We start from the raw sequence: 55746 nt of genomic DNA on the forward strand, positions 1-55746 counted from the left end.
CGAGCAGGCGGTCAAGACGGCATTCGCCGAGGACCCGCGGATCCTGATCGAGGAAGGCGTCGTGGGCCGCGAGGTCGAGTGCGGCGTGCTGGCCGGGGAGGCCGGCGGCGAGCCCCGCACGACCCTCCCGGGGGAGGTGATCGTCGGCGACGACCTCGACTTCTACGACTACGAGTCGAAGTACTTCGGCAAGGGCACCATCGACATCCAGGTCCCCGCCGCGCTGTCGGATCGTGCGGTCGCGGAGGTCCGCGCCGTGGCCGCGCGCGCCTTCTCCGCCCTGGGGCTGGAGGGACTGGGCCGCGTGGACGTCTTCGTGACGGAGGCCGACGAGGTCGTGGTCAACGAGGTCAACACGATGCCCGGCTTCACCCCGTCCTCCATGTTCCCCGTGCTCTGGGACACCATGGGGCTCGGGTACACCGAGCTGATCACGGATCTGATCGAGCAGGCCCGCAGCCGGCGCATCGGTCTGCGCTGAGGCCCGCGATCCGGGGTGGCTGCTACTGCACGTCCTGCACGCTCAGGCAGTTCCGGCTCGCCGAGATCCCCGAGACCGCCTCGGTGAGATCGAGCGCCGCGGCCGAGGGCTGGTCGCCCGCGACCTCCCGCGGCACCGTCAGATCGATCGCCGGGCTGCGGCCGTAGGTCGTGAAGCGCACGACCCCGTCGGAGGAGCCGTCGTCCTCCACGATCCAGTCCACCTCCCTGCCGTGCTCGTCGGTCAGGGTCGTGCACATCTTCGACGTGGGACCCGGCGGGGTCACGCCGCAGCGCATCACGATCGCCTCGTCCCCGGAGCCCCAGGCAAGCGTCCCCTGGCTCGACGTGGTGTGCCGGGACTGGTCCAGCAGGGTCCGCGGTGCGCTGCGCACCACGTCCGCGCACGCCGGGTCCGCAGCATCCGGCCCCGCCGGAACCTGGATCGTCGCGCACGAGGTGCAGGCCAGCGCTGCCAGCGCGGCCAACGAGGCGGCGGCCGGGCGCAGGGCGCGGGAGAAGGACACGGGCGGACGCACACGACGAGGGTATCGGCCCGGCCCTCGGGCACACTGGGGACATGACGCGGATCGAGCACCTCACCGAGTCCGGCCTGCTGGCGCGGATCACACCCGGACTCACCCAGGGAGCCGACGTCGAGCTGGGCCCGGGCGATGACGCCGCCGTGGTGCGCCTCGCCTCGCCGCGCCTGGTGATCACCACTGACACGCTCACCGAGGGCCACGACTTCCTGCTCGATGGGACGACTCCCGCATGGATCGGCCACAAGGCGGCCGTGCAGAACCTGGCCGACGTCGCGGCGATGGGCGCGCGCCCGCAGGCGGTGGTCGTGTCCGTCTCCGCGCCGCGCGAGACCGGTGCGGCGCTGTTGGAGGGGATCAGCGCCGGCCTCGCCGAGCGCTGCGCCCGCGACAGCGTGAGCGTGGTCGGCGGCGACCTCGGCGCGGCCGACGCGCTCTCGATCACGGTGACCGCGGTGGGGGCCCTGGCGGTGGACCAGGAGCCGATCACCCGCTCCGGCGCCCGGCCCGGCCAGGTGCTCGCCGTGGGGAGCGACCTGCTCGGCCGTTCCGCCGCGGGCCTCGCCCTCGTGCTCGCCGGTGCGGGTAACGATCCCGACGAGGACTGGGCCCGCGGTCTCGTGGCCTGGCACGACGCGCCGGATCCGGACCTCTCCCTGGGCTGGACGCAGTGCCCCGGGCGCGCGCGGGCCATGATCGACGTCTCCGACGGGCTGGCACGGGACGGAGGGCGGCTGGCCGTCGCGAGCGGGGTGGAGATCGACCTCGACCGCGAGGTCCTCGGCCGCGACGTGGAGCGGCTCGCGACCTCGGCGCAGCGGATCGGCGAACGGACGGGGGAGCGGATCGATCCCTGGGAGTGGGTGCTGGGGAGCGGGGAGGAGCACGCACTGCTGGCGACCTTCGACCCGGGTGACGTCCCGAGCGGGTTCCGCACCATCGGCATCGTCCGTGCCGCGCAGGCCGGAGCGCGCGGCAGCGAGGAGGGAACCGCGCTGCGGATGGACGGACAGCCGATCGCGGACCTCGGCTTCGACCACTTCGGCTGAGTTCGGATAGGCTCACCTCATTTGAGAGTCCGCTCCCAGGAGGTCACCCCGTCCATGGCATTCCTCGACGCCCGCCGCTTCCGCGGTCATCACCTGGCGACCGTCGCACGTCGGGAGCAGGTCGGCCCGCACATGGTCCGCGTGACCCTCGAGGGAGAGGACCTGACCGGGTTCACTGCTCACGGGTTCGACCAGTGGGTGCGTCTGTTCCTGCCCCGGACCGACGGCCCCACCGACTACTCGCGGGTCCCGCAGGGCTTCGGGATCGCCGGGGCGCTGAAGTACCTGACGACTGGTTCGGGGGTGCGACCGCCCGTGCGCAGCTACACGATCCGCGAGCTGCGGCCCGAGGCGGGGGAGCTCGACATCGACTTCGTCGCCCACGGCGACGAGGGCATCGCCGGCCCCTGGGCCCAGCGCGCCCGCGCCGGCGAGCAGGTGATGATGATCGACCAGGGGCGCGGGTTCGACCCTGACGAGGATGCGTCCTCGGTGCTCCTCGTCGGCGAGGAATCGGCCCTGCCCGCTCTGCTCGGGATCCTGCGGGACCTGCCGCGCAGCACAGCGGGCACCGCGCTGATCGAGATCCCCGAGCAGGCCGACGCCCAGGAGCACGAGGCCCCCGAGGACGTCGAGGTGCGATGGCTCCCGCGCAAGGAGCCGCACGATCGCCCCGGAGTGCTCGCGCTCGAGGCGCTGCGCGAGCTCGTCCCGTCCGACGGCGCCCGTCTCCAGGCGTACCTGGCGGGCGAGCAGGCCCTGGTCGCCGAGGGTCGACGCCACCTGGTCGCCAACGGCGTCCCCAAGAAACGGATCGTCTTCACCGGCTACTGGAAGGTCGGCAGGGCCGCTCTCTGACGGCTCGGGGCATCGTGCCCGATAAGCCGCTCAGACCTGGGTCTCGACCCCCATCACGACCGTGCGCTCCTGCGGCAGGCGCAGGGCGTGGGTCTTGTTCGAGGAGAGCCTCTCGAGCAGCCGGAACAGCTTCTTCTGCCAGCGGGGCATGCAGCGGTCCTCGCCCTGCTCGATGCGGAAGACCGAGAGGAAGTAGATCGCGGTGGACGGATCCACGTGCAGCTCGTCCGAGCGCCCCACGGCGTCGGCGAGGGCGGCCGGGACGTCCTGGGAGTCGTTGAACCCGACGCGGTAGGTCACGTGCACGATCCCGTCGTGCGGGTCGCCCAGGTCGCTGACCTCGACGCGAGCATCGTGCAGCACGTGGGGCACGCCCATGTTGCGGATCGTGATGATGACGACGTGCCGGTGCAGCATGCGGTTGAAGCGCACGTTCGAGCGCAGGGCGAGCGGGACCGTGGCGGGGTCGCCGTGCGGGTAGACGGCCAGCCCGGGCACCCGCCTCACCTTCTGCTCGCGGATCTGCACCACGAACTCGTCGATCGGCCCCTCCATCGAGCGTCGCCTGCCGAAGTACTCGCGGGCACCGCGCCGCCAGGTCAGCATGATCACGAGGAGGGCGCCGGCGATGACCAGGGGCAGCCAGCCGCCGGAGGCGATCTTGACGACGTTGCCGGCGAACAGGGCGAGCTCGAGTCCGCCGACGACGACCGCCATCGTCGCCACGCGCCACAGCGGCCAGTTCCACACCCTCAGCGCGAGCAGCAGGAACAGCGAGAGCTCGAGCAGCAGCGTCCCGGTGACGGAGAGTCCGTAGGCCGATGCCAGCGACTCCGAGGACCGGAAGACCAGCACGAGCACCAGCACGCCGCCGAACAGCAGCAGGTTCACCACCGGCAGGTAGATCTGTCCTCCGTGGACCCGCGAGGTCTGCAGGACCTTCAAACGCGGCAGCAGTCCGAGGCGGGTGGCCTGGCGCGAGACCGAGAACGCCCCCGAGATCACCGCCTGCGAGGCGATCACCGTGGCCATGGCCGCCAGCAGCACGAGAGGGAGCCGCGCCCACACGGGAGCCATGCGGAAGAACGGGTTCTCCACCGCGCTGGGATCGGCGAGGATCAGCGCGCCCTGGCCGAAGTAGCAGATCAGCAGGGCGGGAAGGATCAGACACAACCAGGCGAGCGCGATCGGGCGACGGCCGAAGTGGCCCATGTCGGCATAGAGCGCCTCCGCGCCGGTGATCGCGAGCACGACCGCTCCCATCGCGACGAAGGCCACCAGGGGGCGGTCCAGGGCGAACACGATGGCGTAGCTCGGGGAGACCGCCCGCAGGATCGACAGGTTCGAGATCAGGTGGGGCAGCCCCAGGGCGGCGAGCACGAGGAACCAGCAGACCATGATCGGTCCGAAGGCCTTCCCGATCGCGCCCGTGCCCCAGCGCTGCACCAGGAACAGGCAGGTGAGGACGGCCACCGCCGCGGGGACGACCCACGGAGCGAATCCCGGGCCCACCACCTCCAGGCCCTCGAAGGCGCTGAGGACGGAGATGGCCGGAGTGATGACGGAGTCACCGTAGAAGAGGGAGGCACCGACCACCGCGAGGACGAGGGCGACGGAGACCTGCGTGGAGCGCTGGCCGAGCTTGCGCTGGATGAGGTTCGCGAGCGAGAGGATCCCGCCCTCGCCCTGGTTGTCGGCCCGCAGGATCACGCTGACGTAGGTGACCGTCACGATCAGGATCAGGCACCACACGATCATCGAGATCACACCGAGCACGTCCTGCTCGGTGGGGGCGACGGCGTTGTGGTGGGTGCTGAACACCGTCTGGAGCGAGTACAGGGGACTGGTGCCGATGTCACCGAACACCACGCCCGCGGCTCCCAGCATGAGGGCGGCGACGGGCCTGCGACGCCGGGGGCGGCCGTCGGTGTCGAGCGGGGCGCGGTGCGGGGCGGAGGCGACCGCAGTCGCCGGGGCGCGGCCCGGTTCTGCACGGTCTGGTTCTGTGACCACGAGCCGACAGCCTGCCACCGCGGCCTCCGACTGACCAGGATCTCGCCCCAGGGCTTTGGATCCGTACGTCACACAGGACACGCGGCCGACGGCGGTACGTACGGCCGACGGCGGGATTCCTGGGAACGCGTCCAGCGATGTCCGGAGGATCTCGTGACCCCCTCGAGCTGGTGATGGGAGGTCTAAGCTGGTGCAGTCGCCCGCCGGACGCGCAGCCCCATCGCCCCTTCGGGGCCAGCGCCGTCTGCTCCGCGGGCACCATCCGCACCCGAGCTCCGAGGAGACGAACGTGCCCATCACCGTCAAGGCCCTGCAGAAGACCGGGCCCGACCAGCCCTACCGCGTCGCCGAGATCCAGCGCCGCGACCCCCGCCCCGACGACGTCGTGATCGACATCAAGGCCGCGGGCATCTGCCACTCCGACATCCACACCATCCGCAACGAGTGGGGCGAGGCGCACTTCCCGCTGACCGTCGGCCACGAGATCGCGGGCGTCGTCTCCGCCGTCGGCGAGGACGTCACCTCCTACTCGGTCGGCGACCGCGTCGGCGTGGGCTGCATGGTCAACTCGTGCGGCGAGTGCGAGCAGTGCCGCAACGGCCAGGAGCAGGACTGCCTGAACGGCAACGTCGGCACCTACAACGTCAAGGACGTCGACGGCTCCATCACCCAGGGCGGCTACTCCCAGAAGGTCGTCGTCAACGAGCGCTTCGTGTGCCGCATCCCCGACGGCCTCGACTTCGACGTCGCCGCCCCGCTGCTGTGCGCGGGCATCACCACCTACGCCCCGATCGCCCGCTGGGGCGTGAAGGAGGGCATGAAGGTCGCCGTGCTCGGTCTCGGCGGCCTCGGCCACATGGGCGTGCAGATCGCGGCGGCCAAGGGCGCCGAGGTCACCGTGCTCTCGCGCTCGCGCAAGAAGGAGCAGCTCGCGATCGACCTCGGTGCGAAGGAGATGCTCCCGACCACCGAGGAGGGCTTCTACGAGCAGCACCGCGGCGAGTTCGACATGATCCTGAACACGATCAGCGCCGACATCCCGCTGGACAAGTACCTCGGGCTGCTCAAGCCGCACGGCGTCATGGCCGTCGTCGGGCTGCCGCCGGCCGCGCAGCCCCTGCACTTCGGTTCCCTGATCGGGGGCGGCAAGGTGCTGGCGGGCTCCAACATCGGCGGCATCGCCGAGACCCAGGAGATGCTCGACTTCTGCGCCGAGCACGGCATCGGCGCCCAGATCGAGGTGATCGGGATCGACGAGGTCGATGCCACCTACGATCGCGTGGTCAACGGCGAGGTGTACTTCCGCGCCGTCATCGACACCGCGAGCTTCGAGGACGCGCCGGTCGGCGCCTGATCCTCCGAGCATCACGGGCGAAGGCCCGGCACCCGCTCCGACAGGACGCGGATGCCGGGCCTTCGTTCGTCGCGCGGAAGACCTCTCAGGCTCCGCGCGGCACGGCGCCCGCGAGCTGACGCACCGGGAGCTCCTCCTCGAGGACGCGTGCGGTCCCCGCCTCGTGCCCCGGTGCGCGACGCAGCCGACGAGCGCCCGCACCCTCGCGCTCAGTTACAGCCTCTATGAACTGTTCAGCGCGATACAGCAATCCGACGCCGTCGTCGGTGCAGAGTGTCGTGCCGAGGGTGCCGTCGGCGACGAGCTCTCGCAGCAAGGGCAGCCGCGCCCGCTCGCTGTCGCAATGCACGCCGTTGGCCCACGGGAGGAATCCCAGACCGTCGGTCACGGGCACGAGATCCGGACCGAACGAGTCCGTGACCCCTCCCGTGTGCCAGCACAGCGAGCCGGCGGAGATCCCGGCGAGCACCACGCCCTCGCGCCACAGCGTGTGCAGGATCCGATCCAGACCGTGCGCTCGCCAGACGGCGAGCAGGTTCACGACGGAGCCTCCGTTGACCCAGAGCACATCGAACCCGCGCAGGTAGCCCTCGACGTCCTCGACGTTCGGGGAGGGGAACAGGGAGAGGTGGTGCAGGGCGAAGCCCGCCTCCCGTGCGGCCTCCTCCGTGTCGCGTTGGAACCGGGCGTCATCGCCCGAGGCGGTGGCGATGTTGCAGATGCGCGGCGTGCCGGTGGGATCGACCCGGCCCCGCTCCGAGGCCAGGTCGATCGCCAGGTCCATGATCGGGCCGAACCCGAACCGCAGACGCGGATGCGGGACGTACCCGCCGCTGGTGGCGAGGATCGTGGGCTGCGAGGCGGTCATGGGCTCAGCCAAGCCCGCGTCCGCCCGGACCGCAAGCAGGCAGCGGCTCCCACCGGCGGGCCGGCGGGAGCCGGTCGGTGCCCACCGACCTCAGGCGGCCGTGAGCACCGCCGCGTCGGCGGCCTCCAGGGCGGCGGTGAGGACCTCACGGGAGGCGACCGACCCGAACACGGCGCCGTCGGGCTCGAGGTGCCGCGCCTGGGCGAGGCCGTCCACGAGCACCGCGTCGAAGCCCAGACGGTCCAGCAGATCGCCGACGGCCGCCGCCGTCGGTTCGTCGTCGCAGGCGACCGCGAGGGCGCGCCGGTCCTCGGCCCCGGCGGGCCGTGTGTGGTCCTCGAGGTCGTGGTAGCCGATGTGGTTCAGTGCCTTGGCGACCCGGCTGGAGCGCAGATGGGCTGCCACCAGCTCGCTGCTGGAGAGCTCCGCCCCGTAGCGCTCGCGCGCCGACTCGATCGCGGCGACGTCCTGCTCGCCCCAGGGGTTGGTGGCATCGATGACGACCGTGCCCTCGAACTCCGCCGGATCCAGGTCGAAGACCGCATGGAAGGGCATGGTCAGCACCACGATCTCGCCCGGGGTGGCAGCCGCGCTGCGGGCTGCTGCAGAGGGCGCCACGGCACCGGGGATGCGAGCACGCAGGGACCGCGGGTCACGCGAACTGTGCACGTGCACGTGCAGTCCGCTGCGCACCGCCTGCCGGGCGATCGCGGTGCCGATTTTGCCGGCCCCGACGATCTCGAGCTCCTGCGCAGGTCGGTCGGACTGCGCGGGGCCGGGGGAGACCCGGTTCTCCGCCGTGGCGAGCAGTCGGCGGGCGAGGGCGTCGTTGCGACGGAACACCGGCGCGTCCGTCCGCGGCCGGGCGAAGGCGCCGAGAGGGAACTCCGAGGTCGCCGGGCCGACGGCCCACAGGCCCGCGACCGGGGCGCCCTCGGCGTCGAGCACCCTGCCGTCGGCATCCGTGCGGAGGCGACCGGGCGCGTGCGGATCGGGCGCGGCGAAGCGCTCACCGAGGACGCGGAGGAACCGGTTCGCCGAGCCCTCGACGGTCGGGGAGGGCAGGAAGGCGTCGACGAGCGCTCGTGCCTCGACGCGGGCGCCGCCCGCTCCCTCGGCGCTGAAGCGTCCGGTGCTCTCGTCGGCCCGCACCTGCAGTCGCGGGCCCAGGAAGTGGACCAGTCCCGCCCGCTCCAGGGCGAGGATCTGCTGGAGGCGGTGGGGCGGGGGCCCCGAGCACACGAAGCTGAACAGTGAGTGCCACAGTCCGGGGTAGCTGCCGCGGGAGGCGGGGGAGAGCCGCTCGGCGGGAAGCTGTCGCGCGAGGCCGCCGGTGATGCGCAGCAGCACCTGGAACAGTGCACGGGCGCGCTGCGGGTCCTCGCCGGTGCGCTCCCTGAGGTCATCGGCGATGTGGGAGACGACCACGTCGCGGGTGCGCCGCAGCGCCTCCTCGCCGGAGCGCCGGCCCTCCGCCGAGAAGAGCCCGACGAGGGGATCGTCGAGCGCGGAGACCAGGTCCCAGCCGGAATCCGACGGCCCGCCGAGATCGAGGTCCGGGACGGCCTCGCGGATCTCGGCCGCGATCAGCGGCAGCACGGAGTTCTCGAAGTCCACCTCGCCGTGCTCGTCCTCCGCGGCGGTGAGCGCCTCGGGCGTGAGGTGCACGAGCTCGGACGGACCGGCCGGGACGTCCTCGCCGCGGACCTTCGACCGGAACGGGGTGCCCCGCCGCGAACCCAGCCAGAGCACGGGCTCCTGGCCTGACGGCTCGTACTCCAGGCGATCGGGATCCTCCGGCAGCGGGGCGGGGGAGTAGGTGCCGCCGCGTCCCTCGGTCAGCAGCGCGACCAGGTCCACGGCCCCCAGCCCCATGCCGCGCAGGATCACGTCCTCACCGGGCGCGAGCGCCGAGAGGTCGACCCCGTCGTGATGCGAGGGCGGGGAGTAGACATCCCCGTGCTGCGCGGCGAAGTCGGCCAGCTGCTGCTGGGCGGGCGTCGGCTCGGCGTCGGCATGGCCGACGGTCACCAGCAGCAGATCCGCGGGCAGCTCGGTGCCGTCGTCCAGGTCGACCTGCCAGCCCTGGCTGCGGGCCCGGAGGTCGACGGCCGTGCGGCGGTGGATGTGGACCTCGATGTCCTCGGGGAGGCCCGAGAGGACCCGACCGAAGACCCACTCGAGGTAGAGGGCCTGGACGCGGCGGCTGGGGAACGACTCGTCCGTGAGGGCGTGGATCTCGGCGAGGCGCTCGGTGCCGGCGGTGGGCGCCTCGATGTCCCCGTCGCGGATGGCCTTCGCCCACTCCGCGAGCGAGGGCCCGGGGCGGACGGGGCCGTCGATGCGCGAGGCCTCGTCGGTGAACATCGTCACGTCCTTGGCCCTCGAGTTCATCAGCAGGAGGGGGCTCTCGTGAGCGCTCCAGATGCGACCGGCACCCGGGGTGTGCGGGTCCACCAGGTCGATCCTCAAACGGTGTCCGGCCAGCTCCTCGGCGTTGGCGCCGAGGCGTTCCAGCAGGCCAGAGGGTCGCGGGCCCGCACCGATGATGACGATCCGTGCGCTGTTGCCCATCGGGCCTCCCGTCTGTGTCGTGATGTGTCCGGAGCTGACGTCCTCGCTTGCCACAACGAAAGACTCGCTTATACGGTCCATAACTGCAACAGGGGTGTTACGTGCGTTCACACAACACCCTGCCTCGCGGACCCGTCAGCCGACCCGTCCGAGACCGTCCGATGGAAGGCGCACCCGTGACACTGACCGCACGCCAAGCGGCATCCCGCACGCTCCGCTCGAGCGGCGCGGATGCCGACGCGAGTGCTCCGGACCGAGCCCCCGCTGCCTCCTCCCTCGACGCGCTCGGCGACGAGGGGATCGCGAGGCTGAGGATCGCGCCGGCCCATCGGCCCGTGCGCCGCATCGTGGTGGCCGTGCTGGGGGCACTCGTGCTCCTCGCCCTCGTGCTGATCGTGCTGAACCCGCGATGGGAATGGAACGTGGTCGCCAGCTGGTTCCTCGCGCGCTCGATCATCCGCGGGCTGCTGGAGACCCTCAAGCTCACGGTGCTCGCAGGGGTCCTCGGCTTCGGGCTCGGTCTCGTGCTGGCGCTGATGAGGCTCTCCGGATCACGCCTCGCAGCGGGTCTGTCGTGGACGTTCTCCTGGATCTTCCGCTCCACGCCGCTGCTGGTGCAGATGCTGATCTGGTTCAACCTCGGGTACCTCTACGACAGGATCGTCATCGGCATCCCGATGACCGACCTGACCCTGTTCGACGAGCGCACCAGCACGCTGATGACCCCGCTGATCGCCGCGGTGCTGGGTCTCGGGCTTCACCAGGCCGCCTACGCCTCCGAACTCATCCGCGGCGGCATCCTCTCCGTGGACGCCGGCCAGGTCGAGGCCGCGAGCGCCCTCGGCATCCCGGCCCGTCACCGACACCTGCGCATCGTGCTCCCGCAGGCGATGCGCGCCATCCTCCCCACGGCATTCAACGAGGTGATCGGGCTCGTCAAGGGAACCGCGATCGTCTACGTCATCGCCCACGCCGAGCTGTTCTTCACCGTGCAGCTGATCTACGGGCGCACCCAGCAGGTGCTGCCGATGCTGATGGTCGCGACCCTCTGGTACATCGTCATCACCTCGCTGCTCTCGATCGCCCAGTACTACATCGAGCGACACTTCGCGAAGGGAGCCGTGCGCACGCTCCCGCCCACCCCGCTGCAGCGTCTGCGGGCGAACCTGGGCGCGAAGGGCCGCGACCGCACGGAGGTGCACGCATGAGCGTCCTCGACACATCGACCGGCAGCAAGCCCACGGGATCCGACGGCCGACCCGACGGCGGGCCCGACGCGCGGGCGGAGGACCGGGACCCCCGGACCGGCACCCGTGCCGCCCTCCAGGGAGGGAAGGGCGCACGCGTCGAGGTGCGCGGGGCCCACAAGTCCTACTGGGACCTCGAGGTGCTGCGAGGCGTCGACCTGACCGTGGAGCCCGGCACCGTCACCGCCGTCCTCGGGCCCAGCGGCTCAGGCAAGTCGACCCTGCTGCGTACGATCAACCACCTCGAGGCCCTCGACCGGGGCGCGGTCGCGATCGACGGCGAGATCATCGGCTACGACCTGCGGGGGGATCTCCTGGTCGAGCTGCCGGAGAAGAAGGTGCTGGCCCAGCGCACGCGCGTCGGCATGGTCTTCCAGCAGTTCCACCTGTTCGGGCACATGACGGCGCTGCAGAACGTCGCCGAGGCCCCGCGCCGCGCGCTCGGGGTGCCCAAGCGCGAGGCCCTCGCCCGGGCGCAGGAGCTGCTCGAGGTGGTCGGCCTCGGTGCGAAGGCCGACGCCTATCCCCGTCGGCTCTCGGGCGGTCAGCAGCAGCGGGTGGCGATCGCTCGCGCGCTCGCGCTGCGCCCGCAGGTGCTCCTGTTCGACGAACCCACCTCCGCCCTCGACCCCGAGCTGGTCGAGGAGGTGCTCTCGGTGATCCGCGAGCTCTCCCGCGCCGGGACCACCCTGCTGATCGTCACCCACGAGGTCCACTTCGCGCGGGACGTGGCGGACCAGGTCGTCTTCATGGACGGCGGACGGATCGTCGAGCAGGGCACGCCCGCCCAGGTGATCGACGCACCCCGCCACGAGCGCACCCGTGGCTTCCTCCAGCGCATCCACGCCGGATGAGCGTGCACAGCCGGCACAGTGACCACGTCAGTCCCGCGCCTGCCCGATGACCACTGCGACCACGCTCGCCCCCACGCCCCAGGAGACCCGATGACCCCAGCCCGCTCCGCCTCGCGCTCACCGCGCGGCCACCTGCAGCCACCCGGCCGCGTTCTCACGCGGCGAGGGATGCTCGCCGGCGCCGCATCGCTGCCCGCTCTCGCCGCCCTCGCGGCCTGCGCCGACCCCACCACCGTCAGCAGCGCCTCGGGGACCTCCGGTGTATCCGACAGCGGCGGCTCCTCGGACGGCGGCTCGAGCCCGATCGACACCTCCGGCAAGCAGAAGCGGATCCGCACGAAGGTCGACGAGGAGCTCGCCAAGGCCGTTCCCGAGACCTTCCGCAAGGACGGGAAGCTGACGGTAGCGACCACCGTGGTGGGCGGACCGCCCCTGTGCTTCATGGCCGACGACAACAAGACCCCGATCGGCTCCGAGCCCGACATCGCCCAGCTGGCCGCCGACAAGCTCGGCCTCGAGCTGGACCTGAAGATCACCAGCTGGGAGAACTGGCCGCTCAAGCTCAAGACCGGCGAGTTCGAGGTCGTACACTCCAACGTCGGCATCAACGACGAGCGTCTGCACACCTTCGACTTCGCCTCCTACCGCCGTGCCTTCATGACCTTCCTGGTGAAGAAGGGCGCGAAGCTGGGCCTCGGGGAGCCCGACTCGGTCAGCGGTCGCATCATCGCCGTGGGCAACGGCACCAACCAGGAAGCCCTGCTCATGCGCTGGAACGAGGATCTAAAGAAGGACGGCAAGGACCCCGCCGAGCTCAAGAACTTCTCGAGCGATGCCGATGTCCTCCTCGCCCTCGGATCCGGTAGGGTCGACGCCTACTTCGCCCCCTTCGAGACCATGAACTACGTCGCCTCCACCCGCGACGACGTCGAGACCCAGGGCAAGATCGACGAGCTCTCGCCCGGGAAGACGCTCGTCGCCGCCACCTTCAAACGCGGAACCGGCATCGCCGAGGTCTACGCCAAGGCGCTCCAGGCCACCATCGACGAGGGCACCTACGCCAAGGTCCTCGACCGTTGGGGACTGGGCTCGGAAGCCGTGAAGACCAGCCGCGCACACACCAAGGAGAACCCGTGATGAGCACACCGCCCGTCCTGACACTGGATCTGCCCTCCGCCCCATCCGCGCTGCCGACACTGCGTGAGCTGGCGCCGGCGCTGGACGCCGCGGGCCTCGGCGGCCTCAGCGTCAGCGGCGACGCCGAGGCCGGCGACCTCCACCCGATCCACGTGGCCTCGCATCTCGCCCCATTGACCCGGGCGCTCGCGGTCCTGGTACGCACCGACGCGATCGACGTCGAGCCCTTCCACCTGGCCACGCAGCTGATGAGCCTGGACCACATCAGCCACGGCCGCGCCGGGTGGCTCGTCGAAGCACGCTCCGACGACGCCGCCGCCCAGGCCGTCGGCCGCGAGGCGCTCGACGACGCGGCGCGGGAGCAGGAGGCGGCCGACGTCCTCGCCGCCTCCCGCCTGCTCTGGGACTCCTGGACGGACGACGCGGTCGTGCGCGACATCAGCACCGGCGTGTTCGTCGACGCCGCGCGCCTGCAGTACGCCGACTTCGAAGGCCAGAGCTTCTCGGTCAAGGGGCCCTCGATCACCCCGCGTTCCCCGCAGGGACAGCTCCCCGTCCTGGTCGCGGACGCCGACCGGCAGAGCGTCGGAGCCGCCGTCGCGGAGCAGGGCGCCGACGGGCGTGCGATCGACGTGCGCGTCGACGTCGAGGCGACCGCCCAGGACATCGCCGGGGCCGTGCGTGAAGCGCTCGGCGCTGCGACGGCCCAGCAGGCCGACGCTCCGGGGCGAACGCCCCGGGTGGTCCGTCTGATCGGCCTCGTCGAGGCCGGCGCCGAGGCCGAGACCGCTGCTCCGGCAGCTCTGGCCGCTCGGCTCGCCGACGCCGCCGCCCAGCTGCGGGCCGATGACCTCATCGCCCCCGCGCCCGCGTCCGGCGCGTCCCTGCGCGACCAGCTGGGTCTACCCCGCCCCGAGGTCACCATCGATCCCGCGCGCCGCTCCGACCGCGCCCGCACCAGCCCCGAGGAGACCGCCGCATGAGCAGCACCGTCACCGAGAACCCCACCACCGGGCCGTCGGCCGAGGAGTCGGCGCACCCGATCCACCCCTCCCACACCCCGAGCGGCACGATCCGCCTCGGCGTGTTCTACCAGGGGGTCAACTCCACGACCGTGTGGAAGGCGCCCGAGAGCGGCGACCAGGTCGCCTGGGAATCCTTCGAGCGCCTCATCACCACCGCCGAGCGCGGGCTGTTCTCCGCGTTCTTCCTCGGCGAGGGCCTGCGCCTGCGCGAGCACCGCGGCGTCCCGCTCGAGTTCGACGTGGCTGGACGCCCGGACGCGCAGACCCTGCTGGCCGCGCTCGCCTCGATCACCGAGAACATCGGTCTGGTCGCCACGCAGAACACCACGTACAACGACCCGGTCGATCTCGCACGGCGCTTCCAGAGCCTCGACCTGCTGAGCGACGGCCGCGCGGCCTGGAACATCGTCACCACCGACAACGCGTGGACCGGTGAGAACTTCCGCCGCGGCGGCTACATCGACCACTCCGAGCGCTACGTGCACGCCGAGGCCTTCGTCGACGTGGCGAAGAAGATCTGGCGCGGCGAGGACGTCGACCACGCGGGCAACCACTACCACGTGCGCGCGGGCGGCAAGCTGCCGCGCTCCCGCCAGGGCGAGCCGGTCCTCTTCCAGGCCGGCATCTCCCCGGAGGGCCGGGACTTCGCGGCCCGCACGGCCGACGTCATCTTCTCGCCCTTCGGCGACCTCGAGCGCGCGATCGACTTCCGCCACGACATCGTCGAGCGCACGCTGGCCGCCGGCCGCTCCGCCGACGAGGTCCGGATCTACCCGGGCGCCGAGTTCGCCCTCGCCCCGACCGAGGCGGAGGCCCAGGACAAGCTGCACTGGCTGCGGGAGAACCAGGTCGGCCCGGAGCAGGCGATCGCCCTGCTCGAGCAGTACTGGGGGAGGGATCTCTCGGAGTTCGACCCCGACGGGCCGCTGCCGGACGTCAAGCCCGAGGTCTCCGAATCCGGTGTCACACGAGGCGCCGGTTTCCAGTTCAAGAAGGCCGAGGAGCTCACGCGCGAGTGGCGCGAGGAGGCGGCCGAGAAGGGGCTGTCGATCCTCGAGTTCGCCCGCTCGCGTCAGGGCTCCCGCGGCAGCACCTTCGCCGGTTCCTACGACGGCGTCGCCGACCGCCTCGCCGAGTACGCCCGGTACGGCGCGGTCGACGGGCTGAACATCACGCCGTGGCTGGTGCCCGGCGGACTCGACGACATCGTCGACGAGCTGGTCCCGCGCCTCCAGGAGCGCGGCGTCTACCCGACCGAGTACACCGGGTCGACGCTGCGGGAGAACCTCGGGCTGCCGCCGCTCGACTGAGGGGTTGGTCGGGCCCGGAAACAGGGGTGGGCCCGGGTTGGGGCCGGGACAGGGCTGGCCTGGGCCGGAGCCGGCCTGAGCCGGGGCCGGCCTGAGCCGGGGCCGGCTGGTCCCTCCGAAGCCCTGGTGACCTCATGACCCGGTGGGGGAGACCAGCAAGCCCGGGGTCCCCGCTTCCCGGCCGCGTTCCCTCACGCTCGGGTGAGCCGCACCGCCCGCCACCCGAACTCCTCGGCCGCGCGCACGTGGTTCGCGCTGTCGTCGAGGAAGGCGACGGCTCGGCGCGGGATGGTGCGCCCGAGCACCTGCTGGATGCGTCGGTGCCCGGCCTCGAAAGCTTCCTGATCGGGCTTGATCGCGCCGAGCTCGGCCGAGTTCAGCACGTGGTCGCCCTGCACGTCGAGCAGCTCGCGCAGTCCCGCATCCCGTCCAGCGGTCGGACCCGCGGTGGGTTGCTGCTGCTCGGACGCCCGCAGCTCTGCGATCTCCTGCCGCACGCGGTCGGTCCCGTTGGTGAAGACGAAGACGTCTACGTCGCGCGACTGTGCGTCGACGAGGGCAGCGAGGACGTCGGGGTCCAGGTGACCTCTCTCCGCGGCCCAGGTGGAGACGGCGTGATGTGCTGCCTCGGGTTCTGCACCCCGGCGGATCAGCTCGGCGACGTTCGACTCGCGCCACTGCGCGTGGGTGGTGCGGCCACGCGTGACGTCCTCCAGGAGGGGATTGCGCAGGATCGCCTCGAACACGGCCCCCGACCCGAGACCCAGCTCGGTGCCAAGCCGATCCCACAGCGCGGAGTCGAAGACACGGAGCACACCGTCGAGATCGCTGACGGCGACCTCGAGGTCGGGGTCGGCGAGGAGCACGCGGAAGTCGTCGAGACCGTCGGGCATCTGCACAGGATAGGGCGTCGCCTCGACCGATCCGCCCGCGAAGGAAGCCGAGGGGGCCGGCGGCAGCACCTGCCCGGACGACCCGCGGGACGCACGGGACGCCCCCGAATCGACGGGACGACCCCGGACGCACGGAAGCCCCCACCGTGATGGTGAGGGCTCCGAGGTGAATCCCGAGGGGTCACGCGGCCACGCGGGCCGGGCGGGTCCTGCTCAGGCGCCGACCTTCTGCACCTTGCCGGCCTTGAGGCAGGAGGTGCAGACGTTCATGCGCGTGGGGGTGCCGTTGATCACGGTGCGCACGGTCTGGATGTTCGGGTTCCAGCGGCGCGAGGTGCGGCGGTGCGAGTGGGACACGCTCTTGCCGAAGCTCGGGCTCTTGGCGCAGATGTCACACGTGGAAGCAGCCACTGTCGTCTCCTGAAGTCGAATCGTTGCGGGTGCCTCACCCGACGGACGCGTCCCGGCCGACGCTCGATCGTCGGAGGTCCCGCATACCGTGGTCGACCACAGGGCATGCGGTCGCGCAAGGCAACTCCGACAGCATAGCCCACGGGTGTGGTCGGTCGGAACCGGGCAGAGGCTCGTGCGCTGTGGATTCAGACACAGCCGCCCTGGTAGGTGGCACCATTGTCTCGCAGCCGCGCGCGGCGGTGCAGGCCATTGCGCCCGACGCAGCACGACAGCCACGACAGGTACGAGGGGAGGCGCGATGGCAGCGGGCACGAACGGAGCGAGCCGGGCCGCGGGCACGACACGTCGCTCCTCCGGAGTGCCCGAGCTCGGGGAGATCCTCACCGACACCGAGCTGAAGGCCCTGCGTCAGCAGGGGGCCGAGGACCTCGACGACATGCTGCGGCTGATCCCCCTGCGTCACGTGATCCCCGGTCCCATCAGCAGTCTGCGGGATCTGCACGAGGGCCAGGACGTCAGCGCGATCGTGGACGTCGTCGACTCGCGCACCCGGCGCATGAAGCGTCGGCCGGGTTCGATCCTCGAGGTGCTGGTCAGCGACGGCACGGACCGTCTGACCCTGACGTTCTTCCTGCCCAAGGACCACCAGGTGCGCTGGCACCAGGAGCGGCTCGCCACCGGCACCCGGATCGTCGTCTTCGGCACCGTCCACTTCGATGAGCGCTACAACCACGGCGCACCGCAGATCACCAACCCCCGCTACGACCTCGTCGGTGCCAGCGAGGAGGCGCTCGTCACGGCGATGCGACCGATCCCCGTCTACTCCCTGCGCGGTCGCACCAAGCAGAGCACCATGCGGGCCGCATACTCCAAGGCCGTGGAGTACGCGGGCCAGCTGACCACGATCCTGCCGCCCACCGTCCTCGCCGCCCAGCACCTGCCCACGCTCGGCGAGGCGATGCGCAAGGTCCACGCCCCGCACACGGCCGACGAGATCGCCGAAGGCATGCGTCACCTCGTGATCGAGGAGGCGTTCGTGCTGCAGACGATCTTCGCGCAGCGGCGGGCCCTGGACGCGCGCACCCCGGCGCCGGCCCTGCGCGCCGACGATCCCCTACAGGGGCTCCTGGACGCCCGCCTGCCGTTCACGCTCACCGAGGAGCAGGCCGAGGTCGGCGAGGCGATCCGTCATCAGCTGGCGCGCTCGCACCCCACCAACGTGCTGCTGCAGGGTGACGTGGGATCGGGCAAGACGGTGGTCGCCCTGCGCGCGATGCTGCAGGCCGTCGACTCCGGATACCAGGCCGTGCTCCTCGCCCCCACCGAGGTCCTCGCCGAGCAGCACCACCGGACCATCCGTGGCCTGCTCGGCGACCTCGGCGCGGCCGACCACATGCATGCGCATCCCGATGCCACCACCGTGCGCCTGCTCACCGGGTCCCAGCCCACCGCGGAGCGACGGCGGACCCTGCTGGACATCACCAGCGGCACCGCCGGCATCATCGTGGGCACCCATGCGGTGCTCACCCAGAGCGTCGAGTTCGCCTCCCTGGGCCTGGCGGTGATCGACGAGCAGCACCGCTTCGGCGTCGACCACCGGCGCCGGCTGCGTGCCAAGGGGCCCGAGGGGCAGAGCCCCCACGTGGTGGTGATGACCGCGACCCCGATCCCACGCACGGCGGCCCTCGCCACGGCAGGTGACCTGGACGTGCTCAGCCTGCGGCAGATCCCCGCCGGACGCCCCGGTGTGTCCTCCTACGTGGTCCATGAGCAGGACCCCAGCTGGGAGGCGCGGATGTGGGAGCGCACGGCCGAGGAGATCCGCCAGGGCCGGCAGGCCTTCGTCGTCTGCGCGCGCATCGACGACTCGAGCGGCCGCGGCTCGTCCGACGACCTGCTGGAGTACATCGGTCCGGGCGATCTCGCGGGCATCCCGGGGATGGATCCGCGCAGCGTCACCGACACCGCCGAGCGTCTCGCCTCGCGTCCCGAACTGCAGGGAGTCCGGATCGGGATCCTCCACGGACGTCTCTCGGGGCAGGAGAAGCAGGACGTCATGGATGCGATGGTCGCCGGGGAGGTCGACCTGCTGGTCGCCACCACCATGATCGAGGTGGGCGTGGACCTGCCCAACGCCTCGGTGATGATCGTGCTGGACGCCGAACGGTTCGGTGTCTCCCAGCTGCACCAGCTGCGCGGTCGGATCGGCCGCGGCGAGTACCCCGGCATCGCGTTCTTCGACACCCGCGCCCCGCACGGATCGGAGGCCTCCGATCACCTCACCAGCGTCGCCGCCACCACCGATGGCTTCGCCCTGGCGGAACTGGACATGCAGCGCCGCGGCACGGGCGACCTGGTGGGGGAGGAGCAGTCCGGTCTGCACCGCACCCTGCGCTACCTCGACGTGGTGCGGGACTCCGAGATCATCGCCCGCGCCCGCAACGACGCCTTCGACCTCGTGGCCGGGGACGTGGAGCTCGAGGACCACCCGCAGCTTGCCGCCGCCGTCCAGCGCCGTCTGCGCGACGCCGACCCGAACGTCGAGAGGAGCTGAGATGCCGCGCATCATCGCCGGTGCCCTGGGTGGGCGCACCATCCCAGGCCCGCCCGGCAAGGGCACGCGTCCCACCTCGGACCGGGTACGTGAAGCCCTGTTCTCCCGCCTCCAGGGATGGGACGCCATCACGGGCGCCCGCGTCCTCGACCTCTACGCGGGCACCGGGGCCCTCGCCTTCGAGGCCCTCTCCCGTGGCGCCGCGTCCGCGACGCTCGTGGAGATGCACGGTGCGACGGCGCGGCAGCTGCGCCGCACCGCTGCGGAGCTCGGTCTCGAGGACCGCTGCGACGTGCGCGCCGCGAAGGCCGAGCAGGTGGCAGCCTCCCTCGCGGAGACCGCGGGGCCCAGTGACATCTTCACCCTGGTCTTCCTGGACCCGCCCTACGAGGTGGCGACCGAGACCCTCGAGCAGCTGCTGGTCACGGTGCGCCCCGCCCTCACGGACGATGCCCTCGTCGTGATCGAGCGCTCGAGCAGGAGCCGGCCGATCGAGTGGCCGGGCGGTTGGGCCGATGACGGCGCCAAGGCCTACGGCGAGACGGTCCTGCAGTACGGCGGGCCGCAGACGGACTGATCGTCGAGCGCCGACCGGTCAGCGGGACATGCGGATCTCCCGCAGATCCCCGAGGGACGCATCGACGGTGACGCCGCCGTCGGCCGCGAACCCGACCTTCTCGTAGAAGCGCCGGGCGCGCGGGTTGGCCTCCACCACCCACAGGTAGGCGGGACGATCCCCCAGCAGGTCCGCGACCATGGCCTGGGCGAGCCCGCTCCCATGACTCGACGCGAGGACGTTGAGGGTCTGCAGCTGCACAGACCGAGGAGCGTCCTCGTCGAGAGCGGGACCGATCATGAGGAAGCCGAGCGGTGCGCCGCCGGGCCGGCGACCGATGCGGATGCGCTCGTGCAGCAGGTCGGCATCCCACGTCTCCAGGATCCGGTGCCACATGCTGCGGCGGCGCTCGAGAGCGGCGTCGTCGAAGGCGGCCTGCGGGACGATCCCCGCATAGGCCTCGCGCCAGGCCTGGTTGTGGACCTCGGCGAGGGCGTCCGCATCGGCGAGGACGGGGACGTCGAGGCGGAAGGAGGGTTCGTCCGCACTCGGGCGGGGTGAGGAGCAGGCATCGGCGGGCGTCACGTGCGTCAGTATCGCCGAATGCACGCCAGGCGGCTCCTACCCGGTCCCGCCCACCTGTGGCGCACTGACCTCGACGGGGCCGCGGCCTCAGCCCCAGTTCTTCTCGTCCGTGAGGCAGAAGGCGTGGCCTGCGGGATCCTGCAGCACGATCCAGGACTCACCGGGCTGTGGATCGACCCGTGTCGCGCCGAGCTCGACGCACCGGGCGGCCGCGGCCTCCGGATCGGTCACGGCCAGGTCGAAGTGGAATTGTTTGCGGCCGTCGTCAGGCCAGCTGACAGGTTGGAGGTCGGGGATGCGACCGATGCCGAGCGCGCTGCTGGGGCCGGCGAGCATCGCGTACTCCTCCTCGAGGACCGTGATGGGCCAGCCCAGCACTCCGGACCAGAAGTGGGCCAGGGGAGCGGTCTCGGCGGCGTCCAGGGTGATCATGGCGAGGCGGGCCAGTGCGGTGTCGTTCATGCGTGCCAGACTGCCGCCATGGGCGCCGGCGCGGATTGGACGAACGCGACATCCGCTCGCGGTCATGTCCCGCCCGCCCACATGTACGGCCATGTCCTGCGTCCCGAGGACCTGTTGGGGCGCGCGGTCTACGGGTCCGCTGTGCCCGCTCCCTCGCTCACCCCGTGGGTGGAGCGTTACTGGTCCGTGCGGTGGGAGCTCGGCCCCGGGGAGATGTTCCCCGTCTCGACCCTCGATGATCCGTCGCTCCATCTGACGATCGAGCGCGGGGGCGTGCGACGCGACGGCACCGATGGGGCGGGGGACTGGATAACCGGCCCTGTCACGCGCGGCCGTTTCGACGTGCAGCTCACGGGATCGGGCAGCGTGCTGGGGGTCAAGTTCGCCCTCGGCGGCACCACGGCGTTCGTCCATGCCGACCTGCGTGCACTGCGGGATCGCACCGTGCCCGCCTCCGACTGGTTCCCCGACACATCGGGCTCCCTCCACGGCATCGGTGATCTTCCGGCCGATGCGGAGCAGGCAGCCCCTCGCCTCGATGCCTGGCTGATGGCAGCGCATCCTGCCGACTCCCACGAGATGCCCGCGGTGCGACACGTCCTGGCCCTGCTCGAGGATCCACGGACACGGACCCTCGCCGAGCTCGAGGAGCGCTCAGGGTTCTCCGCGCGGTCTCTCCAGCGCCTGGTCGACCGGAACCTCGGTGTCGGGGTGAAGCGGATGCTGATGCGGGCACGGGTGATCGATGCGACCGCTGCGATCGACCACGGTGATCCGCGGACGCTCGGACAGCTCGCCCTCGACCTCGGCTGGTTCGACCAGTCCCATTTCATCCGGGACTTCCGCGCGGTCACGGGTGAGACCCCGGCGCGCTACGCCGGGCGTCTCAGGGGATGATCGCGGGCGCTGCTGCGACGTCGTCCGCCGCGTCCTCGCCGGCACCGGGAGCGGCGCCCGGAGCGAGCACGCGCGCGGCGTGGGTGTAGACGTTCAGCCGCGGTCCCCGCACGAAGCCCAGCAGCGTCAGCCCTGCCTCGTCGGCGAGCTCGACGGCGAGGGACGACGGGGCGGAGACGGCGGAGAGGACGGGGATCCCGGCCATCACGGCCTTCTGCACGAGCTCGAAGCTCGCTCGCCCGGAGACCTGCAGGATCGTTCCGCGGGCGGGCAGTCGGCCCTTCTGGGCGGCCCACCCCACCACCTTGTCCACGGCGTTGTGCCGGCCGACGTCCTCGCGCAGCACGAGCAGCTCGCCGTCGGCGGTGAACAGCCCTGCGGCATGCAGACCGCCGGTCTTGTCGAACACGTCCTGGTGCTCGCGCAGTGTCTCCGGGAGCGAGGCGATCAGCTCGGGGGTGAGGCGGAGATCCTCATCCGTCACCCCGAAGGCGGAGACCGTGCGCACCGCGTCGATGCTCGCCTTCCCGCACACCCCGCAGGAGCTCGTGGTGTAGAAGTTCCGCTCGGTCGCGGCATCCGGCGGCGGCACGTGCGCGGCCAGGGACACGTCCAGGACGTTGTACGTGTTCGCCTCGCCGCCGAGGCCCGTGCCCGGGCCGCCGCAGTGGATCGCCGTGAGGACGTCGCCGCCGTCGCGGATGATCCCCTCGGAGAGGAAGAATCCTGTGGACAGCTCGACGTCGTGGCCGGGCGTGCGCATCGTGACCGCGACCGGCCGGCCGTCGGCGCGGATCTCCAGCGGCTCCTCGACGGCGAGCGTGTCGGGCCTGCGGGTGGTCCCGGAGTCCAGGCGGATCCGGGTCACCGGCCGCTTCGCGGTGATGCGTCCCATGCCCTCAGGGTACGTCGAGGCCGACGAGCCGCAGGGAGCGAGGCGCGAAGCCCAGGCGCGAGCCGACCACGGGGAGACCCTGCCCGGCGACCTCGGTCGCACGCTGCGTCGTCACGTCCGCGATCAGGCCGTTGTCGGCCTCCACGAGCACACGGCCGGCGCTCGCGCGCACGCCGATCACCCGGCCGGGCACGGAGGCGAGGGATGCGTCCGCCGTGCCCGGCAGCAGCTCCACGTCGGTGGGGGAGGCGATGCCGAGAGCGCGCACGCCGCGGCGCGGCGGGGAGCCCGGGTCAGGGCGCCCGGGCAGCAGGACGCCCTCGACCCGCAAACCCTGCGCGCTGGTCTCGCCCTCGATCGCTCCGAATCCGGCCAGTCGGGCGCCGAAACGACTGCGCGGAGCAGTCACAAGGTGCTCGGGGGAGGCCTGCTCGCGGACGCGGCCTGCCTCGAGCACGAGGCAGGTGTCGGCCAGGTCCCACGCGTCGCTGAGCTGGTGGGTGACCAGGACTGCGGTGGTGCCCGTGCGGGTGAGCTCCCGGTCCAGCATCCCGCGCACCCGCGGCACCGTTTCGGCGTCCAGGGCGGCGAAGGGCTCGTCGAGCAGGATCACCGACGGCCCGGCGGCGAAGGCGCGCGCGAGGGCGACCCGCTGCTGCTGACCGCCCGAGAGCCGGTACGGGCGCTGACGGGCGTGATCCGTCAGGTCCACGCGCTCGAGCCACTCCAGGGCGAGGTCGCGGGATGCTCGTCGGCCCGAGCCACGCGACCGCGGACCGAAGGCGACGTTGCCCACCAGGTCGAGGTGGGGGAACAGCAGCGGGCGCTGTTCGAGCAAGGTGATGGCTCGGCGGTGGGCGGGGACGCTGCGGCGACCGGGAGCATCGAGGACGCGCTCGGTCGCGGCCTCGCCCAGGGAGATCCGACCGGCGCTCAGAGGAACCGTGCCGGCGAGGGCCCCGAGGATCGTGGACTTCCCCGCCCCGTTCGCACCGAGCAGCGCGAGACGCTGACCGGGGGCGAGCGTGAGATCGGCACGAACCGTGAAAGCGGTCCGCTCGACCTCGATCTGCGCGGAGAGCCCCGAGCCTCGATGCGTCGTGCCGCCGCTCCTCGGGCCTTCGTCCGTCGCGCCCGTCCCCCTCGCGCCTGTGCTCATCGCACGGCCTCCTCCCGCCAGGAACGCAGCCCGGCGACGATGACGATGGCGCTGATCAGCAGCAGGAGGGACAGGGCCAGGGCGGAGTCCTGGCTCACGCCCACCCCGTTGTAGGCGGTGTAGATCGCCAGCGGCATGGTGCGGGTGATGCCCTGCGAATTACCGGCGAACAGGGCTGTCGCGCCGAACTCGCCCATGGCGCGGGCGAAGGCGAGCACCGTCCCGGCCACCAGCCCGGGCGCCACCAGCGGCAGCGTCACTCGGGTCAGCACCCTCCAGCGGTTCGCCCCGAGCGAGGCCGCTACCCACTCGTGCCCCTGCCCGGACGTGCGCAGCACCCCCTCGAGAGTGATGACCAGGAAGGGCATCGCGACGAACGTCTGGGCGACCACGACACCCGCCGTCGTGTACGGCAGGGACAGCCCGGTGGCCTCGAAGATCGGTCTTCCCACCACGCCGGAGCGCCCCAGCAGCGAGAGCAGCGCGAGGCCGCCCACCATGGGCGGCAGCACCAGCGGCACCATCACCGCCGCCCGCAACACCGCGGCCAGGCGTGCGGAGGCCCGCGCTATGACGAGTGCCAGAGGGAAGCCGAGGACCAGACAGGCGAGCGTCGAGCAGGCCGCCGTCAACAGCGACAGCCACAGTGCCTGCAGCGTCGTCGGCGAGAGCAGGTCCTCCCCGAGCGTGGACCAGCGCACGCGGGTGAGCATCCCCGCGAGCGGCAGCACGAGCACGGCCAGGCCCGCTACGGCGATGCCCCGCAGCCAGACCGGTGTGCTCACGGCGCGCCGAAGCCTGCGTCGTGCAGGACCTTCTGGCCGTCGTCCGAGAGCAGGAACTTCTCGAAGACCTTCCCGCCCTCGGCGTGCTTCGCTTTCGTCGGGACCGCGACCGGGTACTTGTTGACCGCCTGCTTCGACTCGGGGAACTCGACGCCCTCGAGCTTGTCGCCCGCGGCCTTGATGTCGGTGGTGTAGACCAGGCCGGCGTCCGCCTCGCCCTGCGAGACCCGGTTGACCACGCTGGTCACGTTCGTCTCCTCGCTGACAGGCTTCAGCGTGGTGCCGGTGGCCTTCTCGACGGTGTCGGTCGCCTGACCGCACGGGACCTCGGAGGCGCAGGTGACGAGCGAGGTCCCCGTGGCGGTGAGGTCGTCGAAGGAGGTGATCTTCTTCGGGTTGCCGGGAGCGACGGCGATCTCGAGCGTGTTGGTCGCGAAGATCTCCGACGAGTCGGTGATCCCCGCCTTCGTCAGCGGATCGAGACTCGCCTCGGAGGCGAAGGCGAGCACGTCGACGTCGGCGCCGTCGATCGCCTGGGTCGCGAGGGCCTGCGAGCCGTCGTAGTCGATGGGGGCGATGTCGTACTCGGGGTGGGCCGTGGTGAAGGCCTTCGCGACGTCGTCGAGAGGGCCCTGGAGCGATGCGGCCGCGAAGATCGTGATGGTCTGCTTCACGTCCTCCGTGCCGGCATCGGATCCCTTCGAACCCTCGGAGCTGCCCCCGGAGCAGCCCGCGAGGGCGAAGGCCGACACGGTCAGCACGGCCCCGAGCGTGCGCAGACGGGTGACGATGCGAGGCGATGCGGATGTGCTGAGCATGAGGAGTCCTTCGGGATGGGGGATCAGGAAGTGGCCGACGGCGTCTCGACGATCACCGTGGTGGCCTTGACGACGGCGGTGGCGAGGGATCCGACCTCGAGACCGAGCTCGTCCGCAGCCTCGGAGGACATCAGGGAGACCACGCGGTGCGGGCCGCACTGCATCTCGACCTTCGCCATCACGGTGTCGCGGGTGATCCCGGTGACGATGCCGACGAAGCGGTTGCGGGCGGAGGACCCCCGTCGCACGGGGTCGGTCTGGCCGTTGCCGGAGGCCAGGCGGCGGGCGAGGTCGGCACCCTCGACGACGGTGCGTCCCGACTCGTCCCGGCTGGAGGGGAGTGATCCGGCATCGATCCAGCGCCGCACCGTGTCGTCGCTGACGCCCAGCAGCGGAGCCGCCTCGCTCACGCGGAATGTGGTCATGGCCCTAGTACACCACTGGAGCCGCATCTGCGCGCTCCCAGGGAGTCACGAGCCGCAGATGCGGGTGGGTGCGGCGAGACTACGATGGATTCATGCCTCTGCCGCCGCTCCTGGACCCCGTGGACGCGCTCCCTCCCGGTGAGGCGGAGCGGGCGTCGCGACAGCTGCGTCTACCCGAGATCGGCGAGGTGGGGCAGCGGCGGCTCGCCGCCGCGAGGATCGCGGTGGTCGGCGCCGGCGGACTGGGATCCCCGGTCCTGCAATACCTCGCCTCGGCCGGCGTCGGTCGACTCGGCATCATCGACTTCGACCGTGTCGAGTCCACCAACCTCCAGCGCCAGGTCCTGTTCGGGGTGGAGGACGTCGGTCGCCCCAAGGCCGAGGTCGCGGTCGCACGACTCGCAGGTCTCTCCCCGCACACGGATCTGCGCCCGCACCTCACCCGGCTCGATCCCACGACCGCCCCGGATCTCCTCGCCGACTACGACCTCGTGATCGACGGGACGGACACCTTCGCCACGCGCTACGCCATCGCGGATGCCTGCGAGGCCCTCGGGATCCCGCTGGTGTGGGGCTCGGTGCTGCGCTTCGACGCCCAGGCCACGGTCTTCTGGTCCGCGCCGACCGCCGGCCCGGCCATCACGCTGCGCGACGTCTTCCCCTCCGCTCCGGATCCGGCGCTCGTGCCCAGCTGCGCCGAAGCGGGCGTGATCGGTGCGCTGTGCGGACAGCTCGGTGCGATCCTCGCGATGGAGGCCATCAAGCTGATCTGCGGGATCGGTGACTCGCTGCTGGGCCGGATGCTCGTGCTCGATGCGCTCGGCGCCCGCACGCGGGAGGTGCCCCTGACGGCCGCGGAGCGCAGCCGCCCGATCCCGCGGGTCGATGTCGCCGCGGCCGAGCGCGAGGGCGCCCTGTTCCTGGACGTGCGCGAGGACGCCGAGGTCACCTCCGGGATGCTGCCCGGTGCCCTGCACATCCCGCTCGCCCGGGTGCTCACCGACCCCGCTCAGGTCCCCGTGGATCGGTCGGTGGTCGTCTACTGCCAGCGGGGTCCGCGCTCACGCGTCGCGGCGCACGCCCTGGCCGCAGCACACCCTCGGGCCGACATCCGCGTCCTGGCCGGAGGCTACGGCGACGTCACCCCGGTCGGGGCCTCATGATCCCCTGGGAGCAGCACCGCGCCCGCCTGGTCGACGCCGTACGGCGCCTCCCTGCCGACCAGGTCGACCTCGCCGCCGCGCGCGGTCTCGTCACCGCTGAGGAGGTGCGCACCCGGCACCCCGTGCCGCTGTTCGACAACTCGGCCATGGACGGGTTCGCGGTCCGCGCCGAGGACGCCGGCGAGGGCGCGCGGCTGCGCGTCACCGCCGACGTCCCGGCCGGCAGCTCCGAGGACCCGCCCGTCGGCCCCGGTGAGGCGGTACGGATCATGACCGGCGCGCCGACGCCGACCACGGCCGATGCGATCGTCCCCATCGAGGACGTCGAGCTCGAGGACGCCCCCGACACCCACGGCCGGCACACCCCGGACGCCCCGCCGGCCTGGATCACCGTGCGCAGGACTCCCCGACCCTCGGCACACATCCGCCGCGAGGGCGAGGACACCCCCTTCGGGGACGTCGCCGTGGCGGAGGGCGTCGAGCTCACGCCGTGGCGGCTCGCGGCGGTGGCGTCGGCCGGGTACTCGCGGGTAGCCGTGGTGCGCCGACCCCGGGTCGCCGTGCTCTCGACCGGGTCCGAGCTGGTCGCACCCGGCGAGCCGCTCGGTCGCGGGCAGATCCCGGAGTCCAACTCCGTCCTGCTGGCTGCGGCCCTCGAGGCCGACGGATTCGAGGTGGCCGAGGTGAGCTGGTGGCGTGACGAGGACGGTGACGAGCTGGCCCGTCACGTCGAGGCTCTCGAGGCCGATGCCGCGATCGTCAGCGGTGGGGCGAGCGTCGGTGCCTTCGACGTCGCCAAGCACGCGCTCGGCCCGCTGGGTGTGCGCTTCGAGAAGGTCGGCATCCAGCCCGGCAAGCCCCAGGGGTTCGGACTCGTGGACGGGGTGACGCCCGTGTTCTGCCTGCCGGGGAATCCCGTGGCGGTCGCCGTCTCCTACGAGATGTTCGTGCGCCCGGCGCTGCGTGCCCTCGCGGGCCACCACGATCTGCTGCGGCCGGTCGTCACCCGTCGTGCCCGCAGCTCCTGGCGCTGCCCGGTGGGGCGCGCCCAGGCGCTCCCGGCCATCATGGACGAGCACACCGTCGCGCCCGCCAGTGCGGGTGGCAGCGGCTCGCACCTGGTGGTCTCCCTCGCGGCCGCCGAGCATCTGGCGCTCGTTCCCGCCGCCACCGACCGAGTCGACGAAGGAGACGAGATCGACGTCATGGTGCTCTCATGAACCACAGCGACCCCCGGGATCGCAGTTCCCTTCAGCCGGAGGACTCCGCATCCCAGCCGTTCACCCACCTCGACGAGGACGGCCGCGCCCGCATGGTCGACGTCACCGAGAAGACGCCCACCGTGCGCAGCGCGACAGCGCGAGGGGTGGTCACCTGCACGCCGGAGATCGTGTCCGCCCTGCGCGACGGGACGGTCCCCAAGGGGGACGTGCTCGCCGTGGCGCGGATCGCCGGGATCCAGGCCGCCAAGCGCACACCCGAGCTGCTGCCGTTGGCCCATGTGATCGGTGTGCACGGAGCGGTCCTCGACGCGGAGATCACCGAGGGCGGGGTCGAGCTGCGGGCGACCGTGCGCACGGCAGACCGTACGGGGGTGGAGATGGAGGCCCTGACGGCCGTCTCCGTCGCTGCGCTGGCCGTCGTCGACATGGTGAAAGGCCTGGACAAGTCCGTGGCGATCGACCGCATCGAACTGGTGGAGAAGACCGGCGGCAAGAGCGGCAGGTGGCGGCGGGCCGAGAGCTGAGGGACCCTGCCGCAGCGCCCCTCCCACACCTGGAATGATGGACGAGCCCGCGCCCGGACGGGGCCGTTCGTCATCCACCGTTCGTCATCGAACGTTCGTCACCGAGCAGAGGAGATCCCATGCCCCGCGAGACACCTCCCGAGGTCGACGACTGGATCGAGCGGCTCGCGCCCGCCCTGGACCTCGATCCCCAAGATGTCGCCACGAACCGGCTGCTGGGACTGACCGGCCAGGTCGCCCACGGCGTCACCCGCCCCGCAGGCCCTGTGACCACCTACCTGCTGGGACTGGCGGTGGCGAGCGGCCGGGACCTCGAGGACGCGGCCGGCGTCGTCACCACGCAGCTGGCCGCCTGGAAGGACGAGCACCCCGCCGAGGGTGACGAGACCGACGGCATTCGGCCCGGCCCGGAGGGCAGCCGGTCATGAGGGTGCGCCTGTTCGCGGGCGCCGCCGACGCCGCCGGGACCGAGGAGACACAGCTGACGGGCCCGATGGAGCTCGGCGAGCTGCGCCGCCGTCTGGAGGAGAGCCACGGACCGGAGTTCGCGCGCGTGCTCGGCCTGTGCTCCCTGCTCGTGGACGGCACCCGCACCGACCAGGACGCAGCGGTCATCGGCGAGGACGCCACGGTCGACGTGTTGCCACCCTTCGCGGGCGGCTGATCCGAGCAGCTTGCCCCCGCCGGACGCTGTCGAAGCCGGTCGAGCCGAGATGCTCGAGTCGCAGCAGGCCCGGATCTCAGCCCCCGATCGCGGACATCGGCCGGTCCGGCTGCAGGAAACCGGGGTCGTCGATCCCGTGCCCGGGGCGCTTGGCCCCGATGCTCGCGCGGATCATCCACGCCACGTCCTCGTCCGAACCGCCGGAACGCAGAAGCGTGAGGAGATCCGACTCCTCCCGCGCGAACAGGCAGTTGCGCAGCTGGCCGTCGGCCGTGAGCCGCACCCGGTCGCAGGCACCGCAGAAGGGTGCCGTCACCGAGGCGATGACGCCGACGGTCGCGTCGGTGCCCTCGACCGCGAACACCTCGGCGGGGCTGGATCCGCGGTCGCCGACGGGAGTGAGCGTGAACTGCTCGGAGAGCTTCTCGAGGATCTCCTCGCCGTCGACCATCGTGTGACGCGACCAGACGTGACCCGCGTCCAGCGGCATCTGCTCGATGAAGCGCAACTCGGCCTCCTGGTCGATGGCGAAGCGCAGCAGGTCGCAGAACTCGTCGTCGTTGACCTCACGCATCGCGACCGCATTGATCTTCAGCGGACGCAGTCCCGACTCACGCGCGGCGGCGATGCCCTTCTGCACGGCGGAGAAGCGCTCGCGCCGGGTCAGGGTCGTGAAGCGCTCGGGGTCGACCGTGTCCAGGCTGATGTTCAGCCGTGCGAGCCCCGCATCCTGCAGATCCTCCATGACGCGGTCCAGACGGATCGCGTTGGTCGTCATCGAGATCTCCAGCGGACCCTGCGGGCCCTCGATCGCGTGGAGACGGCGTACCACCTCGACGATGTCCGGCCTCAGCAGCGGCTCCCCGCCGGTCAGCCGCACCTCGACGATGCCGAGCCGGGCGAGGACCCGGGCGACCCGCTCGATCTCGTCGGTGGTCAGGACGTTCTCCTTGGCCAGCCACGGCAGGCCCTCGGCGGGCATGCAGTAGGTGCAGCGCAGGTTGCACTTGTCGGTCAGCGACACCCGCAGATCCCGGTGAACGCGCCCGAAGCTGTCCACCAGCGGGCCGTCCCAGACGTCGTCGGACGCGGGGGGCCTCGTCGGGGCCGACGGGGAATCGGCCGTGCGCACCCGGACGGTCGGGGTGGGCAGCGCGACGGGCGTGGGGTGGACGGCGGTGCTCATGCGCTCGCTCCTGGTGCGAGGGAACCCAGGCCGATCCACTCGGCGGTGCCGTCGGCCTCGACCTGGCGCTTCCACACCGGCAGGCGCTCCTTGACGCGCTCGACGACCTCGCGGGAGATCGTGAAGGCGGCGTCACGGTGGCGGCTCGAGACGGCGGCCACGATCGCGGTCTCGCCGACGGCGAGGAAGCCGATGCGATGGGAGACGGCGATGCGCACGTCCGGGGCGTCGCAGGTCGCCGCGATCTGACCCAGCAGGCGCTCGGCATCGGGGTGGGCGGAGTAGTCCAGCCGCTCGACGGTGCCGCCGGCTTCCGGGTCGTTGTCGCGCACCGTGCCCACGAACACGGCCGTCGCTCCGGCGTGAGGAGAGGCGACGGCATCGAGGTGCGCCGAGATGTCCAGCGGCGCGTCGGTCAGCGCGGCGGAGATGATCACCGGTGATCGCCTCCCCGCACCTGGTCGGCGACGTGGGAGGCGACGGCGAGGATCACGGGCATGCCGTCCTGCACGGCGCCGGGGGAACCCGCCACGTTCACGATCAGGCTGCGACCGCGGACCCCCGCGACGCCGCGAGAGAGCATCGAGGCGGGCAGCTGATCCGCGACCATCGCTCGCAGACGCTCCGCGATCCCCGGGACCTCGCGGTCCAGCAGCTGGAGGGTCGCCTCGGGGGTGACGTCCCGCGGGCCGAGGCCCGTCCCGCCGCTCGTGACGATCAGGGCGTCGCCGCGCTCGGCAGCGGTGAGGATGGCGGTGGTGATCGCCTGGGCCTCGTCGGGAACGACGACGGCGGTCACCGACCAGCCGTCCTGCTCGAGCAGACGTGCACCGATCGGGCCCGAACGATCCTCTCGTGACCCCTCCGCGCTGCGGTCGGACACGGTGATCATCGCTGCTGATCGCTCCGCGTGCTCCATGCCTTCCATCGTAGTGGCGCGGCGTGCGTCGGTGGGAAGAGGCGATCGCGCCGCTCAGCTGCGCGCCCGGGTCGCGAAGCCGCCGCGGTGGGCACCGCTGTCGACGCCGACGAGGGCTCCGCCGAGGGCGGATCAGCGCAGCGTGGATCCGCACAGCGCGGAGACTCGACCAACGGCGCATCCGAGGGGCCAGGGTCACCACATGACCACTGCACACACATCCCGGACGGCCAGCGCCGACGACACCTCGACCCCGCTGCCGGCTCTCGCCGAGCGCACGGCAGGGGGCCTCCTGCATCAACGGATCCTGCTGCTGGACAAGGAGCTCGACCAGGACAACGGCGCCCGGCTGTGCGCCCAGCTCGTGCTGATGGCCGCGGAGGACCCCGGCCGCGACATCACCCTGCTCATCAACTCACCGGGCGGCCTCGTGCCCGCGATGCTCGCGATCGGAGACCTCATGGATCTCGTCCCGTGCGACGTGCGCACCGTCGCCCTCGGCATGGCGTACAGCGCCGGTCAGTTCCTGCTCACCCAGGGCACGCCCGGGAAGCGCTTCATCCTCCCGCACGGCCGGGTCCTCATGCACCAGGGGTCCGCCGGCTTCGGCGGCAGCGCCGCCGACATCGAGCTGCAGGCCGAGGACCTGCGACGTGGGCGCGACCTCTTGATCGACATCACCGCCGAGCGCACCGGCCGCTCCCGCGATCAGATCGCCCGCGACTCCGAGCGAGACCGCATCTGGGAGGCCCAGGACGCCGTGGTCTACGGCTTCTGCGACCACGTCCTCGACGACCTGTCGCAGGTCCTCCCGTTCCCGCCGGGGCAGGGTCGCCGGGGCACCGCGGGGATCGTCGCGGAAGGAGACGCCCGATGAGCAGCTACACGATCCCTTCCGTCACCGAGCGCACCTCCCAGGGCGCGGAGCGCAGCGCCGACGTGTTCTCCCGGCTGCTCAGCGACCGGATCGTCTATCTGGGGACGCCGGTCGACGACGGGGTCGCCAACACCGTCATCGCCCAGATCCTGCACCTGGAGAACGATGCGCCCGACCGGCCCATCCAGCTGTACCTCAACTCCGAGGGCGGCGACGCGCAGGCGGTGCTCGCGATCCACGACGCCCTGGACTACGTGCGCAGCGACGTCGCCGTCACCTGCATCGGCCAGGTGGTCGCCGCGCCCGTGGTGCTGCTGGCCGCCGGGACACCGGGGATGCGCGCCGTCCTCCCGCACGCCCGCGTGGTCCTGCATCCCCTCGAGGCGAGCGGTCGGGGCGCCGTGCCCGACCTGATCCTCGCCACCCAGGAGATCGAGAGAGTGCGCCGGGAGCTCGAAGCCGTGATCGCCGAGCACAGCGCGACGGACCTCGCGACCGTACGGGCCGATCTGGAGCGGGAGCGGGTGCTGGATGCGCAGGCGGCCGTCGACTACGGGCTGGCCGATCACGTGTTGCGACGCAGGTGAGCTCCCGGCACGTTCACCCTGGCGCTGGTCCTCCTCGGCACCCCGCGCGAGGTCGCGCTCCGTCGGCTCACGGCGAGGCGCGGGGAGCACCCGGACGACGTCGTGCTCGACCCGGAGACCGCGCTCCGCTATCACGCCGCATTCGAGGAGCCGGTCGGGTCCGAGGGATTCGACGCGGTCCACCGCGTGCGACCCGGGGACCCACCGGGATCGTTCGAGCTCAGGCGACTTTGAGGAGCGTGCCCCCGGGCATCGTGGAGGGCGAAGCAGTCAGCGGGATGCCGGCCGGGCCCGACCGCGACGTCCTCGAACCGGTCCGGCCCGTCAGGTCCAGGACGACGGCCGTGCGCGGTCCGACGACGGCGGAATCGGCCACACGTCGCCCCGCCTCGAAGACGCTGATCCCGAGCGCACCGGTGATCGCGGACAGCACCTCGCTCGAGGGGTCCTTCTGACCACGTTCGACATCGGAGAGGTGCTGCATGCTCACACCGCTCGCCTCGGCGAGCCGCGCGAGCGTCAGACCTTGGCGGCGGCGCTCGCGGCGCAGGGCCGCTCCGACCAGTTCGCGCAGCAGCGGTTCGGTGGCATCCATGAACGGAGGCTACTGCGGCGTGCACGCGAGCACAGTCCGCTCCGCTGTCAGCGGAGCGAACAGAACCGTCCGGAGCACTGCATGACGACGCGTCGCTGGGCCCCTCAGGCCCCCGGAATGGATCACGACGCCGTCTGCGTCCCCAGCACGGCGACGAGCTCGAGCTTCTGCGCGGCCCCCGTGCGCGGGGGCGCGGTGATCACGAGCAGCACCTGCGAGGCGTCCTCCGTGAACAGCGCCTGGCAGTCCACCTCGATCTCCCCGACCTCGGGATGCACGAGCACCTCGTGGTCCTCGAAGCGCTGTGCGACCACGTGCGCATCCCACAGCTCACGGAACTCCTCACTGATCCCCGCGAGCTCACGGGCGAGAGCGCCGGCGCGGGAGCGCGGGCCCATCGAGCCGTAGGCCGCTCTCAGGGTCGCGGCCAGAGCCCGGCTGCGCTGCGCATGGTGCTCCGGCGGGTAGATGCCCCGAGTGGTCTCCGGGCTCGCGAACCACCGGTAGATCCCGCTGCGCTCCCACCCCGTCAGCTGCGAGGCGTCGCCGAACAGCGCCCGCGCGGCGTCGTTCTGCACGAGCGGCTCGTCGAGAGCCGAGAGGATCATCGCCGGGGTGTCGGAGAGCCGGTCGAGCACCCGCAGCAGAGCCGGCGAGACGTGGTCGGCGACGGCGAGACGGTCGGGTGCGCTGTGACCTGCGACATGGAAGAGATAGTCGCGCTCGTCGGCGGTGAGGCGGAGAGCGCGGGCGAGCGCGACGAGCATCTCGGAGGAGGGCTGCGGTCCGCGGCGCTGCTCGAGCCGGCTGAGGTAGTCCACGGACATCGCCGCGAGCTGAGCCACCTCCTCGCGGCGCAGGCCCGGCGTGCGGCGACGGGCACCGAGGGGGAGGCCCACGTCGGCGGGGGAGATGCGGTGACGACGGCTGACGAGGAAGGCAGCCAGAGCTTCACGATCCATCCCGCGTCGTTCATCCATCCGGTCCACGTCCATGGCATGCAGTATCCCGGAGCGGGAACGTCGCAACCAGGGATCCGTGATCCCCCGATCGACCCTCTCTGGTGCGCTCCCGCAGCGGGTGCGAGGCTCCCGACATGGACATCACCGGACACACCATCTTCATCCCCGGCGCCACCAGCGGCCTCGGGCTCGCCCTCGCCCTGCGGCTCCAGGCTCGCGGCAACACCGTCATCATCGGTGGGCGCCGGACCGAACTGCTCGAGAGCCTGTCGCTCGAGCATCCTGGCCTCGACACCATCCGCCTGGACACCACCGATCCGGAGAGCATCCGGAGCGCGACAGCCGAGGTCCTCTCCCGTCACCCCGACCTGGACATGCTGATCGCCATGGCAGGGATCATGCAGGCGGAGGACTGGACCAGGTCCGAGGGGCTGCTGGAGACGGCCGAGGCGATCGTGACCACCAACGTGCTCGGCCCCATCCGCCTGATCGCGGGGCTGCTCGACCACTTCGTCGCGCGCGGCGACGCGACGATCATGACGGTCTCCTCCGGGCTCGCCTTCACGCCCCTGAGGATCACCCCCACGTACAACGCGTCCAAGGCGGCCATCCACATGCTCAGCGAGTCGATCCGCCTGCAGCTGGAGGGCACGGGGGTGCGCGTCCTCGAGCTCGAACCGCCGGCCGTGCAGACCGACCTGATGCCCGGGCAGGCCGAGAGCGAGCGCGCGATGGGGCTGGACGCCTTCGCGGACGAGGTCATGGACATCCTGGAGACGGACCCCGAGCCGCGGGAGATCCAGGTCGAGACCGTGAAGGTCCTGCGGTACGCCGAGATCCGGGGTGAGTACCCGCAGGTCATCGAGGCCCTCAACGCGAGTCACGAGGACTGACCGTGCTCACCTCCCGGTGATCCACACCGGTGCACGCCCCGCACTGAGTACGGTTGCCGCGTGAGCACCACCCTGGGCGACCTCGATTGGCCCTTCCGCACCGACCGTCTCGTGCTGCGTCGCGCGCGCAGCGAGGACGCCGACGCGATCTGGGACTGGTACCAGCGGCCCGATGTCCACGAATGGACCTCGGGCCGCCCCCACAGCCTCGAGTACCACCGGCAGCGGTGGGAGGAGGGGCTGCCCTGGCGGATCGTGGGGGAGCGGTCTCCGCACGGCGGAGCGGGCGCGGGGACGTGCGGCGAGATCGCGGCGACGGGGCTCATCACCACCCTGGACCCCTGGGGGCAGGAGGCCGTTCGCTCACGCACCCGGCACACCATGGCCGAGCTCGGCTGGGTCATGCATCCGGACCACTCCGGGCAGGGGCTGGGCACCGAGTTCGCCCGCGAGCTGCTATGCATCGCGATCGCCGAGATGGGCCTGCGCCGGGTCACCGCCCTCTGTTTCGCCGAGAACCGCGCCTCCTGGCGCATCATGGAGAAGATCGGCATGCGCTGCGAGGGCACCCACCGCGCGGACAGCCTGCACGTCACCCGCGGGTGGGTGGACTCGATGACCTGGGCCGTCCTCGCCGAGGAATGGCACGCCCAGCAGGCGGGCCCGGACACTCCCCGGCAGGACCCGACCCAGTAGGGTCTGAGGTCATGAGCACAATCGTCCTGCCGGGCTCCTTCGATCCCTTCACCCTCGGTCATCTGGATCTGGCGCGGCGCGCGGCCGGCCTGTGCAGCCGCTTGATCATCGCGATCTCGCACAACCCCAGCAAGAAGGGGCTGCTCTCGCTGGAGGCACGTCAGCAGGCGATCGACGAGACCGTGCGCGCCGAGGGGCTGGACCGGACGGTGACCTCGGAGGTCCTCCCGCAGGGCCTGCTCGTGGACTTCTGCCGCGAGCACGATGCGCAAGCCGTGGTGCGCGGCATCCGCGGACAGATGGACCTCGCCTACGAGGAGCCGATGGCCCGCATGAACCAGCATCTCGCGGACGTGGACACCGTCTTCCTGCTCACCGACTCCCGCTACGCCCACATCTCCTCGACCCTGGTGCGCGAGGTCTCCCACCTGGGCGGCAGCGTCGAGGACATGCTTCCGGAGGCCTCGCGCCGGGCGCTCGACTCCGCGCTGTCCTCCTCCTGACCGGCGCGCTGCCGGCTCCCGACCGCCGTGTCGCAGCCGGACAGGGCCGCGATGGACGTCGGACCGCTCACCCCGGTCCGCGCGCCCCGCGACCCGTGGTGCCTCCCGCTCGTATCCTTGGGGGCGTGAACATCTCCACCAGCATCCCTGCGCCCGATGACCTCGATCTGCGCTTCGAGGTCGTGGACCTGATCGGCAAGCCGGGTTCCCACCGCCACGTGGAGCGTGCCGTGACGATTGCCGACCAGACCGTCGGCAACCTCGCCCTCACCGTCCCCACCGGAGAGACCATCCAGGTCGGGGCGGAGCTCGAGTCCGTGGTCGAGGGGATCTACGTCGGCGGCACCGTGCAGGCCCGCGTGAGCGGCGAGTGCTCCCGCTGCCTCGACCCGCTCGAGCGCGAGGTCGATGCCCGCATCGACGAGCTCTTCAGCTACCCCGAGAAGGTCAAGGCGGACGAGGAGGAGGACGTCCCCACCCTCAGCGGCGACGAGGTCGACCTGGGGCCGCTCGTCCACGACGTGATCGCCCTCGAGTCCGATGACCGGCCGCTGTGCAAGCCCGAGTGCATGGGCCTGTGCGCCCAGTGCGGGGCGCGACTGGAGGACGACCCCGACCATCACCACGAGGACATCGACCCCCGCTGGGCAGCACTGAGCGGCCTGCTGCCGGACGAGGGCGACTCCCCGGCGGACGGGACCGACGCCGGCAGCTCGCCCGAGGACCGCGCCGACGGGCAGCGCTGATGGCGCGCGCCCGGAAGACGACCTCAGCGAAGGACCCGCAAGAGCTGCTGGCCACCCTGCCGCTGTTCCCCGATCAGGGCGCGCAGCTCACGCAGTCCGGTCTGCTGGACCTCGCCCTGACCCACCGCTCCTACTCCTACGAGCACGAGCAGATCCCGCACAACGAGCGTCTGGAGTTCCTCGGTGACGCCGTTCTGCAGCTCGCCGTCACCGAGGAGCTGTACACCGTGCACCCCGGCCTGCCGGAGGGCGACCTCGCGAAGCGCCGTTCGGCGACGGTCAACACGCGCGCTCTCGCCCTCATCGGCCGACGCATCCACCTGGGCTCCTACGTCAAGCTCGGCCGCGGCGAGGACCTCTCGGGAGGGCGCGACAAGGCGTCGATCCTCGCCGACACGATGGAGGCGCTGATCGGCGCCGTGCACCTCTCCTGCGGCCAGGACGTCTCCCGCCGCTACGTGCTGGACCTGCTGCGACCGCTGCTGGAGAGCGACGAGATCCTCGAGGCCGGGTACGACTTCAAGACCCGCCTGCAGGAGATCGCGGCGGAGACCGGCACGGTGCCGATCTACGAGATCACCGAGGCCGGTCCCGAGCACGCCAAGACCTACACCGCCGAGGCCACCATCACCGGCGTCGTCACCGCGAGCGGGCAGGGAGCCTCGAAGAAGGACGCCGAGCTCGCCGCCGCCCAGCATGCGGTGCGCAGCGTCCTGGACGCGCGCGGCGAGACCGTGCTGCCGCGGGGCTGAGGCCGTGCCCGAGCTGCCCGAGGTCGAGGTCGTCCGGGGTGGCCTCGCGCCACACGTCGACGGGCGCACGATCGAGCGCGTCGAGGTCCTCGAGCAGCGCTCCCTGCGCCGCCAGCAGGGTGGCCCCGAGGCCTTCGCGCGGACCGTCGAGGGGACCCGCGTGGCGCGCCTGGAGAGGCGCGGGAAGTTCCTGTGGTGGCGCCTGCAGGACGCTGCGGGTCAGGAGACCGGACAGGCGCTGATGACCCACCTGGGCATGAGCGGGCAGCTGCGCGTGCGGACCGGCGCGTCGGTGCCGTCGCCCGCACAGGCCTCCGCGACGGACGGCACGGGCGCCGTGCTCCTGCCGCCACCCGATCCCGCGGCGGGCGAGCCCCGCGGCGAGGGACCGGCGAGCGATCCGCACGTCCACCGGCGCGTGGTGCTGCACCTCGAGGGCAGCACCCTCGTGGACTTCGTTGATCAGCGGATCTTCGGTGGACTGTGGACGAGCCCCCTGGTCGCCACCGAGGACGGCCTGCCCGCGAGCGACGGCTCGCCGGACGACCTGCTGCCCGAGGACGTCGCCGGCATCGGCCGCGACCTCCTGGATCCCTCCCTGGACCGCGACGCCGCGATCGCGGTGCTGCGCACCCGCCGGGCACCGGTCAAGGCGCTGCTGCTCGATCAGTCCCTGATCAGCGGGATCGGCAACATCTACGCCGACGAAGGGCTCTGGAGCGCCCGCACCCGCTACGACACCCCCGGCAACGCCCTGACCAGGGGTCGCGCAGTGCGGGTCCTGGAGGGCACCGAGGCGGTGATGCGCCGCGCCCTGGACGTGGGCGGGACGAGCTTCGACTCCCTCTACGTCAACGTCGACGGACGCTCCGGCTACTTCGCCCGGTCGCTCGCGGCCTACGGACGCGAGGGCGAGCCCTGCCCGCGCTGCGGGGGAACGATCCGCCGTGCCGTGCTGCAGCAGCGCTCCTGCTTCTACTGCCCGGCGTGTCAGCGGCCGCTGCGGGTCTCGTCCCGGTAGCTCGTCGCCGGCCCCGGTGAGCACCTGCCTCACTGCAGGATCGTCCCGATCGAGGCGATCAACCCGCCGCCCAGGAAAGCGCTGATGCCGATTACCAGCGGGGCGTTGTGCATGGTGGCGCCCTCACCGAGCGCATGGTGGGTGACCGCGTGGCCCTTCCCCCGTCGCAGCAGGGCGCGGTTGACGGGCCATGCGGCGAAGAAGGCGATGGTCAGGGAGATCGGCATCGAGAGCCAGAACAGCGGATCGGGCAGCCCGGCGTCCATCGCCCCGGGGATCACCAGCATGACGAGGTTGTCCACGATCTCCATGGTCGCGATCGAGATCGTGTCGGCGGCGAGCACCAGGCCGAGCGCGGCAGCGACGCCGATGCCGCCGCGCACCAGGGGCAGGGCCGAGAGGGAGTAGCCGAACACGAACGCCAGGGCGATCGACAGCACCGTCGTCGGCAGATTGGCCCATCCGGCCGCGGCACCGACCATCAGCCCGACGATCTCCCCGATGGAGCAGCCGGTCAGGCAGTGCAGGGTCGCGCCGACCGCCATCTGCGACATGTCGTGGGACTGTGAGGAGCCCTGCTCCCCGCCGTCGTGGTGGACGCCGTCGTGGTGCGCGGCGCCCCCATGATCGCCCTCGTCGCGTCGCTCGTGAGCGGGTGTCCCGCTTGGGGTCGGATCCTCCACGGCAGCCTCCTCGTCGCGCTCGGTCTCTCGCCACCGGCCTGCGTCGATGGTAGGACCTGGGCACTCGAGAGCGTCCCAGTGGGCTGCGCTACCGTGATGATCGGACGACAGGTCGCACTGGCCGTCGGCGGCCCCACGCTCAGGACCTGGAGGTGACCCGGTGGTCGAGGCTCCGATCTCGGTGATGCTCGTGGACGACTACGAGGTGGTGCGCCGAGGGATCGCGACGGTCGTCGACGCGGATCCGCGACTGCGCATCGTGGGGGAGTCGGGAAGCGTCGCCGAGGCCGTGCGGCGTCTGCCGGCGATCCGCCCCGAGGTGCTGGTGGTGGACCTGCAGCTGCCCGACGGCACCGGGATCGACGTGATCCGGGAGGCGCGCGCCCTCGCCGAGGCGACCCGGATCCTCGTGCTCACGAGCTTCGACGACGAGCCGGCGGTCCTGGAGTCCCGTGCGGCCGGTGCCGAGGGCCTGATGCTGAAGTCCGCTCGCGCGGCGGACATCGTGGCGGGGATCCTGACCGTCCACGAGGGCGGCAGCATCTGGCCCGAGGATCGCCCCTCCGAAGGGCCGGAGCTGTCGGCCTCGGACCGCAGGATCGTCGAACTGATCGGTGACGGTCACTCCAACCGGGAGATCGCCGAGCAGCTCGGGATCGCCGAGAAGACCGTGAAGAACCGCGTGACCGTGATCCTTCAGGCCCTGGGCCTGCAACGCCGCACCCAGGTCACAGCGATGGTGGCCGCGAGACGGCGCGCCGGCTGGAAGCCCTGAGACACGCCGGGCTCACGCCGGTGGCAGCGTCACCCGCCAGTTGATCATCGTGCCCGGCTCCAGGGAGATCGCGTCGACCCAGCCCTGGTGCCTGCGCGCTCGGCTGGACATGTTCGCCAGGCCGCTGCGGCGGCTCACTCCCGGATCGATCCCGCGCCCGTTGTCGGAGACGGCGACCTGGACCACGCGGTCCACACCCTCGGAGAACAGCGTCACCGACACGGCGACGGCGCTCGCGTGGGCATGACGGGCCGCGTTCGCCAGGGCCTCACGGACCACGGCGACGACGTCCTCGGCGATCTCCTCGGGGACCTCGGCGTCCATCTCGGCGGGCACCCGCGGCAGGCGCAGCGCGGGGGCGAAGCCGAGGCCGGCGGTCGCCAGGCCCGCCTCGTGGCGCAGACGTTCGGTGAGCGTCGCCGCGCTGCGCTCGCGGCGCAGGGACTGCACGATCTGTCGGATCTGCGCGACGGCGGTCTCGATGCCGAGCAGGGACGTCTCCACGGTGCGGCGGATCGAGGCGTTGGAGACCGCGCCCGCGGCGCCGTCCAGGGCCGAGGTCAGCGCCTCGAGCTCCATGCCGACGGCGAAGAGCTCCTGGATCGCGAGGTCGTGGAGGTCGCGCGCGATGCGTCGGCGCTCGTCGTCCAGGTCCTGCTCCCCGGAGCCACGACGGTCATCCAGAGAGAGGGAGATCAACAGGGCGAGCGGTTCGAGAGCCGTGCGCGCGTGCTCCAGGGTCGCCGCACCGTCCGTGTCCAGGACGAGCAGCGCGCCCACGCCCTGCTCGCCGGCCTCGACGATCTCGGCGACGGCACTCCAGGCGGTGCCCTCCAGTTCTAGCTCGCGGACCGCGCCCACGCCGGTCGGATCCGTCCCGGCCAGGGCCGCGTGCAGCGCGCTGCCCGTCGGGACCGCTGCTCCCAGCAGGGAGGGCACGGACAGGCCGTGGGCGACCTCGAGGGCCCAGGCGCCCGGGCCCTGCGGCAGCACGAGGGCGGCGGTCGATGCGCCCGTCCGGTCCGCCGCCGCGCGGACCAGGAGGTCCAGGAGGTCCTCGACGTCGCCCCCGGCGGCGACGGCCGCCGCGAGGTCGTGGAGGCTGGCGTCGGCGGGAGAGGGCGGCATCGGTTCGCTCGCACTCACGGCATCCTCCTCAGCTCGCTGGTGCCGTCGGGCCGGATCCGCAGCACGGGCGTGCCGGCCGGGATGGCTTCCTGACGATGGGTGACCACGACGGTACTGGTCCCGACCGGGAGCAGCGAGCCGTCGGTGGGGTCGAGGAGACGGCGCAGCAGATCGTCCCCGCGGGCGAGATCGAGATGCTCGGTGGGCTCGTCGAGCAGCGTGATCGGGGCCGCGCGCACCACCGCGCGGGCCAGCAGCAGGCGGCGGCGCTCCCCTCCGGAGACGGTGGTGCCGTCCGCGCCGAGCATCGAGTCCAGGCCCCGGGGCAGCATGCCCAGCCAGTCCGCGAGCCCGACGGCGTGCAGCGCCTCGAGGCAGACGTCGTCGGTGACGCCGCTGCGCACCACCCGCAGGTTCTCGCGCAGCGTGGTCGCGAAGACGTGGGCGTCCTCCGGGTAGGCGATCATGCGCTCACGCACGGTCTCCTCCGGCAGGTGGGCGAGGCCGGAGCCGTCGAGCGAGACGCTGCCGGCGACCGGCTCGAGGAGCCCGGCCAGGGTCAGCAGGAGCGTCGTCTTGCCTGTCCCCGACGCGCCGACGACAGCCATGCGCTCCCCGGGCGCCAGGTGCAGATCCAGGGCGCGCACGCGGACGGCCTCCGGACCGTACCCCGCATGCAGTCCGCGGGCCTCGAGCACGGGGGCTCGAGCGGACCCGGGCGCGGTGCCGCGGCCCCGATCGGCTCCGGTCCACGCGTCCGGGGCCCTCGTGGCGCCCTCGGTCGGGGCCGCAGGATCGGTCTCGAGGGCGTCAGGGCCGACGGCCGCCGCGAGCCTGCCGGCCGCAGCGCGGGAGCGGGCGAGCTGCGAGGCGGCGGCGGGCAGCGTGGTGACGGCCTCGAAGCTGCTGAGCGGCAGCAGCAGGAGGACCCCGACGGCGCCGGCGCTCGCGCCGCCGCCCATCCAGGCGGCGCCCGCCGCGACCACCGAGCCGAGGAGGGCGAGGACCATCACCGCGGGGACTGTGGCGGAAGCCAGGGCCGAGGGCAGTGCCGCCCGGTCGATCGCCGCGTCGTGCGCCCGCTGCGCCCGCGCCAGGCCCTCGAGCCGCCCCTCCAGGCGGCCCTGGACCCGCAGCGCGCTCGCATCGTCCAGGACCTCGAGGGCGTCGGCCGTGAGGTCGGAGCGGGTGGTGACCACGGCCGTCTCGGTGAGGCGCGCGGCGCGATGGGCGGTGATCGGCGCCAGCACGCCCGCCATCAGCAGCGCGATCAGCATGCACAGCGCCGCCGGGATGCTGAGCGGGAGGATCGTGACCACCACGGCGCCGGCCATCACGAGGGCGACGAGCCCTGGGACGATCGCGCGGATCACGAGATCGCCGAGCTCCTGGGCGTCGTCCCCGAGCCGTGCCAGCAGGTCCCCGCGACGCATCCGGGCCAGGGAGTCGTCGCGCCGTCTCGCCAGCGCGATGTACAGGTTCGTGCGCAGCGAGACCACGCCGCGCAGGGCGACGTCGTGGGTGAGCATCCGCTCGGCCCAGCGGAACACCCCGCGGGAGACGCCGAGACCGCGCACCGCGACCACGGCGACCGTCAGGTCCAGCACGTTCGGCATCGTCCAGGCGGTCGTGATCAGCCAGGCCGAGACCGCCGCGAGGGCGAAGGCCGCACCGAGCGTCGCGGAGCCGGCCGCGACCGCTGCCGTCAGACGCGCGGGCGGGATCTCGAGCATGCCGAGCAGGCGGCGCAGCGGGGTCATCGGCTCTCACCCGCCTCGACCTCGGCCGACGTCCCGACCGAGGACCCGAGTGCCGCCGGCGCCGACTCCTCTTCTGTCGTGGGTGCGATCTCGCTGACGACGTCCGCCACCTCGAGCAGCGGGGAGCGGTGGGCGATCAGCACGACGGTACGGCCGGCGGAGTGCAGGGACCGCACCAGCTCGAGGACTCTCTCCTCGCTCGCCCCGTCGAGATGCGCGGTGGGCTCGTCCAGGATCACCACGGGTGCGGGGGAGAGCAGCGCCCGTGCCAGCGCGAGGCGCTGGCGCTCCCCGAGGGACAGGCCGTTGCCGCCGCGCCCGAGCGGTGCCTCCCAGCCGCGCGTCGCGACGACGTCGTCGAGGCCGGCTGCGCGCGCCGCCTCCTCGAGAGCCTCCTGGCCGGTCCCCTCGGGGGCGACCTCGGCGAGCACGGAGCGGATCGTGCCGAGCGGCAGCACCGGGCGCTGCGGCAGATGGACGAGCTGGGTGTAGAAGCTCTGCCGACGCACCGAGCGCACGTCGTGCACGGAGCCGTCGGTCGTGACCACCTCGGCCCGGCCGTCGTCGGGCTCGAGGAGTCCGAGCAGCACCTGCACCGCGGTGGTCTTGCCGCTGCCGCTGGGGCCGGCGATCGCGTGCACGGTGCCGGGCCGGATCTCGAGGGAGGCCCGGTGCGGGGCGAGGCCGTCCCGGGAGCGGACCGACACGTCCACCAGGCGCAGGGTCGAGGTGCGCAGGTCCGGGCAGTCGACGGTGCCGTCGGCCGGGACGGGCTCGGCGAGCACGTCGAGGGAGGCGGAGACGGCGGCGACGCCGTCCGTCGAGGCGTGGAACTGGGCACCGACCTGCCGCAGCGGGAGGTAGACCTCAGGGACGAGCACGAGCACGGCGATCGCCGGCGCCAGCTCCATCTGTCCGTAGACCAGGCGCATACCGATCTCGACGGCGACGAGGGCCACGCACAGCGTCGCCAGCAGCTCGAGGACCATGGAGGAGAGGAAGGCGAAGCGCAGCGTTCCCATCGTGGAGCTGCGATGGCGCTCCCCGAGGTCACGCACCATCGTCTCGGGACCCTTCTGCCGGCCCAGCGCTCGCAGGGTGGGCAAGCCCTCGACGAGATCCAGCATCTGCGCCCACAGGCTGCGGGTGTCGGCGAGGAGGCGTTCGGAGCGGCCGACGGTGAGCTTCCCGATCAGGATCATGAACAGGGGGACCAGCGGCAGGGTGACCGCCGCGACCAGGGCGCTGAGCGGGTCCTGCCACAGGATCGTCACGAGGACGAGGGGCGTGACCGTGGCCGAGAGCAGGAGCTGGGGCACGTAGCCGACCAGATAGGGACGGAGGTTCTCGACGCCGGTGGTGGCGAGGGTGGTGAGGTCGGCGCCGCGTCCGGCTGCGGCGCGCGGTCCCAGACGCGCCCCATGCTCGACGAGTCGTCCGCGCAGGTCGGCGATCGCGTCGGTCGCGGCCCGGTGGGCGGATCGCTGCTCGGCGAGGACGGCGAGAGCGCGGACCATGAGTGCGAGGACGAGGCCGACGAGGAGACCAGGGGCATCTGTCGGGGAGCGGTGATGGACGAGGAGGTCGGAGCCCAGGTGGGCGAGGATCAGAGCGGTGGCGATCACGGCCGCCGCCTGCACGAGGCCGAGGGCGGTCGTGCGCAGCACGTGGACACGGGCGGCGCGGACCTCGCGCAGCAGGCGCGGGTCGAGCGGGGCGCGGCTGATGCTCACTCCTGCTCGAAGGCCGCGCGGTACCCGCGGCGCGCCCTCTCGAACAGCCCGTCCTGGTCCGAGTCCGTGCCCTCGACCCGATGGCGGAACACCCAGTAGGCCCAGATCTGGTACGCGATGACGAGGGGCAGGAAGATCGCCGCGGAGATCGCCATCACCCCCAGGGTGTGGCCGCTCGAGGACGCGTTCGCGACGGTGAGCGAGTTCGCCGCCCGGTTCGCCGCGGGCATGACGTAGGGGAACAGGCCGCCGAACAGCTGCACACCCGCGGCGGCGATCGCGATCGCGCTCGCGGTGAAGGCGAGTCCGGTGCGGCGGGCCAGGTTCGCCGGGATCACGGCGAGCAGGCCGAGCGCTGCGATCACCAGCGGGATCCAGGTGAGCGCGGTGTGGGAGGCGGTGAGCTGCTCCCACACCAGGAACACCCCTGCAGCGATCAACGTCGGCACGACGAGGATCGAGGCGAGCCGTCGGGCGTCGGAGCGCAGCGGGTCACGGGTGCGCAGGGCGAGGTAGAGGGTGCCGTGCAACCAGAACAGCAGCACGAACACGATCCCGCCCAGCAGGCCGAAGGGGGAGAGCAGGCCGAGCATCGAGGTGGTCACCCAGCTGCGCTCGTCGATCGAGACGCCGGCGACGATGTTGGCGAAGGCCACGCCCCACAGCAGCGCCGGAAGCAGCGCGGTGATCACATGGACGACGTCCCAGGCGGTGCGCCAGCGGTGGCCCTGCTCCTTCTCCCGCCACTTGAAGGCGCACACGCGCAGGATCAGCGAGAGCAGGATCAGCAGCAGCGGCAGGTAGAAGCCCGAGAACAGCGTCGCGTACCACTCGGGGAAGGCCGCGAACAGGCAGGCGCCGCCCGCGATCAGCCACACCTCGTTGCCGTCCCACACAGGGCCGACTGTCTTCAGGATGGTGCCGCGACGCTCGCTCGCCGCGGCGCCGCGACCGCGCCCCAGGGCGGCCACGTTCATGCCGACGCCGAAGTCGAAGCCCTCGAGGACGAAGTAGGCGGTGAACATCAGGGCGATCAGGCAGAACCAGAGCGTCTGCAGGGCAGTGGGCTGGAGCAGGAGATCCATGACGTCGCCGCCTCAGTAGTCGAAGGACAGGGTCGGGGTGTCGAGCTCCTGGGTCTTCCGGTCCCGCCGGGGGATCGGTATGCCCTTCAGAGCCGCACGGCGCATCAGCCCGAACCAGAGCACGGCGAGCACCCCGTAGACCACCGTGAAGCACACGAGCGAGGCGATCACCGTCGCCGAGCCGTGGGGCGAGACGCCCTGCTGGGTCATCAGGTGCACGGTGGGGTCCTCGGGATTCGGGACCACCACCCAGGGCTGGCGGCCGATCTCGGTGAACACCCAGCCGGCGGAGTTCGCCAGGAACGGCATGGGGATCGCGAGCACCGCGAACCACCGGAAGAGGTTCGAGCCGCTGGTGCGGGCGTTCTCACCGCGCCCGCGGGTGATCCACAGGGCCCAGAAGGCGAGGATCGCGCTGAAGCCGGCGAGCCCGATCATGAGGCGGAACGACCAGTAGGTGACGAACAGGTTCGGACGGTAATCGGCCTGATGGGTGTCCCCGTGGACGTCGGTGACGGTCTCCCCGAACTGCTGCTGGTACTGCGGCTGCAGCTGGTCGACGCCCTGCAACGTGGAGTCGAAGGTGTGGGTGGCCAGGAAGGAGGTGACGTTCGGGATCTCGATCAGGTGGGTGACGCTCGAGCAGTCCTGGGCGAAGGCGTCGGGGCCGCCCACCGTGAGGATCGAGAAGTCCGCCCCGGTCTGGGTCTCGCACAGCGCCTCGGCGGAGGCCATCTTCATCGGCTGCTGCTTGAACATGATCTGGCCCTGGAGGTCCCCGGAGATCACGAGGGCGAGGCCGGCGATGAACATCGCGATGACGCCGAAGCGCAGGGCCGGGCGGAAGACGGTGCGCGCCTGGGTGTCGTGCGCGGCGCCCTCCTCGGTGGTCAGTCCGATCTCGCGGGCCTTGTTGTGGTGGATCACCATGTGCCAGGCGGCGACACCGGTCACGAACGCCGCCGCCACCAGCCAGGCCCCCGCGACCACGTGGGGGAACGCGGCGAGGGTGGTGATGTTCGTGAGCACCGCGAACAGACCGCCCTTGTCGGGGTCGAGCTCGGCGCGTCCGGTCTGCGGGTTCAGCGACGCCCCCACCGGGTGCTGCATGAACGAGTTAGCGGCGACGATGAAGTACGCCGAGGCGGTGGTGCCCAGGGCGACGCACCAGATGGTCAGCAGGTGGATCTTCTCCGGGAGCTTCCCCCAGCCGAAGATCCACAGACCCAGGAACACCGACTCCAGGAAGAACGCCGCCAGCCCCTCGAGGGCGAGGGGCGCACCGAACACGTCACCCACGAACCGTGCGTATTCCGACCAGTTCATGCCGAACTGGAACTCCTGCACCAGCCCGGTGGCGATGCCGATCCCGAAGTTGACGATCAGCATCGAGCCGAAGAACTTCGTCAGCCGCGTCCAGGCGTCCTTGCGCACCGCGTCGCGCGAGCGCATCGCCACGGTCTGCATGATCGCCACGAGCAGCGACAACCCGATCGTGAGCGGGACGAACAGGAAGTGGTAGACGGTCGTGATCCCGAACTGCCACCGAGCGAGGTCGAGGGCTTCCATGGTGCTCCCTGGGGCGAGGGTGCGACGTGCGAGTGCGCCGCTTGTGGAACCACAGTAGGACCGCCCGTGAGCGGTCCACAGGGACGATGGTCCTCTCCCGGAGCCGGGGATCTGCCGGATGGGTCACGCTCCGGGGATCGGCTCGTGATGCGGACGGGGTCCGCGCCTGGGCACCGACGCTGTGCCATACTGCCGGGAGCGCTCTTCCTCCGCGCACCCGGGGGAAGAACCTCTTCGGAGTCGGACCTGCCGCGCACCGATACCGCGCTTCGCGCGATCGTGATGCGTCGAGCTGCCGACATCGCCGCGCTCCCCGACGGGAGCTGCGCGCCGAGGAGGGCGAACGACTTCCGTCCATCAGGACGATGACCGCAGGGCCCGGGGTGCGACGGACCCTCTATGAGGAGCAGCCCCATGGCTGAGGACATCAGCACCCCCGGATCGTCGACGTCGTCGGAGAGCACCAGCAGCGGGAGGGCGAAGCGTCCGCGTCGGCGCGCCGGCTCCCCGGCGGGCGCCCCCCAGCACACCGACACCCCGAACGCCACCGCTGCGGCACAGGCGCACACCACGGTCGCCGGGCAGCAGACCACCACGGACGCGCCCGTCGAGACTCCCGCGCCGGCCGCGGCGCCCACGCGCCGTCGTCGCCGCGCCGCCGGGGCCCCGGCAGGCCCTCCGAGCGCACCGGTCGAGCCCGCCGCGGAGCAGAGCGCTCCCGCGGATCAGGCTCCCGAGTCCGTCCCCGAGTCCGAGCCCGTCGCTCCCGAGGCCGCACCGGCTGCAGCCGCTCAGGAGGAGCAGACCGAGGACGCCGCCGGCACCGCCGTCGAGCCGTCCACCGGCGCATCCGAGGACGAGGGCGAGGAGCAGGAGAGCTCGGAGACGGAGGAGCCCGAGGAAGCAGGCATCGCCGCGGACCTCCAGGCCCTCGCGGACCGTCGGGCCGACGCTCCCGTGCAGGCTCCCGAGCGCACCGGCCGCGAGCAGTCGCAGATCGACTTCGCCTCTCTGATCTTCCAGGCCCCCACCTCGGAGTCCCGCACGTCGGTCCCCGAGCAGAAGGGCTCCGAGGAGGAGCACGAGGGAGGCAGCTCCGAGCTGTCCTTCGGCACCGCAGCCAAGGGCACCCGCCGGCGTCGGGCGACCCGCCCGCAGGCCGAGGCGAACGCCCCCGAGGAGTCGGCCAGCAGGGCGACCACCGCGCCCGAGGGCACCGACGACGGTTCCGAGGAGGACACCTCCGCGGAGGACCAGCAGCAGGACACCCAGGACCGCGATGAGGACGGCAAGTCCTCCTCCTCGCGCCGTCGCCGTCGCCGCGGAGGCCGTGGACGCCGTGGTCGTGGCCGCGGCGAGGATTCCCAGGACGCCACCGAGGACTCCCAGGACGGCACCGAGGACGAGGACTCGGAGTCGTCGGGCGAGAAGCGCCGGTCCCGCAAGGACTCCGAGGAGAAGGCCGAGAAGCAGGACGACGCGGCGGACAAGAACGAGCAGGACAAGGACGAGCAGGGCTCCGAGGAGTCCGGCGCGGGCAGTTCGAGCTCGCGTCGCCGTCGCCGTCGCCGCCGCTCCTCCTCGTCGTCGTCGTCCTCGGACAACGGTCCTTCGCCCGATGATCCGCCCAACACGGTGGTCAAGGTGCGCGAGGCCCGCGACGAGGTGAAGGCCGTCAAGGGCTCCACCCGTCTGGAGGCCAAGAAGCAGCGGCGCCGGGAGGGCCGCGATGCCGGACGCCGCCGCAGCGTGATCACCGAGGCCGAGTTCCTCGCCCGCCGCGAGTCGGTCAAGCGCTCCATGGTGGTGCGCGAGCGCAAGGGCAGCATCCAGATCGCCGTCCTCGAGGACGACGTCCTGGTCGAGCACTACGTCGCCCAGAAGTCGCACACCTCGATGGTCGGCAACGTCTACCTCGGCAAGGTCCAGAACGTGCTGCCCTCGATGGAGGCCGCGTTCGTCGACATCGGCAAGGGCCGCAATGCCGTGCTGTACGCCGGCGAGGTCAACTGGGACGCGGTCGGGCTCGAGGGCCAGCCGCGCCGCATCGAGCTCGCGCTCTCGAGCGGGGACCCGGTGCTCGTGCAGGTCACGAAGGATCCCATCGGCCACAAGGGTGCGCGTCTGACCAGCCAGATCTCCCTTCCCGGTCGCTACGTCGTGTTCGTGCCGGGTGGTTCGATGACGGGCATCTCGCGCAAGCTGCCCGACGCCGAGCGCTCACGGCTGAAGAAGATCATGAAGCAGGTGATCCCCGAGGACGCCGGCGTGATCGTGCGGACGGCCGCCGAGGGTGCGAGCGAGGAGGAGCTCACCCGCGACGTCGAGCGCCTGCGCAAGCAGTGGGACAAGATCCGGAAGGCGCAGAAGTCGAAGTCGGCGCCCGCCTCGCTCTCCGTCGAGCCCGACCTCGCCATCAAGGTGGTCCGCGACGTCTTCAACGAGGACTTCACCTCGCTGGTCGTCGAGGGCGACCATGCGCACAAGGAGATCCACGAGTACGTCTCCGACGTGGCCCCGGACCTGCTCGAGCGACTCACCCAGCACGTGGGCGAGAAGGACGTCTTCGCCAAGCACCGCGTCGACGAGCAGCTGCTGAAGGCGATGGACCGCAAGGTCTTCCTGCCCTCCGGCGGATCGCTCGTGATCGACCGGACCGAGGCCATGACCGTGGTCGACGTCAACACCGGCAAGTTCACCGGCGCCGGTGGCAGCCTCGAGGAGACGGTCACCAAGAACAACCTCGAGGCGGCCGAGGAGATCGTCCGCCAGCTGCGTCTGCGGGACATCGGCGGGATCATCGTCGTTGACTTCATCGACATGGTGCTCGAGTCCAACCGCGACCTGGTGCTGCGTCGTCTCGTGGAGTGCCTGGGCCGCGATCGCACCAAGCACCAGGTCGCCGAGGTCACCTCGCTCGGCCTCGTGCAGATGACCCGCAAGCGGGTGGGAGCGGGCCTGGTCGAGACCTTCTCGACCACCTGCGAGCACTGCGCGGGCCGCGGCATGATCGTCGACCTCGACGGGGTGAGCCATCAGCACCAGGCCCCCAAGGAGGACGAGGGCGGAGGCAAGGGCTCGCGTCGCCGCAAGGGCAAGTCCAAGGGCGGCAACGGCGGCGGGTCCTCGAACGCGCAGAGCTCCGCGGACGAGTCGGAGGAGGCCGCGGGCGAGCGCTCGGGCGACGTCCACCGTCTGGAGTCCGACAGCGAATCACGGGCCCTCGCCCGCGCCACGATCGCCTCGATCGCCGCGGCCACCGGCTCCAAGGAGCACCCGGAGGTCGTCGTCGACGGGGAGGTCGTCTCCGTCCAGGGCGAGACGTCCGAGGAGCAGTCGGGCGCGACGGCGTTTGAGGAGCCCGGCGCCACCGCGTCCGAGGCGCCCACCGCGGAGGACCAGGCGGACACGCCGGAGCGGGCGACCGAGGTCACTCCCGCGGACCAGGGCGCGGAGCGCTCCGGCGACGCGTGATGCGTTCCACAGCTGTACAGCAGTGAAAACGCAGGTCGGACCGGTCATGTGCCTTGACCGGTCCGACCGCGCCTCGTAGGCTGTCCCTCGGCGCAGAACGCGTCGATCGTCGTTCCCGGCCGCAGGGTCGGCGGAGCTGCGACCTTCCCGGTCGCGCACCCGACCCGGTCGTCACCCGCCCAGCACTCCGCCCCAGGAGTGCGCGAGGCGGAGCGGTGGGAGGCGACGACCCAGTACGAACCAAGATGGAGCAGTGACGTGGTGTACGCAATCGTCCGCGCAGGCGGTCGTCAGGAGAAGGTGTCGGTCGGCGACACCATCGTGATCAACCGCGTCACCGGCGAGGCGGGCCAGAGCGTCGACTTCACCCCCGTCCTGCTGGTGGACGGCGACACGGTGACCTCGACCAAGGACGACCTCGCGAAGGTCACCGTCTCGGCGGAGAAGGTCGAGGACCTCCGCGGTCCGAAGATCCGCATCCTCAAGTACAAGAACAAGACGGGCTACAAGAAGCGTCAGGGCCACCGCCAGGAGCTCACCCGTCTGAAGATCACGGGCATCGCCTGAGCGTCGCCCCTCAAGGCTGAACGAGAGAAGGTTCTTCCATGGCACACAAGAAGGGCGCAAGCTCCTCGAAGAACGGTCGTGACTCCAACGCGCAGCGTCTGGGCGTCAAGCGCTTCGGCGGCCAGCAGGTCGGCGCGGGCGAGATCATCATCCGCCAGCGCGGCACCCACATCCACCCCGGTGCCGGCGTCGGCCGCGGCAACGACGACACGCTGTTCGCCCTCACCGAGGGCACCGTCGAGTTCGGCCGCAAGCGCGACCGCAACGTCGTCAACGTGATCGCCGGCGCCTGAGTCCCTCAGGCTGCCAGGCAGCACACCTCATGAAGGGGCGGAGCACCAGCTCCGCCCCTTCGTGCATCCCGCGGGCCTCCACGCCCGCGGGCCCGACCCCACCGAGCAGGAGACCCTTCCCATGGCCACCTTCGTCGATCGCGTCGTCCTGCACGTCACCGGCGGTGACGGCGGGAACGGCGCCGCCTCCATCCGCCGCGAGAAGTTCAAGCCGCTGGCCGGGCCCGATGGTGCCAACGGAGGCCGAGGAGGAGACGTCGTCCTCGAGGTCGATCCCTCCACGACGACCCTGCTGAGCTACCACCACAAGCCCCACCAGCGCGCGCTCTCCGGGGACTTCGGCAAGGGCGACCTGCGCCACGGCGCCAACGGCGAGGACCTGGTGCTGTCCGTCCCGGACGGCACGGTGGTCGCCGACAAGAGCGGCGCCGTGCTGGCGGACATGATCGGCGCGGGGACCCGCTTCGTCGCCGCGCGCGGCGGCCAGGGCGGACTGGGCAACGCCGCGCTCGCCTCCCCAAAGCGCAAGGCGCCCGGCTTCGCCCTGCTGGGGGAGCCGGGGGAGGAGCGCAGCCTCGTCCTCGAGCTCAAGAGCGTCGCCGACGTCGCCCTCGTGGGGTACCCCAGCGCGGGAAAGAGCTCCCTGATCGCGGCGATGAGCGCTGCCCGCCCGAAGATCGCCGACTACCCCTTCACCACCCTGGTTCCCAACCTCGGCGTGGTCCAGGCCGGCGAGCACCGTTTCACCATGGCCGACGTCCCTGGACTGATCCCCGGTGCGAGCAGCGGGAAGGGTCTGGGACTGGACTTCCTGCGCCACATCGAGCGCTGCCACGTCATCGTGCACGTCCTGGACGCGGCCGCGCTGGAGTCCGACCGTGACCCGGTCGGCGACCTGGAGACGATCGAGAGCGAGCTCACCGCCTACGCGCAGCGCCTCGACGAGGAGACCGCCGAGCGCACACCGCTGATGGAGCGCCCGACGGTCGTGGTGCTCAACAAGACCGATCTGCCCGACGGCTCGGACATGGCAGACCTCGTGCGGGAGAAGCTCGCCGAGCGCGGCGTGCCCGTCTTCGAGGTCAGCGCCATCTCCCACAAGGGTCTGCGCGAGCTCGGCTTCGCCCTCGGCGAACTCGTCGAGACGGCACGCGAGGAGCTGCCCGCCCTCGAGCCGGCACCGATCGTGATCACGCCGCGCTCCCGTGACGACAAGGGCTTCGCCGTCGTCACCGAGCAGTACGACGGCGCGAACGCGTTCCGCGTGATCGGCGACAAGCCCCAGCGCTGGGTGCGCCAGACCGACTTCAGCAACGACGAGGCCGTGGGCTTCCTCGCCGACCGGCTCGCCCGGCTGGGCGTCGAGGAGGAGCTGTACCGTGCGGGAGCCGTGGCCGGCAGCACGGTGCTGATCGGTCCTGGACAGGACGCCGTGGTCTTCGACTGGGAGCCCACAATGGTGGGAGGCGCCGAGCTGCTCGGCCGCCGCGGCACCGATCGCCGCCTCGAGGACCATCACCGTCCGACCCGTGAGGAGAAGCGGGAGGATCAGCGTGAGCGCGTCGCATCCCGCATGCAGCGGATCGAGGCGATGGAGGAGGAGCGCCGCGCCGGGCACTGGGCCGACCCGACGATCGACGACCAGGAGGACTGAGCATGCCCACGACCATCGACGAACCGCACCAGCCCGCGCGCCTGCAGGCCCGCACCGACATCCCCGGGCCTCGTCGAGCCGTGGTCAAGATCGGCTCCTCGAGCCTCACCCGCGAGGACGGTCATCTCGACGAGACCGGCCTGCGGATCATCGCCGACCAGATCGCCCACCTCCTGGAGGACGGCTGGGACGTCGTGGTGATCTCCTCCGGCGCGATCGCCGCGTCTCTGCGTCCCCTCGAGCTCGATGCCCGCCCGAAGGACGTCCCCTCCCAGCAGGCGGCCGCGAGCGTCGGTCAGGCACTCCTGGCCACGGCGTGGTCCGCCGCCTTCGGGGCGCACGGCCGGATCACCGGGCAGGTGCTGCTCACCGAAGCAGACGTCATCCGCCGCGAGACCTACGGCAGCGTGCGCACGGCCCTCGAGGCGATGCTCGAGCTCGGCGTGATCCCGATCGTCAACGAGAACGACACCACCGCGACCCACGAGATCCGCTTCGGCGACAACGACCGTCTCGCCGCCCTCACCTCCCAGCTGCTGGGGGCGGACCTGCTGGTGCTGCTCACCGACGTCGACGGCCTCTACACCAAGAATCCGGCGGAGCCCGATGCGGAGCGCCTCAGCGTCGTCGAGGACTTCGCGGCGCTGACCGGCGTGAACGTCGGATCGGTGGGGTCGTCGGTGGGCACCGGTGGCATGGTCACCAAGCTCGACGCCGCCCACCACGCCGCCAGCACCGGCACCGCGACCCTGCTGACCGCCGCCGAGAACTTCGGGCGCGGGGTCGCAGGGGAGGACGTCGGAACCTTCTTCCCCGCCCAGCAGGGTCGCCGGCGTTCCCGCCTGGTGTGGCTGCGCTACGCGACCCGTGGTGCCGGAACGCTGGTCGTGGACCAGGGGGCGGCCGATGCGCTGCGCTCCCGCCGCCGCTCCCTGCTCGCCGTCGGCATCGCCGAGGTGGACGGAGCGTTCCCCGCCGGGGTGCCGGTGGACGTCGCCGCCCCGGACGGCGAGGTGATCGCCCGAGGCCTGGTCACCTACAGCAGCGAGGACCTGCGCGCGATGGCGGGACTGACCACGAAGGAGCTGCGCGCACGCATGGGCGAGCGCTACGGCCGCTCGGTCGTCCACCGGGACGACATGGTGCTGATGACCTCGCCGGTCGCCGAGGCGACCGGCGGGGGCGGGGCCTCCTCGAAGAAGGAGCGGAAGTAGAGGCCGGGTCCCGCGGGGCCCGGGAGGTTCTCAACCGTTCCCGGGCAGGCCCTCGCCCTCGCGCGGGTAGCTGGACTGGGCGCCGTCCCGGGTGACCGAGGCCGCCGCGACACGGGTCGCGAAGCGCGCCGCGTCGACGAGGGCGGCGTCCTCGGACAGACGCACCGCGAGGGCCCCGACGAACGCGTCGCCCGCGCCGGTCGTGTCCACCGCGTCCACGCTCAGCCCGGGCGCCTCCTGCAGGTCCCAGCCATCCGCCGTCGGCGTGCCGACGAGCGCGCCGGCGGCGCCGAGGGTGAGGACGAGCGTGCGGATCCCCGCCTCGTGCAGCGCCCGGGCGAGGTCGGCGGGGGAGAGGCCGTCGACGCTGCCGGGCCCCGCGGTGAGCTGGGCGAGCACGAGCGCTGCCTCGTGCTCGTTGACCACGAGCGGGTCCGCCGAGCACAGCACCTCCGCATCGAGCTCCAGCACCGGGGCCGGGTTCAGGATCACCCGGCCCGTGGCCAGGCGCGCGGCGGCCTCGATGCCCTCCCGGGGGATCTCGCCCTGGAGCACCACCACTCGCGCGGAGGCGATGACCTCGGAGCATGCGCCCACGGCGTCCGCGTCCATCGCGCCGTTCGCGCCCGGGACCACGACGATCGTGTTCTCGCCGTCCTCGGAGACCGTCACCACCGCGAGCCCCGTCGGCCCGTCGACCCGGCGCACCGCCGTGAGGTCGGCGCCGCTGCCCTCGAGCACGGAGA

General features: G+C 71.8%; 56 protein-coding genes (2 of these 56 cut by a window edge). 31 read left to right on the plus strand and 25 right to left on the minus strand.

Going from position 1 to position 55746, the window contains the following annotated elements:
* Positions 1 to 481, plus strand: the end of a protein-coding gene (locus DEO23_RS12880) for a D-alanine--D-alanine ligase family protein (RefSeq protein ID WP_109276426.1). The gene continues 635 nt to the left of window position 1, outside the view; only the last 481 of its 1116 coding nucleotides appear in the window; the start codon falls outside the window, past its left edge; it ends in the stop codon at positions 479 to 481.
* A 22-nt stretch (positions 482 to 503) separates the two neighbouring features.
* Here the strand turns inward: DEO23_RS12880 and DEO23_RS12885 are convergent, their stop codons facing one another.
* Positions 504 to 1019: a DUF3515 family protein gene (locus DEO23_RS12885; RefSeq protein ID WP_240613394.1), complete on the minus strand. Its 516-nt coding sequence runs from the start codon at positions 1017 to 1019 to the stop codon at positions 504 to 506.
* Between the two features lie 41 nt (positions 1020 to 1060).
* Here DEO23_RS12885 and thiL point away from each other — a divergent pair, with 41 nt between their 5' ends.
* Positions 1061 to 2071 carry a thiamine-phosphate kinase gene (gene thiL, locus DEO23_RS12890; RefSeq protein ID WP_109276427.1) on the plus strand — a complete coding sequence of 337 codons (1011 nt, stop codon included), beginning with the start codon at positions 1061 to 1063 and terminating at the stop codon, positions 2069 to 2071.
* Positions 2072 to 2125: 54 nt separating this feature from the next.
* Positions 2126 to 2929 (plus strand): siderophore-interacting protein, encoded by an 804-nt coding sequence (locus DEO23_RS12895; protein ID WP_109276428.1) that lies wholly within the window; start codon positions 2126 to 2128, stop codon positions 2927 to 2929.
* 30 nt (positions 2930 to 2959) lie between these two features.
* On the opposite strand, the gene DEO23_RS12900 is transcribed toward DEO23_RS12895, so the two are convergent.
* Positions 2960 to 4942 carry a potassium transporter Kup gene (locus DEO23_RS12900; RefSeq protein WP_240613395.1) on the minus strand — a complete coding sequence of 661 codons (1983 nt, stop codon included), beginning with the start codon at positions 4940 to 4942 and terminating at the stop codon, positions 2960 to 2962.
* 289 nt (positions 4943 to 5231) lie between these two features.
* Here DEO23_RS12900 and DEO23_RS12905 point away from each other — a divergent pair, with 289 nt between their 5' ends.
* Positions 5232 to 6296: an NAD(P)-dependent alcohol dehydrogenase gene (locus DEO23_RS12905; protein ID WP_109276430.1), complete on the plus strand. Its 1065-nt coding sequence runs from the start codon at positions 5232 to 5234 to the stop codon at positions 6294 to 6296.
* A gap of 85 nt (positions 6297 to 6381) precedes the next feature.
* Here the strand turns inward: DEO23_RS12905 and DEO23_RS12910 are convergent, their stop codons facing one another.
* Both DEO23_RS12910 and DEO23_RS12915 read right to left on the minus strand, forming a co-directional pair.
* Positions 6382 to 7164, minus strand: a complete 783-nt coding sequence (locus DEO23_RS12910; RefSeq protein WP_109276431.1) for a Type 1 glutamine amidotransferase-like domain-containing protein — start codon at positions 7162 to 7164, stop codon at positions 6382 to 6384.
* Positions 7165 to 7254: 90 nt separating this feature from the next.
* Positions 7255 to 9738: an FAD/NAD(P)-binding protein gene (locus DEO23_RS12915; RefSeq protein WP_165831836.1), complete on the minus strand. Its 2484-nt coding sequence runs from the start codon at positions 9736 to 9738 to the stop codon at positions 7255 to 7257.
* Between the two features lie 176 nt (positions 9739 to 9914).
* Between DEO23_RS12915 and DEO23_RS12920 the strand changes: the two genes are divergently transcribed.
* The 5 genes from DEO23_RS12920 (at position 9915) to DEO23_RS12940 (ending at position 15311) form a co-directional block, all read left to right on the plus strand.
* A complete protein-coding gene (locus DEO23_RS12920; protein ID WP_240613396.1) occupies positions 9915 to 10946 on the plus strand; it encodes an amino acid ABC transporter permease in 1032 nt (343 codons plus the stop codon).
* On the plus strand, positions 10943 to 11839 hold the full coding sequence (locus DEO23_RS12925) for an amino acid ABC transporter ATP-binding protein (RefSeq protein ID WP_109276434.1): 897 nt from the start codon (positions 10943 to 10945) through the stop codon (positions 11837 to 11839). Before DEO23_RS12920 ends, DEO23_RS12925 begins: the two co-directional genes overlap by 4 nt.
* Before the next feature lie 90 nt (positions 11840 to 11929).
* Positions 11930 to 12976 carry an ABC transporter substrate-binding protein gene (locus DEO23_RS12930; RefSeq protein WP_109276435.1) on the plus strand — a complete coding sequence of 349 codons (1047 nt, stop codon included), beginning with the start codon at positions 11930 to 11932 and terminating at the stop codon, positions 12974 to 12976.
* Positions 12976 to 13959: an LLM class flavin-dependent oxidoreductase gene (locus DEO23_RS12935; protein WP_109276436.1), complete on the plus strand. Its 984-nt coding sequence runs from the start codon at positions 12976 to 12978 to the stop codon at positions 13957 to 13959. The genes DEO23_RS12930 and DEO23_RS12935 overlap by 1 nt, the downstream gene beginning before the upstream one ends.
* Positions 13956 to 15311: an LLM class flavin-dependent oxidoreductase gene (locus tag DEO23_RS12940; RefSeq protein WP_109276437.1), complete on the plus strand. Its 1356-nt coding sequence runs from the start codon at positions 13956 to 13958 to the stop codon at positions 15309 to 15311. Before DEO23_RS12935 ends, DEO23_RS12940 begins: the two co-directional genes overlap by 4 nt.
* A 191-nt stretch (positions 15312 to 15502) precedes the next feature.
* Here DEO23_RS12940 and DEO23_RS12945 read toward each other — a convergent pair whose 3' ends face one another.
* Positions 15503 to 16204, minus strand: a complete 702-nt coding sequence (locus DEO23_RS12945; RefSeq protein WP_109276438.1) for an HAD family hydrolase — start codon at positions 16202 to 16204, stop codon at positions 15503 to 15505.
* A gap of 213 nt (positions 16205 to 16417) precedes the next feature.
* Positions 16418 to 16615: a 50S ribosomal protein L28 gene (gene rpmB, locus DEO23_RS12950; protein WP_109276439.1), complete on the minus strand. Its 198-nt coding sequence runs from the start codon at positions 16613 to 16615 to the stop codon at positions 16418 to 16420.
* A 301-nt stretch (positions 16616 to 16916) separates the two neighbouring features.
* Between rpmB and DEO23_RS12955 the strand changes: the two genes are divergently transcribed.
* Entirely contained in the window at positions 16917 to 19172 is a 2256-nt protein-coding gene (locus DEO23_RS12955) for an ATP-dependent DNA helicase RecG (RefSeq protein WP_109276440.1), read from the plus strand.
* Between the two features lies 1 nt (position 19173).
* Positions 19174 to 19749 carry a 16S rRNA (guanine(966)-N(2))-methyltransferase RsmD gene (rsmD, locus tag DEO23_RS12960; RefSeq protein WP_109276441.1) on the plus strand — a complete coding sequence of 192 codons (576 nt, stop codon included), beginning with the start codon at positions 19174 to 19176 and terminating at the stop codon, positions 19747 to 19749.
* 18 nt (positions 19750 to 19767) lie between these two features.
* Here rsmD and DEO23_RS12965 read toward each other — a convergent pair whose 3' ends face one another.
* Both DEO23_RS12965 and DEO23_RS12970 read right to left on the minus strand, forming a co-directional pair.
* Entirely contained in the window at positions 19768 to 20313 is a 546-nt protein-coding gene (locus DEO23_RS12965; RefSeq protein ID WP_109276442.1) for a GNAT family N-acetyltransferase, read from the minus strand.
* An 87-nt stretch (positions 20314 to 20400) separates the two neighbouring features.
* The gene (locus DEO23_RS12970; RefSeq protein WP_109276443.1) at positions 20401 to 20775 is read right to left on the minus strand and encodes a VOC family protein; all 375 of its coding nucleotides are present in this window, start codon (positions 20773 to 20775) and stop codon (positions 20401 to 20403) included.
* A gap of 18 nt (positions 20776 to 20793) precedes the next feature.
* Here DEO23_RS12970 and DEO23_RS12975 point away from each other — a divergent pair, with 18 nt between their 5' ends.
* The gene (locus DEO23_RS12975; protein ID WP_240613397.1) at positions 20794 to 21672 is read left to right on the plus strand and encodes a helix-turn-helix domain-containing protein; all 879 of its coding nucleotides are present in this window, start codon (positions 20794 to 20796) and stop codon (positions 21670 to 21672) included.
* Here the strand turns inward: DEO23_RS12975 and fdhD are convergent.
* The 5 genes from fdhD to DEO23_RS13000 are packed head-to-tail and all read right to left on the minus strand — an operon-like array spanning position 21662 to position 25754.
* On the minus strand, positions 21662 to 22567 hold the full coding sequence (gene fdhD, locus DEO23_RS12980; RefSeq protein WP_109276445.1) for a formate dehydrogenase accessory sulfurtransferase FdhD: 906 nt from the start codon (positions 22565 to 22567) through the stop codon (positions 21662 to 21664). The genes DEO23_RS12975 and fdhD overlap by 11 nt on opposite strands.
* Before the next feature lie 4 nt (positions 22568 to 22571).
* On the minus strand, positions 22572 to 23726 hold the full coding sequence (locus DEO23_RS12985) for a sulfate/molybdate ABC transporter ATP-binding protein (RefSeq protein WP_109276446.1): 1155 nt from the start codon (positions 23724 to 23726) through the stop codon (positions 22572 to 22574).
* On the minus strand, positions 23723 to 24511 hold the full coding sequence (locus DEO23_RS12990) for an ABC transporter permease (RefSeq protein WP_240613398.1): 789 nt from the start codon (positions 24509 to 24511) through the stop codon (positions 23723 to 23725). Before DEO23_RS12990 ends, DEO23_RS12985 begins: the two co-directional genes overlap by 4 nt.
* Complete coding sequence (modA, locus tag DEO23_RS12995; RefSeq protein WP_109276447.1) at positions 24508 to 25329, minus strand: molybdate ABC transporter substrate-binding protein; 822 nt, start codon at positions 25327 to 25329, stop codon at positions 24508 to 24510. Before modA ends, DEO23_RS12990 begins: the two co-directional genes overlap by 4 nt.
* A gap of 23 nt (positions 25330 to 25352) precedes the next feature.
* Complete coding sequence (locus tag DEO23_RS13000; RefSeq protein ID WP_109276448.1) at positions 25353 to 25754, minus strand: TOBE domain-containing protein; 402 nt, start codon at positions 25752 to 25754, stop codon at positions 25353 to 25355.
* 92 nt (positions 25755 to 25846) lie between these two features.
* On the opposite strand from DEO23_RS13000, the gene DEO23_RS13005 reads away from it, so the two are divergent.
* The 5 genes from DEO23_RS13005 to DEO23_RS13025 all read left to right on the plus strand — a co-directional run bounded on the left by DEO23_RS13005 (position 25847) and on the right by DEO23_RS13025 (position 29328).
* Positions 25847 to 26917, plus strand: a complete 1071-nt coding sequence (locus DEO23_RS13005; RefSeq protein ID WP_109276449.1) for a ThiF family adenylyltransferase — start codon at positions 25847 to 25849, stop codon at positions 26915 to 26917.
* Complete coding sequence (locus DEO23_RS13010; RefSeq protein WP_109276450.1) at positions 26914 to 28137, plus strand: molybdopterin molybdotransferase MoeA; 1224 nt, start codon at positions 26914 to 26916, stop codon at positions 28135 to 28137. The genes DEO23_RS13005 and DEO23_RS13010 overlap by 4 nt, the downstream gene beginning before the upstream one ends.
* Positions 28134 to 28664, plus strand: coding sequence for a cyclic pyranopterin monophosphate synthase MoaC (gene moaC / locus DEO23_RS13015; RefSeq protein WP_109276451.1), 531 nt, complete (start codon positions 28134 to 28136; stop codon positions 28662 to 28664). Before DEO23_RS13010 ends, moaC begins: the two co-directional genes overlap by 4 nt.
* A gap of 119 nt (positions 28665 to 28783) precedes the next feature.
* Entirely contained in the window at positions 28784 to 29092 is a 309-nt protein-coding gene (locus DEO23_RS13020) for a DUF6457 domain-containing protein (RefSeq protein ID WP_205678965.1), read from the plus strand.
* Positions 29089 to 29328, plus strand: coding sequence for a MoaD/ThiS family protein (locus tag DEO23_RS13025; RefSeq protein WP_109276452.1), 240 nt, complete (start codon positions 29089 to 29091; stop codon positions 29326 to 29328). Before DEO23_RS13020 ends, DEO23_RS13025 begins: the two co-directional genes overlap by 4 nt.
* 76 nt (positions 29329 to 29404) lie before the next feature.
* Here DEO23_RS13025 and moaA read toward each other — a convergent pair whose 3' ends face one another.
* From moaA to DEO23_RS13040, 3 genes are read right to left on the minus strand one after another with little or no spacing between them, the layout of a single operon-like run.
* Positions 29405 to 30514 carry a GTP 3',8-cyclase MoaA gene (gene moaA, locus DEO23_RS13030; protein WP_109276453.1) on the minus strand — a complete coding sequence of 370 codons (1110 nt, stop codon included), beginning with the start codon at positions 30512 to 30514 and terminating at the stop codon, positions 29405 to 29407.
* Positions 30511 to 30951, minus strand: coding sequence for a molybdenum cofactor biosynthesis protein MoaE (locus tag DEO23_RS13035; protein ID WP_109276454.1), 441 nt, complete (start codon positions 30949 to 30951; stop codon positions 30511 to 30513). Before DEO23_RS13035 ends, moaA begins: the two co-directional genes overlap by 4 nt.
* Positions 30948 to 31433: a MogA/MoaB family molybdenum cofactor biosynthesis protein gene (locus DEO23_RS13040; protein ID WP_109276455.1), complete on the minus strand. Its 486-nt coding sequence runs from the start codon at positions 31431 to 31433 to the stop codon at positions 30948 to 30950. Before DEO23_RS13040 ends, DEO23_RS13035 begins: the two co-directional genes overlap by 4 nt.
* 202 nt (positions 31434 to 31635) lie before the next feature.
* Between DEO23_RS13040 and DEO23_RS13045 the strand changes: the two genes are divergently transcribed.
* Together DEO23_RS13045 and DEO23_RS13050 are read left to right on the plus strand one after the other, a co-directional pair.
* Entirely contained in the window at positions 31636 to 32310 is a 675-nt protein-coding gene (locus DEO23_RS13045; RefSeq protein ID WP_109276456.1) for a ClpP family protease, read from the plus strand.
* Positions 32307 to 32897: a ClpP family protease gene (locus DEO23_RS13050; protein ID WP_109276457.1), complete on the plus strand. Its 591-nt coding sequence runs from the start codon at positions 32307 to 32309 to the stop codon at positions 32895 to 32897. Before DEO23_RS13045 ends, DEO23_RS13050 begins: the two co-directional genes overlap by 4 nt.
* 220 nt (positions 32898 to 33117) lie before the next feature.
* On the opposite strand, the gene DEO23_RS13055 is transcribed toward DEO23_RS13050, so the two are convergent.
* Complete coding sequence (locus DEO23_RS13055; protein ID WP_109276458.1) at positions 33118 to 33492, minus strand: helix-turn-helix domain-containing protein; 375 nt, start codon at positions 33490 to 33492, stop codon at positions 33118 to 33120.
* Between the two features lie 122 nt (positions 33493 to 33614).
* A complete protein-coding gene (locus tag DEO23_RS13060) occupies positions 33615 to 34454 on the minus strand; it encodes a helix-turn-helix transcriptional regulator (protein WP_109276459.1) in 840 nt (279 codons plus the stop codon).
* A 134-nt stretch (positions 34455 to 34588) separates the two neighbouring features.
* Here DEO23_RS13060 and DEO23_RS13065 point away from each other — a divergent pair, with 134 nt between their 5' ends.
* The 6 genes from DEO23_RS13065 (at position 34589) to mutM (ending at position 39065) form a co-directional block, all read left to right on the plus strand.
* Positions 34589 to 35347, plus strand: a complete 759-nt coding sequence (locus DEO23_RS13065) for an SDR family oxidoreductase (protein ID WP_109276580.1) — start codon at positions 34589 to 34591, stop codon at positions 35345 to 35347.
* Between the two features lie 60 nt (positions 35348 to 35407).
* Entirely contained in the window at positions 35408 to 36043 is a 636-nt protein-coding gene (locus tag DEO23_RS13070; RefSeq protein WP_109276460.1) for a GNAT family N-acetyltransferase, read from the plus strand.
* 11 nt (positions 36044 to 36054) lie between these two features.
* Positions 36055 to 36546 carry a pantetheine-phosphate adenylyltransferase gene (coaD, locus tag DEO23_RS13075; RefSeq protein ID WP_109276461.1) on the plus strand — a complete coding sequence of 164 codons (492 nt, stop codon included), beginning with the start codon at positions 36055 to 36057 and terminating at the stop codon, positions 36544 to 36546.
* A 125-nt stretch (positions 36547 to 36671) separates the two neighbouring features.
* Positions 36672 to 37292 carry a YceD family protein gene (locus tag DEO23_RS13080; RefSeq protein ID WP_240613399.1) on the plus strand — a complete coding sequence of 207 codons (621 nt, stop codon included), beginning with the start codon at positions 36672 to 36674 and terminating at the stop codon, positions 37290 to 37292.
* Entirely contained in the window at positions 37292 to 38044 is a 753-nt protein-coding gene (gene rnc / locus DEO23_RS13085) for a ribonuclease III (RefSeq protein ID WP_109276462.1), read from the plus strand. The genes DEO23_RS13080 and rnc overlap by 1 nt, the downstream gene beginning before the upstream one ends.
* 4 nt (positions 38045 to 38048) lie before the next feature.
* Positions 38049 to 39065, plus strand: coding sequence for a bifunctional DNA-formamidopyrimidine glycosylase/DNA-(apurinic or apyrimidinic site) lyase (mutM, locus tag DEO23_RS13090; RefSeq protein ID WP_109276463.1), 1017 nt, complete (start codon positions 38049 to 38051; stop codon positions 39063 to 39065).
* 29 nt (positions 39066 to 39094) lie between these two features.
* Here mutM and DEO23_RS13095 read toward each other — a convergent pair whose 3' ends face one another.
* On the minus strand, positions 39095 to 39748 hold the full coding sequence (locus tag DEO23_RS13095) for a DUF4396 domain-containing protein (RefSeq protein ID WP_240613400.1): 654 nt from the start codon (positions 39746 to 39748) through the stop codon (positions 39095 to 39097).
* A gap of 184 nt (positions 39749 to 39932) precedes the next feature.
* Between DEO23_RS13095 and DEO23_RS13100 the strand changes: the two genes are divergently transcribed.
* On the plus strand, positions 39933 to 40523 hold the full coding sequence (locus DEO23_RS13100) for a response regulator transcription factor (protein ID WP_109276583.1): 591 nt from the start codon (positions 39933 to 39935) through the stop codon (positions 40521 to 40523).
* A gap of 12 nt (positions 40524 to 40535) precedes the next feature.
* On the opposite strand, the gene DEO23_RS13105 is transcribed toward DEO23_RS13100, so the two are convergent.
* The 5 genes from DEO23_RS13105 to DEO23_RS13125 are packed head-to-tail and all read right to left on the minus strand — an operon-like array spanning position 40536 to position 47798.
* On the minus strand, positions 40536 to 41669 hold the full coding sequence (locus DEO23_RS13105; protein WP_240613401.1) for a sensor histidine kinase: 1134 nt from the start codon (positions 41667 to 41669) through the stop codon (positions 40536 to 40538).
* Positions 41666 to 43411 (minus strand): thiol reductant ABC exporter subunit CydC, encoded by a 1746-nt coding sequence (cydC, locus tag DEO23_RS13110; RefSeq protein WP_109276464.1) that lies wholly within the window; start codon positions 43409 to 43411, stop codon positions 41666 to 41668. Before cydC ends, DEO23_RS13105 begins: the two co-directional genes overlap by 4 nt.
* Positions 43408 to 45144: a thiol reductant ABC exporter subunit CydD gene (cydD, locus tag DEO23_RS13115; protein WP_205678967.1), complete on the minus strand. Its 1737-nt coding sequence runs from the start codon at positions 45142 to 45144 to the stop codon at positions 43408 to 43410. The genes cydC and cydD overlap by 4 nt, the downstream gene beginning before the upstream one ends.
* Positions 45141 to 46229 carry a cytochrome d ubiquinol oxidase subunit II gene (gene cydB, locus DEO23_RS13120; protein ID WP_109276465.1) on the minus strand — a complete coding sequence of 363 codons (1089 nt, stop codon included), beginning with the start codon at positions 46227 to 46229 and terminating at the stop codon, positions 45141 to 45143. Before cydB ends, cydD begins: the two co-directional genes overlap by 4 nt.
* 12 nt (positions 46230 to 46241) lie before the next feature.
* On the minus strand, positions 46242 to 47798 hold the full coding sequence (locus tag DEO23_RS13125) for a cytochrome ubiquinol oxidase subunit I (protein ID WP_109276466.1): 1557 nt from the start codon (positions 47796 to 47798) through the stop codon (positions 46242 to 46244).
* Between the two features lie 414 nt (positions 47799 to 48212).
* Here DEO23_RS13125 and DEO23_RS13130 point away from each other — a divergent pair, with 414 nt between their 5' ends.
* From DEO23_RS13130 to proB, 5 genes are all read left to right on the plus strand, one after another.
* Positions 48213 to 51272, plus strand: a complete 3060-nt coding sequence (locus tag DEO23_RS13130; RefSeq protein ID WP_109276467.1) for an Rne/Rng family ribonuclease — start codon at positions 48213 to 48215, stop codon at positions 51270 to 51272.
* Between the two features lie 258 nt (positions 51273 to 51530).
* Entirely contained in the window at positions 51531 to 51839 is a 309-nt protein-coding gene (rplU, locus tag DEO23_RS13135) for a 50S ribosomal protein L21 (protein ID WP_109276468.1), read from the plus strand.
* 38 nt (positions 51840 to 51877) lie between these two features.
* Positions 51878 to 52132, plus strand: coding sequence for a 50S ribosomal protein L27 (gene rpmA, locus DEO23_RS13140; protein WP_109276469.1), 255 nt, complete (start codon positions 51878 to 51880; stop codon positions 52130 to 52132).
* A 121-nt stretch (positions 52133 to 52253) separates the two neighbouring features.
* Positions 52254 to 53786: a GTPase ObgE gene (obgE, locus tag DEO23_RS13145; RefSeq protein ID WP_109276470.1), complete on the plus strand. Its 1533-nt coding sequence runs from the start codon at positions 52254 to 52256 to the stop codon at positions 53784 to 53786.
* A gap of 2 nt (positions 53787 to 53788) precedes the next feature.
* A complete protein-coding gene (proB, locus tag DEO23_RS13150) occupies positions 53789 to 55000 on the plus strand; it encodes a glutamate 5-kinase (protein WP_109276471.1) in 1212 nt (403 codons plus the stop codon).
* 30 nt (positions 55001 to 55030) lie between these two features.
* Here proB and DEO23_RS13155 read toward each other — a convergent pair whose 3' ends face one another.
* Positions 55031 to 55746 carry the 3' portion of a ribokinase gene (locus tag DEO23_RS13155; protein WP_109276472.1) on the minus strand. The gene runs 271 nt beyond the window's last position, so only the last 716 of its 987 coding nucleotides appear in the window; its start codon lies beyond the right edge, outside the window; its stop codon occupies positions 55031 to 55033.

Source organism: Brachybacterium endophyticum, from assembly GCF_003130585.1.
GTDB lineage: Bacteria > Actinomycetota > Actinomycetes > Actinomycetales > Dermabacteraceae > Brachybacterium > Brachybacterium endophyticum.

Coding starts and splice junctions, on each gene's coding strand:
- thiL (WP_109276427.1), top strand. CDS start 1,061: ATGACGCGGATCGAGCACCTCACCGAGTCCGGCCTGCTGGCGCGGATC.
- DEO23_RS12895 (WP_109276428.1), top strand. CDS start 2,126: ATGGCATTCCTCGACGCCCGCCGCTTCCGCGGTCATCACCTGGCGACC.
- DEO23_RS12910 (WP_109276431.1), bottom strand. CDS start 7,164: ATGACCGCCTCGCAGCCCACGATCCTCGCCACCAGCGGCGGGTACGTC.
- DEO23_RS12915 (WP_165831836.1), bottom strand. CDS start 9,738: ATGGGCAACAGCGCACGGATCGTCATCATCGGTGCGGGCCCGCGACCC.
- DEO23_RS12925 (WP_109276434.1), top strand. CDS start 10,943: ATGAGCGTCCTCGACACATCGACCGGCAGCAAGCCCACGGGATCCGAC.
- DEO23_RS12930 (WP_109276435.1), top strand. CDS start 11,930: ATGACCCCAGCCCGCTCCGCCTCGCGCTCACCGCGCGGCCACCTGCAG.
- DEO23_RS12935 (WP_109276436.1), top strand. CDS start 12,976: ATGAGCACACCGCCCGTCCTGACACTGGATCTGCCCTCCGCCCCATCC.
- DEO23_RS12940 (WP_109276437.1), top strand. CDS start 13,956: ATGAGCAGCACCGTCACCGAGAACCCCACCACCGGGCCGTCGGCCGAG.
- DEO23_RS12945 (WP_109276438.1), bottom strand. CDS start 16,204: ATGCCCGACGGTCTCGACGACTTCCGCGTGCTCCTCGCCGACCCCGAC.
- DEO23_RS12955 (WP_109276440.1), top strand. CDS start 16,917: ATGGCAGCGGGCACGAACGGAGCGAGCCGGGCCGCGGGCACGACACGT.
- rsmD (WP_109276441.1), top strand. CDS start 19,174: ATGCCGCGCATCATCGCCGGTGCCCTGGGTGGGCGCACCATCCCAGGC.
- DEO23_RS12970 (WP_109276443.1), bottom strand. CDS start 20,775: ATGAACGACACCGCACTGGCCCGCCTCGCCATGATCACCCTGGACGCC.
- DEO23_RS12975 (WP_240613397.1), top strand. CDS start 20,794: ATGGGCGCCGGCGCGGATTGGACGAACGCGACATCCGCTCGCGGTCAT.
- fdhD (WP_109276445.1), bottom strand. CDS start 22,567: ATGGGACGCATCACCGCGAAGCGGCCGGTGACCCGGATCCGCCTGGAC.
- DEO23_RS12985 (WP_109276446.1), bottom strand. CDS start 23,726: ATGAGCACAGGCGCGAGGGGGACGGGCGCGACGGACGAAGGCCCGAGG.
- modA (WP_109276447.1), bottom strand. CDS start 25,329: ATGCTCAGCACATCCGCATCGCCTCGCATCGTCACCCGTCTGCGCACG.
- DEO23_RS13000 (WP_109276448.1), bottom strand. CDS start 25,754: ATGACCACATTCCGCGTGAGCGAGGCGGCTCCGCTGCTGGGCGTCAGC.
- DEO23_RS13005 (WP_109276449.1), top strand. CDS start 25,847: ATGCCTCTGCCGCCGCTCCTGGACCCCGTGGACGCGCTCCCTCCCGGT.
- DEO23_RS13010 (WP_109276450.1), top strand. CDS start 26,914: ATGATCCCCTGGGAGCAGCACCGCGCCCGCCTGGTCGACGCCGTACGG.
- moaC (WP_109276451.1), top strand. CDS start 28,134: ATGAACCACAGCGACCCCCGGGATCGCAGTTCCCTTCAGCCGGAGGAC.
- DEO23_RS13020 (WP_205678965.1), top strand. CDS start 28,784: ATGCCCCGCGAGACACCTCCCGAGGTCGACGACTGGATCGAGCGGCTC.
- DEO23_RS13025 (WP_109276452.1), top strand. CDS start 29,089: ATGAGGGTGCGCCTGTTCGCGGGCGCCGCCGACGCCGCCGGGACCGAG.
- moaA (WP_109276453.1), bottom strand. CDS start 30,514: ATGAGCACCGCCGTCCACCCCACGCCCGTCGCGCTGCCCACCCCGACC.
- DEO23_RS13040 (WP_109276455.1), bottom strand. CDS start 31,433: ATGGAGCACGCGGAGCGATCAGCAGCGATGATCACCGTGTCCGACCGC.
- DEO23_RS13045 (WP_109276456.1), top strand. CDS start 31,636: ATGACCACTGCACACACATCCCGGACGGCCAGCGCCGACGACACCTCG.
- DEO23_RS13050 (WP_109276457.1), top strand. CDS start 32,307: ATGAGCAGCTACACGATCCCTTCCGTCACCGAGCGCACCTCCCAGGGC.
- DEO23_RS13055 (WP_109276458.1), bottom strand. CDS start 33,492: ATGGATGCCACCGAACCGCTGCTGCGCGAACTGGTCGGAGCGGCCCTG.
- DEO23_RS13060 (WP_109276459.1), bottom strand. CDS start 34,454: ATGGATCGTGAAGCTCTGGCTGCCTTCCTCGTCAGCCGTCGTCACCGC.
- DEO23_RS13065 (WP_109276580.1), top strand. CDS start 34,589: ATGGACATCACCGGACACACCATCTTCATCCCCGGCGCCACCAGCGGC.
- coaD (WP_109276461.1), top strand. CDS start 36,055: ATGAGCACAATCGTCCTGCCGGGCTCCTTCGATCCCTTCACCCTCGGT.
- rnc (WP_109276462.1), top strand. CDS start 37,292: ATGGCGCGCGCCCGGAAGACGACCTCAGCGAAGGACCCGCAAGAGCTG.
- DEO23_RS13100 (WP_109276583.1), top strand. CDS start 39,933: ATGCTCGTGGACGACTACGAGGTGGTGCGCCGAGGGATCGCGACGGTC.
- cydC (WP_109276464.1), bottom strand. CDS start 43,411: ATGACCCCGCTGCGCCGCCTGCTCGGCATGCTCGAGATCCCGCCCGCG.
- cydB (WP_109276465.1), bottom strand. CDS start 46,229: ATGGATCTCCTGCTCCAGCCCACTGCCCTGCAGACGCTCTGGTTCTGC.
- DEO23_RS13125 (WP_109276466.1), bottom strand. CDS start 47,798: ATGGAAGCCCTCGACCTCGCTCGGTGGCAGTTCGGGATCACGACCGTC.
- DEO23_RS13130 (WP_109276467.1), top strand. CDS start 48,213: ATGGCTGAGGACATCAGCACCCCCGGATCGTCGACGTCGTCGGAGAGC.
- rpmA (WP_109276469.1), top strand. CDS start 51,878: ATGGCACACAAGAAGGGCGCAAGCTCCTCGAAGAACGGTCGTGACTCC.
- obgE (WP_109276470.1), top strand. CDS start 52,254: ATGGCCACCTTCGTCGATCGCGTCGTCCTGCACGTCACCGGCGGTGAC.
- proB (WP_109276471.1), top strand. CDS start 53,789: ATGCCCACGACCATCGACGAACCGCACCAGCCCGCGCGCCTGCAGGCC.